The 56774-nt window shown below is 55.0% G+C and carries 53 protein-coding genes (2 of these 53 cut by a window edge); 25 read left to right on the top strand and 28 right to left on the bottom strand.

Annotated elements, in window-relative coordinates; genetic code table 11:
• The 3 genes from hmsP to EA20_RS0108440 all read left to right on the top strand — a co-directional run.
• Positions 1-348, top strand: the end of a protein-coding gene (gene hmsP, locus EA20_RS0108430) for a biofilm formation regulator HmsP (RefSeq protein ID WP_024966406.1). It extends 1653 nt beyond the left edge of the window; 348 of the gene's 2001 nt are visible here — the last part of the coding sequence; its start codon lies off the left edge, out of view; the stop codon is at positions 346-348.
• A 217-nt stretch (positions 349-565) separates the two neighbouring features.
• Positions 566-1852, top strand: coding sequence for a dicarboxylate/amino acid:cation symporter (locus EA20_RS0108435; RefSeq protein WP_024966407.1), 1287 nt, complete (start codon positions 566-568; stop codon positions 1850-1852).
• Between the two features lie 248 nt (positions 1853-2100).
• Positions 2101-3588 (top strand): pitrilysin family protein, encoded by a 1488-nt coding sequence (locus EA20_RS0108440; RefSeq protein ID WP_024966408.1) that lies wholly within the window; start codon positions 2101-2103, stop codon positions 3586-3588.
• A 33-nt stretch (positions 3589-3621) separates the two neighbouring features.
• Here the strand turns inward: EA20_RS0108440 and EA20_RS0108445 are convergent, their stop codons facing one another.
• Together EA20_RS0108445 and EA20_RS0108450 are read right to left on the bottom strand one after the other, a co-directional pair.
• Positions 3622-4503, bottom strand: coding sequence for an alpha/beta hydrolase (locus EA20_RS0108445; protein WP_024966409.1), 882 nt, complete (start codon positions 4501-4503; stop codon positions 3622-3624).
• A 777-nt stretch (positions 4504-5280) separates the two neighbouring features.
• The gene (locus tag EA20_RS0108450; RefSeq protein ID WP_024966410.1) at positions 5281-6213 is read right to left on the bottom strand and encodes a sugar kinase; all 933 of its coding nucleotides are present in this window, start codon (positions 6211-6213) and stop codon (positions 5281-5283) included.
• 307 nt (positions 6214-6520) lie between these two features.
• Here EA20_RS0108450 and EA20_RS0108455 point away from each other — a divergent pair, with 307 nt between their 5' ends.
• Positions 6521-8587 carry an AsmA family protein gene (locus EA20_RS0108455; protein ID WP_024966411.1) on the top strand — a complete coding sequence of 689 codons (2067 nt, stop codon included), beginning with the start codon at positions 6521-6523 and terminating at the stop codon, positions 8585-8587.
• Between the two features lie 152 nt (positions 8588-8739).
• Here the strand turns inward: EA20_RS0108455 and EA20_RS0108460 are convergent, their stop codons facing one another.
• Positions 8740-10068, bottom strand: coding sequence for an MFS transporter (locus EA20_RS0108460; protein ID WP_024966412.1), 1329 nt, complete (start codon positions 10066-10068; stop codon positions 8740-8742).
• Positions 10069-10540: 472 nt separating this feature from the next.
• On the opposite strand from EA20_RS0108460, the gene EA20_RS20765 reads away from it, so the two are divergent.
• The gene (locus EA20_RS20765; RefSeq protein ID WP_152540224.1) at positions 10541-10777 is read left to right on the top strand and encodes an efflux RND transporter permease subunit; all 237 of its coding nucleotides are present in this window, start codon (positions 10541-10543) and stop codon (positions 10775-10777) included.
• Positions 10777-11817: an AI-2E family transporter gene (locus tag EA20_RS0108470; RefSeq protein WP_051516348.1), complete on the top strand. Its 1041-nt coding sequence runs from the start codon at positions 10777-10779 to the stop codon at positions 11815-11817. The genes EA20_RS20765 and EA20_RS0108470 overlap by 1 nt, the downstream gene beginning before the upstream one ends.
• On the opposite strand, the gene EA20_RS0108475 is transcribed toward EA20_RS0108470, so the two are convergent.
• On the bottom strand, positions 11814-13259 hold the full coding sequence (locus EA20_RS0108475) for a carboxylesterase (protein ID WP_024966414.1): 1446 nt from the start codon (positions 13257-13259) through the stop codon (positions 11814-11816). The genes EA20_RS0108470 and EA20_RS0108475 overlap by 4 nt on opposite strands.
• A 630-nt stretch (positions 13260-13889) precedes the next feature.
• On the opposite strand from EA20_RS0108475, the gene mgtA reads away from it, so the two are divergent.
• Positions 13890-16562 (top strand): magnesium-translocating P-type ATPase, encoded by a 2673-nt coding sequence (gene mgtA / locus EA20_RS0108480; RefSeq protein WP_024966415.1) that lies wholly within the window; start codon positions 13890-13892, stop codon positions 16560-16562.
• Between the two features lie 192 nt (positions 16563-16754).
• On the opposite strand, the gene EA20_RS0108490 is transcribed toward mgtA, so the two are convergent.
• A complete protein-coding gene (locus EA20_RS0108490; RefSeq protein WP_024966416.1) occupies positions 16755-16997 on the bottom strand; it encodes a DUF1158 family protein in 243 nt (80 codons plus the stop codon).
• 418 nt (positions 16998-17415) lie between these two features.
• Here EA20_RS0108490 and mntP point away from each other — a divergent pair, with 418 nt between their 5' ends.
• Positions 17416-17988 carry a manganese efflux pump MntP gene (mntP, locus tag EA20_RS0108495; protein WP_024966417.1) on the top strand — a complete coding sequence of 191 codons (573 nt, stop codon included), beginning with the start codon at positions 17416-17418 and terminating at the stop codon, positions 17986-17988.
• Between the two features lie 158 nt (positions 17989-18146).
• A complete protein-coding gene (gene azuC / locus EA20_RS21280; RefSeq protein ID WP_369699790.1) occupies positions 18147-18224 on the top strand; it encodes a stress response protein AzuC in 78 nt (25 codons plus the stop codon).
• 252 nt (positions 18225-18476) lie between these two features.
• Here the strand turns inward: azuC and EA20_RS0108500 are convergent, their stop codons facing one another.
• The 5 genes from EA20_RS0108500 to EA20_RS0108520 all read right to left on the bottom strand — a co-directional run bounded on the left by EA20_RS0108500 (position 18477) and on the right by EA20_RS0108520 (position 23309).
• Entirely contained in the window at positions 18477-18821 is a 345-nt protein-coding gene (locus EA20_RS0108500; protein WP_024966418.1) for a hypothetical protein, read from the bottom strand.
• A 267-nt stretch (positions 18822-19088) separates the two neighbouring features.
• A complete protein-coding gene (locus tag EA20_RS0108505) occupies positions 19089-19730 on the bottom strand; it encodes an RpiB/LacA/LacB family sugar-phosphate isomerase (protein ID WP_024966419.1) in 642 nt (213 codons plus the stop codon).
• A gap of 38 nt (positions 19731-19768) precedes the next feature.
• The gene (kduD, locus tag EA20_RS0108510) at positions 19769-20530 is read right to left on the bottom strand and encodes a 2-dehydro-3-deoxy-D-gluconate 5-dehydrogenase KduD (RefSeq protein WP_024966420.1); all 762 of its coding nucleotides are present in this window, start codon (positions 20528-20530) and stop codon (positions 19769-19771) included.
• A gap of 14 nt (positions 20531-20544) precedes the next feature.
• Complete coding sequence (locus EA20_RS0108515; protein ID WP_024966421.1) at positions 20545-21684, bottom strand: glycoside hydrolase family 105 protein; 1140 nt, start codon at positions 21682-21684, stop codon at positions 20545-20547.
• Between the two features lie 23 nt (positions 21685-21707).
• Positions 21708-23309, bottom strand: a complete 1602-nt coding sequence (locus EA20_RS0108520; protein ID WP_024966422.1) for an MFS transporter — start codon at positions 23307-23309, stop codon at positions 21708-21710.
• Between the two features lie 303 nt (positions 23310-23612).
• Between EA20_RS0108520 and adhP the strand changes: the two genes are divergently transcribed.
• Together adhP and EA20_RS0108535 are read left to right on the top strand one after the other, a co-directional pair.
• The gene (gene adhP, locus EA20_RS0108525) at positions 23613-24626 is read left to right on the top strand and encodes an alcohol dehydrogenase AdhP (protein ID WP_024966423.1); all 1014 of its coding nucleotides are present in this window, start codon (positions 23613-23615) and stop codon (positions 24624-24626) included.
• A gap of 433 nt (positions 24627-25059) precedes the next feature.
• On the top strand, positions 25060-26043 hold the full coding sequence (locus EA20_RS0108535; protein ID WP_038381614.1) for an alpha/beta fold hydrolase: 984 nt from the start codon (positions 25060-25062) through the stop codon (positions 26041-26043).
• Positions 26044-26045: 2 nt separating this feature from the next.
• Here the strand turns inward: EA20_RS0108535 and EA20_RS0108540 are convergent, their stop codons facing one another.
• Positions 26046-26300, bottom strand: a complete 255-nt coding sequence (locus tag EA20_RS0108540) for a hypothetical protein (protein WP_024966425.1) — start codon at positions 26298-26300, stop codon at positions 26046-26048.
• 207 nt (positions 26301-26507) lie between these two features.
• On the opposite strand from EA20_RS0108540, the gene EA20_RS0108550 reads away from it, so the two are divergent.
• On the top strand, positions 26508-26903 hold the full coding sequence (locus EA20_RS0108550) for a hypothetical protein (RefSeq protein ID WP_024966426.1): 396 nt from the start codon (positions 26508-26510) through the stop codon (positions 26901-26903).
• 55 nt (positions 26904-26958) lie between these two features.
• Here EA20_RS0108550 and EA20_RS0108555 read toward each other — a convergent pair whose 3' ends face one another.
• Entirely contained in the window at positions 26959-27984 is a 1026-nt protein-coding gene (locus EA20_RS0108555; RefSeq protein WP_038381563.1) for a zinc-binding alcohol dehydrogenase family protein, read from the bottom strand.
• A gap of 134 nt (positions 27985-28118) precedes the next feature.
• On the opposite strand from EA20_RS0108555, the gene EA20_RS0108560 reads away from it, so the two are divergent.
• Both EA20_RS0108560 and EA20_RS0108565 read left to right on the top strand, forming a co-directional pair.
• The gene (locus tag EA20_RS0108560; RefSeq protein ID WP_024966428.1) at positions 28119-29024 is read left to right on the top strand and encodes a GntR family transcriptional regulator; all 906 of its coding nucleotides are present in this window, start codon (positions 28119-28121) and stop codon (positions 29022-29024) included.
• A gap of 178 nt (positions 29025-29202) precedes the next feature.
• A complete protein-coding gene (locus tag EA20_RS0108565) occupies positions 29203-30561 on the top strand; it encodes an MFS transporter (protein ID WP_024966429.1) in 1359 nt (452 codons plus the stop codon).
• A gap of 143 nt (positions 30562-30704) precedes the next feature.
• Here the strand turns inward: EA20_RS0108565 and EA20_RS0108570 are convergent, their stop codons facing one another.
• Both EA20_RS0108570 and EA20_RS0108575 read right to left on the bottom strand, forming a co-directional pair.
• Positions 30705-31847 carry a GNAT family N-acetyltransferase gene (locus EA20_RS0108570; RefSeq protein WP_024966430.1) on the bottom strand — a complete coding sequence of 381 codons (1143 nt, stop codon included), beginning with the start codon at positions 31845-31847 and terminating at the stop codon, positions 30705-30707.
• A gap of 177 nt (positions 31848-32024) precedes the next feature.
• Positions 32025-32924 carry a LysR family transcriptional regulator gene (locus EA20_RS0108575; protein WP_071995396.1) on the bottom strand — a complete coding sequence of 300 codons (900 nt, stop codon included), beginning with the start codon at positions 32922-32924 and terminating at the stop codon, positions 32025-32027.
• A gap of 223 nt (positions 32925-33147) precedes the next feature.
• Here EA20_RS0108575 and EA20_RS0108580 point away from each other — a divergent pair, with 223 nt between their 5' ends.
• The 4 genes from EA20_RS0108580 (at position 33148) to EA20_RS0108595 (ending at position 36295) form a co-directional block, all read left to right on the top strand.
• Positions 33148-33480, top strand: coding sequence for a helix-turn-helix domain-containing protein (locus tag EA20_RS0108580; RefSeq protein WP_024966432.1), 333 nt, complete (start codon positions 33148-33150; stop codon positions 33478-33480).
• Between the two features lie 325 nt (positions 33481-33805).
• Entirely contained in the window at positions 33806-34162 is a 357-nt protein-coding gene (locus EA20_RS0108585; protein ID WP_024966433.1) for an MmcQ/YjbR family DNA-binding protein, read from the top strand.
• 320 nt (positions 34163-34482) lie between these two features.
• Positions 34483-35259 (top strand): MBL fold metallo-hydrolase, encoded by a 777-nt coding sequence (locus EA20_RS0108590; protein WP_024966434.1) that lies wholly within the window; start codon positions 34483-34485, stop codon positions 35257-35259.
• A gap of 28 nt (positions 35260-35287) precedes the next feature.
• Entirely contained in the window at positions 35288-36295 is a 1008-nt protein-coding gene (locus EA20_RS0108595; RefSeq protein WP_024966435.1) for a GlxA family transcriptional regulator, read from the top strand.
• On the opposite strand, the gene EA20_RS0108600 is transcribed toward EA20_RS0108595, so the two are convergent.
• The 3 genes from EA20_RS0108600 to EA20_RS0108615 form a co-directional block, all read right to left on the bottom strand.
• Positions 36277-36921 carry a PAS domain-containing protein gene (locus EA20_RS0108600; protein ID WP_024966436.1) on the bottom strand — a complete coding sequence of 215 codons (645 nt, stop codon included), beginning with the start codon at positions 36919-36921 and terminating at the stop codon, positions 36277-36279. The genes EA20_RS0108595 and EA20_RS0108600 overlap by 19 nt on opposite strands.
• A gap of 6 nt (positions 36922-36927) precedes the next feature.
• The gene (locus EA20_RS0108605; RefSeq protein WP_024966437.1) at positions 36928-37611 is read right to left on the bottom strand and encodes a LuxR family transcriptional regulator; all 684 of its coding nucleotides are present in this window, start codon (positions 37609-37611) and stop codon (positions 36928-36930) included.
• Positions 37612-38359: 748 nt separating this feature from the next.
• Positions 38360-38947, bottom strand: a complete 588-nt coding sequence (locus tag EA20_RS0108615) for a TetR/AcrR family transcriptional regulator (protein WP_024966438.1) — start codon at positions 38945-38947, stop codon at positions 38360-38362.
• Positions 38948-39094: 147 nt separating this feature from the next.
• On the opposite strand from EA20_RS0108615, the gene EA20_RS0108620 reads away from it, so the two are divergent.
• On the top strand, positions 39095-39493 hold the full coding sequence (locus EA20_RS0108620; protein WP_024966439.1) for a RidA family protein: 399 nt from the start codon (positions 39095-39097) through the stop codon (positions 39491-39493).
• A gap of 267 nt (positions 39494-39760) precedes the next feature.
• Here the strand turns inward: EA20_RS0108620 and EA20_RS0108625 are convergent, their stop codons facing one another.
• The 5 genes from EA20_RS0108625 to gstA all read right to left on the bottom strand — a co-directional run bounded on the left by EA20_RS0108625 (position 39761) and on the right by gstA (position 44666).
• Entirely contained in the window at positions 39761-40519 is a 759-nt protein-coding gene (locus EA20_RS0108625; RefSeq protein ID WP_024966440.1) for an ABC transporter ATP-binding protein, read from the bottom strand.
• A complete protein-coding gene (locus EA20_RS0108630) occupies positions 40516-41520 on the bottom strand; it encodes an iron chelate uptake ABC transporter family permease subunit (protein ID WP_024966441.1) in 1005 nt (334 codons plus the stop codon). Before EA20_RS0108630 ends, EA20_RS0108625 begins: the two co-directional genes overlap by 4 nt.
• A complete protein-coding gene (locus EA20_RS0108635; protein WP_024966442.1) occupies positions 41510-42469 on the bottom strand; it encodes an ABC transporter permease in 960 nt (319 codons plus the stop codon). The genes EA20_RS0108630 and EA20_RS0108635 overlap by 11 nt, the downstream gene beginning before the upstream one ends.
• Positions 42470-42478: 9 nt before the next feature.
• Positions 42479-43399, bottom strand: coding sequence for a siderophore ABC transporter substrate-binding protein (locus EA20_RS0108640; RefSeq protein ID WP_369699791.1), 921 nt, complete (start codon positions 43397-43399; stop codon positions 42479-42481).
• Between the two features lie 667 nt (positions 43400-44066).
• Positions 44067-44666: a glutathione transferase GstA gene (gene gstA / locus EA20_RS0108645; protein ID WP_024966444.1), complete on the bottom strand. Its 600-nt coding sequence runs from the start codon at positions 44664-44666 to the stop codon at positions 44067-44069.
• A 103-nt stretch (positions 44667-44769) separates the two neighbouring features.
• Between gstA and EA20_RS0108650 the strand changes: the two genes are divergently transcribed.
• The gene (locus EA20_RS0108650; RefSeq protein ID WP_024966445.1) at positions 44770-45177 is read left to right on the top strand and encodes a helix-turn-helix domain-containing protein; all 408 of its coding nucleotides are present in this window, start codon (positions 44770-44772) and stop codon (positions 45175-45177) included.
• An 89-nt stretch (positions 45178-45266) separates the two neighbouring features.
• On the opposite strand, the gene gorA is transcribed toward EA20_RS0108650, so the two are convergent.
• The gene (gorA, locus tag EA20_RS0108655; protein ID WP_024966446.1) at positions 45267-46619 is read right to left on the bottom strand and encodes a glutathione-disulfide reductase; all 1353 of its coding nucleotides are present in this window, start codon (positions 46617-46619) and stop codon (positions 45267-45269) included.
• A gap of 170 nt (positions 46620-46789) precedes the next feature.
• Between gorA and rnz the strand changes: the two genes are divergently transcribed.
• On the top strand, positions 46790-47704 hold the full coding sequence (gene rnz / locus EA20_RS0108660; protein WP_024966447.1) for a ribonuclease Z: 915 nt from the start codon (positions 46790-46792) through the stop codon (positions 47702-47704).
• Between the two features lie 56 nt (positions 47705-47760).
• Here rnz and EA20_RS0108665 read toward each other — a convergent pair whose 3' ends face one another.
• Together EA20_RS0108665 and EA20_RS0108670 are read right to left on the bottom strand one after the other, a co-directional pair.
• Complete coding sequence (locus EA20_RS0108665) at positions 47761-48603, bottom strand: 23S rRNA (adenine(2030)-N(6))-methyltransferase RlmJ (RefSeq protein WP_024966448.1); 843 nt, start codon at positions 48601-48603, stop codon at positions 47761-47763.
• Positions 48604-48890: 287 nt separating this feature from the next.
• Positions 48891-49715 carry a CPBP family intramembrane glutamic endopeptidase gene (locus tag EA20_RS0108670; RefSeq protein ID WP_024966449.1) on the bottom strand — a complete coding sequence of 275 codons (825 nt, stop codon included), beginning with the start codon at positions 49713-49715 and terminating at the stop codon, positions 48891-48893.
• A gap of 203 nt (positions 49716-49918) precedes the next feature.
• Here EA20_RS0108670 and prlC point away from each other — a divergent pair, with 203 nt between their 5' ends.
• Positions 49919-51961 carry an oligopeptidase A gene (prlC, locus tag EA20_RS0108675; RefSeq protein WP_024966450.1) on the top strand — a complete coding sequence of 681 codons (2043 nt, stop codon included), beginning with the start codon at positions 49919-49921 and terminating at the stop codon, positions 51959-51961.
• A complete protein-coding gene (gene rsmJ / locus EA20_RS0108680; protein ID WP_024966451.1) occupies positions 51962-52714 on the top strand; it encodes a 16S rRNA (guanine(1516)-N(2))-methyltransferase RsmJ in 753 nt (250 codons plus the stop codon).
• A gap of 325 nt (positions 52715-53039) precedes the next feature.
• Here the strand turns inward: rsmJ and EA20_RS0108685 are convergent, their stop codons facing one another.
• A complete protein-coding gene (locus tag EA20_RS0108685; RefSeq protein ID WP_024966452.1) occupies positions 53040-53282 on the bottom strand; it encodes a hypothetical protein in 243 nt (80 codons plus the stop codon).
• A gap of 445 nt (positions 53283-53727) precedes the next feature.
• Complete coding sequence (gene uspA, locus EA20_RS0108690) at positions 53728-54165, bottom strand: universal stress protein UspA (protein ID WP_024966453.1); 438 nt, start codon at positions 54163-54165, stop codon at positions 53728-53730.
• 448 nt (positions 54166-54613) lie between these two features.
• On the opposite strand from uspA, the gene uspB reads away from it, so the two are divergent.
• Positions 54614-54949, top strand: coding sequence for a universal stress protein UspB (gene uspB, locus EA20_RS0108695; protein ID WP_024966454.1), 336 nt, complete (start codon positions 54614-54616; stop codon positions 54947-54949).
• Between the two features lie 66 nt (positions 54950-55015).
• On the opposite strand, the gene pitA is transcribed toward uspB, so the two are convergent.
• Complete coding sequence (gene pitA, locus EA20_RS0108700; RefSeq protein ID WP_152540227.1) at positions 55016-56518, bottom strand: inorganic phosphate transporter PitA; 1503 nt, start codon at positions 56516-56518, stop codon at positions 55016-55018.
• 238 nt (positions 56519-56756) lie between these two features.
• Here pitA and EA20_RS0108705 point away from each other — a divergent pair, with 238 nt between their 5' ends.
• Positions 56757-56774 carry the start of an NAD(P)/FAD-dependent oxidoreductase gene (locus tag EA20_RS0108705; RefSeq protein WP_024966456.1) on the top strand. The gene runs 1167 nt beyond the window's last position, so 18 of the gene's 1185 nt are visible here — the first part of the coding sequence; it begins with the start codon at positions 56757-56759; its stop codon lies beyond the right edge, outside the window.

Consider the following 56774-nt stretch of genomic DNA (forward strand, 5'->3'; position numbering starts at 1 on the left):
CGGTTATTAAACGAGCTCCAGCAGGTCGGCATCGCCGTGGCGCTGGATGATTTTGGCATGGGCCACGCCAACCTGAACTGGCTCAGCCAGTTTAAATCCCTGCCCGTCAGCAAGCTGAAAATGGATCGCAGCTTTGTCCATATGCTGCCGCAGGATGACACTATGGTGCGCATCGTGGCTGCCATTGCGGAGATTGTCGGGCTGGAAGTGATTGCCGAAGGGGTGGAAACGCCGGAGCAGCGCGACTGGCTGCTGGCGCGGGGTATCCAGATAGGCCAGGGCTACCTCTACTCGGAGGCGCTGCCGGTCGCCATATTCAACCAGAAATATCGCGCCTTATCAGCATAATATTCGCGGTATAGCCTTATCTGACAGCGACGCTGCTGCGCTTTTTTTAGCAAAAAGGGCGCCGCGGATTTTGCTGACGTGATTCAGCTCTTAAAACCATCTCTGCAACCGCCGTACGCTGTGTCAAGTTATATCAATCCCGTTAACAGGATGTTATTTTCACGCAGATATTTGACAACTCAAGCGATAACCCGCCATCACGCAGTATGGACATTTTATGAAATTATCCCTGTTTAAAAGCCTTTATTTCCAGGTGCTTACGGCGATCGCCGTCGGCGTGCTGCTCGGTCACTTCTATCCTGAGCTGGGTGCGCAAATGAAGCCGCTGGGCGATGCGTTCGTTAAGCTCATTAAAATGATTATTGCTCCGGTCATTTTCTGCACCGTTGTCACCGGCATTGCCGGGATGGAGAGCATGAAAGCGGTCGGCCGTACTGGCGCCGTGGCGCTGCTCTATTTTGAAATTGTCAGCACCGTGGCGCTGATTATCGGCCTGATCGTGGTTAACGTGCTGCAGCCGGGGGCTGGCATGAACGTCGATCCCAGCACGCTGGATGCGCAGGCAGTGGCGGTTTATGCCCAGCAGGCTGAACAGCAGGGCGTGATCGCCTTCCTGCTCGACGTGATACCGGGTAGCGTGATCGGCGCATTCGCCAGCGGCAACATTCTTCAGGTTCTGCTTTTCGCCATCCTGTTCGGCTTTGCGCTGCATCGCCTGGGCAGCAAAGGCACGCTGGTATTTAACTTTATCGAAAGTTTTTCCCAGGTGATTTTCGGCATCATTAACATGATTATGCGCCTCGCGCCTATCGGGGCTTTCGGGGCGATGGCATTTACCATCGGTAAATATGGCGTCGGTTCGCTGGTGCAGTTGGGTCAGTTGATCATCTGCTTCTACATCACCTGTGTGCTTTTTGTGGTGGTGGTTCTGGGCCTGATTGCCCGGGTTGTCGGCTTTAACATTTTCAAATTCATTGGCTACATCAAAGAAGAGCTGCTGATTGTTCTGGGTACTTCCTCTTCAGAATCCGCGCTGCCGCGGATGCTGGCAAAAATGGAGAATCTGGGATGTAAAAAGTCTGTGGTCGGACTGGTTATTCCCACCGGCTATTCATTTAATCTGGACGGCACCTCGATTTATCTGACGATGGCCTCGGTGTTTATTGCCCAGGCAACCAATGCGCATATGGATATCACCCATCAGATTACGCTGCTGGTGGTGCTGTTGCTCTCCTCAAAAGGGGCGGCGGGCGTGACCGGAAGCGGCTTTATCGTGCTGGCGGCGACGCTCTCTGCGGTAGGCCATCTGCCGGTAGCAGGCCTGGCGTTAATTCTGGGTATTGACCGCTTTATGTCTGAAGCGCGTGCGCTGACCAACCTGGTGGGTAACGGCGTGGCGACGGTCGTGGTGGCGAAGTGGGTGGGACAGCTGGATGAAAAGCAGATGAAAGAGACGCTCTCTTCCCACAAAAATGCAAAAAAGCAGCCTGAAATCTCTCATTAAGCTGCTAATTACGTAAATATCCCGACAAATGCCCGCCGCGACTTGCCCTCGCGGCGGGCATTTGCATAATAACCCCCACAGATTTTTATCATTTTCTCACCCGGTGACGCGACATCTTCGCCGGCGCGTGGTCTAAAAAGCTGCTTCGTTAAAAAAACAGCGGCTTTCCTGAGTTATCCTTCCCATAGATAGCCACAGGCCGTAGATCACCAGTGATTTCTTTGGTTTGTGATTGAGTAGGGGTTCACATGCAGGGCACCAGAATGCGTCTATTAATTGGTGGGATAGTGCTGGCCGTCGCCGGCACGGTGCAGGCTGAAACACTCCAACCCGATCCCGCCTGGCAGCAGGGGAAACTCGATAACGGTTTCCGCTGGCAGGTGCTGACAACGCCGCAGCGGCCAAGTGACCGCGTTGAAGTTCGCTTACTGATCAATACCGGTTCGCTGGTGGAAAGTACTCAGCAGACCGGTTTCACCCACCTTTTACCCCGTCTGGCGCTGGTGCACAACGCCAGGCTGGATCCGGCGCAGCAGCGCTCGCTCTGGCAGCAGGGCATCGATCGCGATCGCCCACAGCCGCCGGCGCTCACTTCCTACGACCACACGCTCTATACGCTGAGCCTGCCAAACAACCGTCCTGAGCTGTTGAAAGAGGCGCTCAACTGGCTGGCCGCCACCGCGGGCGAGATGAACATCAGTGAGCAGACAATCGATACCGCGCTGAATGCGGATGATCCTATCGCCACCTGGCCGGGCAATACCCAGGATGTCTGGTGGCGCTACCGTCTGAAAGGTTCGACGCTGCTCGGCCACGATCCGGCCACGCCAGCCACCATGCCGGTCGACCCGCAAAAGCTGACCGCCTTTTATCAGCAGTGGTACACGCCGGATGCCATGACGCTCTTTGTTGTCGGGAACGTTGACAGCCGCGGCCTGGCCGAGCAGATCGGCAAAACGTTTTCTGCGCTTGAGGGCAAGCGGGAAGCGCCCGCGCCGATGCCAACTCTCTCTCCGCTGCCGCAGCAGCCGGTCAATCTGGTGAACAGCGCGCTCCGCCAGGATCGTCTGGCGCTGGTCTGGGATAACCCCTGGCAGCCAATTCGCGAGTCGCAAAGCTTACAGCGCTACTGGCAGAGCGATCTGGCCCGCGAAGCGCTGTTCTGGCACGTTCAGAAAGTCTTATCGGAGAATAAAGCACAGAAGGTGCAGGTAGGCTTCGACTGCCGTGTACTCTTTCAGCGCGCTCAGTGCGCCATCAATATTGATGCGGATAACGCCACGCTGGAGAGTAACCTGAAGCTGATCGCCCAGGAGATGGCGAATATTCGTGATAACGGCCTGCCGCAGGATGAGTTTGATGCGCTGATGGCGCAGAAAACGATGGAGCTGAACAAGCTGTTTGCCACTTATGCCCGGACGGATACCGACGTGCTGATGAGCCAGCGGCTGCGTTCGCAGCAAAATGCGGTGGTGGATATCGCGCCGGAACAGTATCAGAAGCTGCGTCAGCACTTTCTTTCCAGCCTGACGCTCTCTCTGATGAATCAGGAGCTGCGTCAGCAGCTGTCACAGGAGCTGACGATGGTACTGATGCAGCCGCAGGGCGAGCCGGAGACCAACGTCAAAACGCTGCAGCAGGTCTGGCAGACGGTAATGTCGCCGCTGCCGGAACCGGCGGTCGCGGTAGACGAAACGCGACCTGAAGTGTCCGATATCCCGGCCCAGCAAAACTGAGGACGGCAGGGCGGCGTAATGCCGCTCTGCGGGCTACCAGACCCGGGCGCGCAGCCACTCATTCACCAGCATCGGCCAGCTCGCAAGCGGCAGATCGGCGACGTTACGGATGCCAAAGCCGTGCCCGCCTTTCTCGTAGAAATGAAGTTCGCTGGAGACCTTATGCTCGCGCAGCGCGCTGAACATCACCATGCTGTTATTGATCGGTACTGACTCATCGTTCACGGCGTGGATCAGGAGCGTCTGCGGCGTCTGCTCCGTCACCCGTGTTTCCAGTGAATATGCCTCAATCTCCCGCTGAACAGGATGCTCACCCAGCAGGCGCAGCCGCGATCCCGGATGGGCCAGGCCTTCACGCATGCTGATTACCGGGTAGAGCAGTACCATCGCGTCAGGGCGGGCGCTCAGCGAGTCGGCAATATCCTGTACCGGATAGAGTTTTTCACCGAAGCGTGTGCCGGCGCTGGCCGCAACGTAGCCGCCGGCGGAAAAGCCCATCATCACAATATGCTTGCCGTTTAGCCTGCGGGCGGCCCGGTGACGCAGCACGCGGATGGCGCGCTGGGCATCGGCCAGCGGTGCGTCGCTGCCTTCGTGATGGCCATCCTGCGGAAAACGGTAGGTCATTACCGCCAGCGTATAGCCCATCGCGGTGAAAAACATCGCCAGCGCGCTGCCCTCTTTATCTATCATGATGCGTTCAAAGCCGCCGCCGGGCGCGACCAGCAGCGTCACGCCGTTGTCGTTCTTCTCTTCGGGATACCAGAAAGCGATCTCCGGGCTTCTTACGCCGCTGGCGGCACGATCGTAGGGCTCATACTCCTTTGCGAGATCGACGATCTGTGGCTGAACGCGGGAGTCGCTGGCGCCGGGGGCGTCGCCCTGCGGCCAGAGGGTAATAATGTCAGTTTTCATAGGCGCTCCTGAGCAGCATAGAGTGAAGTATAGGCCAGCCGGTAAAATAACGGGCTGGCCCTTCAGGAAGAGTGTGAATAGCGATGACAGTGCCGTTTTTAAAATAAGGCGTCCAGCTTTTGCCGCGCGTTTTCCTCAAAATCAGACCAGGCCCAGGGGGGTAGTCCGCATCTTTTCCCGGCAATGTAACCTACTGAATCTGGAGGGCTAAAAACTGATGATAAATAATATTACTGCAATTATTTAAGTGGGTTGATATCAATTACATTTAAAATCATAAGGATGCATTGGCGTTATTTCAACATGATAGGATGTACAGGAGAAATTCTTTAATTCCGTTACTGATAAGTCGTTATTATTTTCTGTGAGGAAGATCCTGTATTGAATAATATTACTGCCCTGAGGCGGGCCGCTGAAATAAGGTGTGGTTAATGCAGCGATACTTACCAGTGGGAAAATTATTATCCGGATAATTTAAGTTAGGTAAGCAAATAATAATACTGCCTGGATGAACTGACGCAAATAAGCAGTGAATAATGTTTTATGGGCAGGCTGTCTCTGGTTAGCAGTAAATAATGCTGTCTGGGTGGCTGACTCAGGTAAGCGGGAAATCATATTTTTATGGGCAGGCTGTCTCTGGTTAGCAGTAAATAATGCTGTCTGGACAGGGTAAATCGGACAGAGAGATATGTGTTATCCGGACAGATTAACCCAGAAAATCCCCGCCGGGACGGGCTGACACCAGGAGCATCCGTCAGGATGCTCCTGGGCGTGACCTCAGACCGGCATCGCCGCCAGAGGAATGATCGCGCCACGGTGCTGGATAACGGTACTGGCAGTAAGATGACCGCGTCTGGCCGCTTCTTCTGCACTGCCGCCACAGAGACGCACCGCCAGATAACCGGCGCTGAATGAGTCGCCCGCAGCGGTGGTATCAATGACTTTGCTGGCCGGGAGCGCAACGGCAGGAACCTCAATCAGTGACGCATCCGGCAGTGATACCAGGCAGGATTCCGCGCCCCGCTTGATCACGATTTCGCTGACGCCTGCGGCGCGTGTACGTGCAATCACCTCGTCCACACTCGCTTCGCCCCAGAGCAGGGTTTCATCGTCCAGCGTCAGGAAGGCGATATCCGTGCAGGCCAGCATCGCCTGATAGGCCGCCTGCGTCTCTTCCGCAGATGACCAGAGGCGCGGGCGGTAGTTATTATCAAAGATAACCTTACCGCCGTTGCGGCGATAAGACGACAGCAGCGTCATCAGCTTCTCACGGCTCTGCGGCGTGAGGATCGCCAGGCTGATACCGCTCAGATAGAGATAGTCGAATTCTGCCAGCTGCTGGCAAATTTCCTCTGCGCGATCGCTTTCCAGCCAGTAACGGGCCGCCGCGTCGTTGCGCCAGTAATAGAAGGTACGCTCGCCTCTGGCGTCCGTCTCAATCACATAGAGCCCTGGCAGCTTGTTATCCATTTGCTGGATCAGCGCGGTCTGCACTTTTTCCTGTTGCCAGGCGGCCATCATCTCGCGACTGAAGCTGTCGGTACCGAGCGCGGTAACATAATCGACGCTCAGCTGCGCCTCTTCTACCTGGCGGGCGATATAGACCGCCGTATTAAGCGTATCACCGCCGAAACCCCGGCTTAAACCGCTCTCTTTCTGGGAAAGTTCAATCATGCATTCGCCGATTACGGCGATTCTTTTCTGCGTCATTTTCATCAGCCCTTAATCCATTCTGCCCCTAGTTTCGCCGTGGCAGGCGGTCGAGTCAATATTTTAAAACAGCGTTTTATTTTTAATGTGGCTTCGCGCCCGTTTTGCACTTTTCTGCGCCTTCGCCAGGCTTTTACAGCGATTTTATCCGGTTTCACCCTGGCCGGGCGATAAGGTTTCAGCGGGAGAATCAGACGGTCGGTCCTGTTACGTGCAGGAGGAAAGGTAGCGCGTCGGCTGAGCTAATGCCCTTTCCGACTCTCTCGACTATCTTTACAGAAGATAAAAGTGAGCATGGAGAACAGGTATGTCACGCACCGGGAAAATAATCAGTTGGATTATCGGGATTTTTTTACTGCTGATTGCCGTGGTGGTAATCATTATCGCCACTTTTGACTGGAACCGTTTAAAGCCCACCATTAATCAGAAAGTGTCGACTGAGCTGAACCGCCCCTTCGCCATTCGCGGCGATTTGGGCGTGGCCTGGACGCGTAACCGGGAAGAGCCGGGCTGGCGCAGTTGGATCCCCTGGCCGCAGCTTCACGCGGAAGATATTCTGCTCGGTAACCCGCCTGACATTCCTGAGGTAGCGATGGTGCATCTGGCTCGTGCAGAAGCTACCCTGGCGCCACTGGCGCTGCTGGGAAAAGAGGTCTATATCCCATGGATTAAGCTGACCCAGCCTGACGCCCGGCTGATTCAGACCGCCGACGGGAAAAACAACTGGACTTTCAATCTTGCCAGCAGTGAAAACAGCGATCCGGCGCAGACGCCTTCCGCCTGGACGTTCCGTCTCGACAATATCATGTTCGATCGTAGCCAGATCGCCTACCGGGATGCGATCAACAAAGCGGATGTGAAGGTCACGGTCAACCCATTAGGCAAACCTGTTCCTTTCACCCAGATTACAGGAAGCGAAGACGGCGCTAAAAATGAGGGTGCCGCTGATTTTGTTTTCGGCTGGAAGGCTCACGGAACTTATAACGAGGAGAAACTGACCGGTGAGGGCAAAATCGGCGGCATGCTTTCCCTGCGCAGCAAAACGACCCCTTTTCCGCTTGAGGTTGACGTGCGTAACGGCACCACGCGGGTTCAGGCGGCGGGCAGCCTTCAGGACCCGTTAAATCTGGGCGGCCTGAATTTACGCCTGCGCTTCTCCGGCGATACTCTGGCCAATCTGTATGGTCTGACGGGGGTCCTGCTGCCCGATACGCCGCCGTACGAAACGGATGGACGCCTGATTGCCCGTTTCCAGCAGAAGGGCGGCCCGGTGTTTCGTTATGAGAAATTTAATGGTCACATCGGCGACAGCGATATTCACGGTACCCTGACCTATACCCAGGGCAAACCCCGGCCCAAACTGGAAGGTTCGCTCTCATCCCGCCAGCTGCGCATGGCGGACTTAGGCCCGCTGATAGGCGTAGAGTCCGGAAAAGGCAGCGAAAAAACCGAGCAGGCGAAGGCGAAGCGTGGTGAAGCTGACAATCAGCCCGCCGACCGCGTGCTGCCACATGATAAATTTGAGACCAAAAACTGGGACAGCATGGATGCCGATGTGAAGTTCCGGGGCGCGCGTATTGAGCACAGTAATTCGCTGCCGCTAAGCGATCTCTATACGCACCTGGTGCTGAAGAACGGCAATCTGCTGCTCGATCCGCTGCGTTTCGGCATGGCGGGAGGAAACCTCAACTCAACGATACGAATGGAAGGAGACCGGACGCCGATGCGGGCCCGCGCCGATCTGCATGCCCGTAACCTTAAGCTGAAGCAGCTCTTCCCGGACGTGGAGGCGATGCAGAGCAGTATGGGGCAGATTAACGGCGATGCCTCGCTGAGAGGGACTGGCAATTCCGTGGCGGATATTCTGGCAACCAGTAACGGCGACCTGAAGCTGCTGATGAACGATGGCGTGATCAGTCGTAATCTGATGGAGATTGTCGGTCTGAACGTGGGCAATTACGTGGTGGGCAAACTGTTTGGCGATGATGAAGTCCGGATTAATTGCGCAGCCGCCGATCTGAACGTGAACAATGGGCTGGCCACCAGCCAGCTGTTTGTTTTCGATACGCAAAATGCGGTGATTAATATCAGCGGGACCACCAACTTTGCCAACGAACGGCTGGATCTTTCGATTAATCCCGAGAGCAAAGGCATCCGCATCGTTACCCTGCGTTCACCGCTCTACGTGCGCGGTACTTTTAAAAATCCGGATGCGGGCGTCAAGGCCGGGCCGCTGATTGCCCGTGGTGCGGCGGCCGTTGCGCTGGGGGCTGTGGTGGCACCAGCGGCGGCGTTACTGGCGCTGATTTCGCCCAGCGATAATGAAGATAACCAGTGTAGTAATGTGCTGCAGCAGATGAAAAACGGAAAATAAAACAGCACCCTGGCTGAGCCTCGCTTAGCCAGGGTTGTTTAACGATGTTTATTGCAGGGATTGCGGCTTCTGAAAAAACGCCCCGCGCTAAAAATGGCGCGGGGCGTTTTACTTTCACACCGGGTTTTTCCTGCTGGTTCAGCCCGGCAAACTTAATCGAACAGCGATTCGTGGCGCGTCTCTTTGCTGGCCAGCAGCGCGATAAGCGTCAGGCAGGCCATCGCCGCCAGGTAGACGCCAACATAAAACAGGCCATAGTTATGTGCCAGCCAGGTGGCGATATAAGGTGCGACGGACGCGCCAAGTATGGACGACAGATTGTAGGAAAATGAGGCGCCGGTATAGCGCACTTCCGTCGGGAACAGTTCCGGCAGCAGCGCCCCCATGGGGCCAAAAGTCAGGCCCATAATGCTCAGTCCGAAGACCAGGAAAGCCAGAACCATCGCCGGGCTACCCGATCCCAGCATCGAGGGGAAGATCATCGCAAACGCGATAATCATCAGCGTAATCACAATCATCGTTTTACGGCGGCCAAAGCGATCGGCCAGCATGCCGGCGATCGGCACCATAATGCCAAAACCCACCACCGCCAGCATCAACATCCATAGCATGGTGTTGCGCGGGAAGCCCAGCCCTTCAGGCGCAGCGGTGGTGCCATAGGACATGGAGTACACGGTCATGATGTAAAACAGCGTATAGGTTGCCAGCATGATAAAGGTGCCGAGGATCGTCGCCTTCATATGTTTAGTCAGCAGTGTCCCGATCGGAATTTTGACCTGCTTCTTCTCTTTTTTCACCTTCTCAAAGACGGGCGACTCGTGCAGCGAGACACGCACGTAAAGGCCAACCAGCACCAGCACGGCGGAGAGAATAAAGGGAACGCGCCAGCCCCACTGCATAAACTGCTCGTCGGTCAGCAGCCAGGAGAGCAGCAGGAAAGTCCCGTTGGCGAAAAAGAAGCCGATGGGGGCGCCAAGCTGGGGGAAGGAACCGTAAAGCGCGCGCTTCTTCGCCGGGGCATTTTCGGTGGCAAGCAGCGCCGCGCCGCCCCATTCGCCGCCCAGGCCAAGACCCTGACCAAAGCGGGCCAGCGCCAGCAGCAGCGGCGCGAAGACGCCAATGGTTGCATAGCCCGGCAGCAGGCCGATCACTACCGTCGAGATCCCCATGGTCAGCAACGAGGCGACCAGCGTGACCTTGCGGCCCGCGCGATCGCCGAAGTGACCAAAAAGCGCGGAGCCGATTGGGCGGGCGATAAACGCGATAGCAAAGGTCGCCAGTGACTGTAGCGTGGCGACGGTCGCATCTCCCTGCGGAAAGAAGATATGCGGAAAAACGATGACCGCAGCCGTCGCGTAGATGTAAAAATCAAAAAATTCGATAGCGGTGCCGACCAGCGAGGCAACGAGCACTTTACCGCGTGAGTTGACAGGCGTGGCGTCGTTTCCGGCGTCGGGCGATGAGGCGATGGAGGCTTGCATAGCAGTTTCTTATTTGTAATACGTGAAAAAGAATCTTACGCAGTGCGTCAGCCGCATTCAATGGTGAAAAGCCCGGCGCAGCGGGCCTGCGGCGCGGAAAAGAGGATCCTGCGAGAGATGAGTGGATTACCGGGCGATGGCAGGGTGAATCAGTGATTTTGTGGCGCGATTCACTACGAATCAGCGTATAAAAAGTATCAACCCAGCTTTAAATGCTGTCTTTTGGGTGAATATTAACCATCAGGCCAGATTTTCGTCTGAAACGCCGGGAGAAAACGCGAACGCTCTGTGCCCATTGTCGCTGATGACCAGCAATAACTGGCGTTGATCCAGCAACTAAATCAACCTTAAATCAGCTGCAGTTAATCCCCCTTATTACACCCTTTTCTGATCCTAACCCGGGCGCTGCTTTTTTCAGCAGATAGACTGCTGGCCCATCCACTTTTACGCCCCTGTCAGAAGGTGATCTGTCATGCTGTTGAAACGTCGAATGGCGAACGGGCTGTTACGCCACTGGCTTCCTCTCCTTACCGGATTCCCACGGATGCTGGCAAGCGGCGCTGGTGCGGTCAGATGGCAATTGACCGGCGTAACGATATTCAGCGGTATGCTGATGGCCACGCTGATGGGCGTGGTGTTTATCCCGGCACGCTATCTGCACATTCAGTGGCTGCGTGAAAAAGGTAAACCTCTCCGGGAGAAGAACTAATGTTTGCATCCATGCGTAACAACACCTTTAAAGCCGTGGTTATCCTCGGAATGCTGGTGATTATTCTGGCGGGTATCCGCGCCGGGGCTGAAATCGTAGTGCCTTTTATACTCGCCCTGTTCGTGGCGGTGATCCTCAATCCGCTGGTCAGGCTGCTGCAGCGGACGGGCCTGCCCAGAATGCTGGCCATTTTGCTGCTGGCGGGTGCGATCGTGCTGATCGGTGCGCTGCTGTTAAGTACGCTGGTCACCATGCTGAATGATTTTGCCCGCACGCTGCCGCAATATCGCCAGCTGCTGCTGGACTTCCTGTTGGCATTTCAGCAGCATGCGGGCCAGCTGGGCGTGTCGGTTTCCGCCGAGGCGCTGATCACCATGGTCGATCCCAACGCGGCGATCAACCTGGTTAGCTGGCTGCTTACCCAACTCTCCGGTGCGGTATCAGGCATTTTTCTTCTGCTGATGACCGTAGTCTTTATGCTGTTTGAAGTGCCGTTGCTGACGGCTAAGCTCCGGCACCTGCTCCGATCGTCCACTTCCGGCATGGCCGCTATCCGGCAGGCTATCGACGGCGTCAGCCGCTATCTGGTGCTGAAGACGGCGATCAGCCTGTTCACCGGCATTGTCGTCTGGCTGATGCTGTTATTGCTCGATGTCCGTTTTGCCCTGCTGTGGGGCGTACTGGCGTTTGTCCTCAACTACATTCCGAATATCGGTTCGATCATTGCGGCCGTTCCTGCGGTGATTCAGGTGCTGATTTTTAACGGAACCGGCGAGGCGCTGCTGGTGGCGGCAGGCTACCTGCTGATCAATCTGCTGATTGGCAACATGCTCGAACCGCGGCTGATGGGGCGTGGACTGGGATTATCCACGCTGGTGGTCTTTCTGGCGCTGATATTCTGGGGCTGGCTGCTGGGCCCGGTAGGGATGTTACTGTCCGTGCCGCTGACCATCGTGGCAAAAATCGCGCTGGAACAGATCCGCGGCGGCGACGCGTTGGCGTTGCTGCTCAGCGACCGCAGCGGCTGGCAGCGGGATTAATTCAGCGTCTGGTTCACCTGCTGGACCATCCAGGGATAGAAGGGGTTGGAAGACTGACGCATCAGCATATCCAGGCTGACTATCAGCACCGAACGCTCGCCGCGCGGCGTCAGGGAACCAAAACTGACGCCGAACGCATTGGGGTGAGTCGGCGTGCGGCCGTAGAGCGAATCGCTGAACGGAAAGGGGAGCGCTACGTGGGACAGGGAATAGACATCACCGGGATAGTTGATGCCCAGAGGCTCACGGGCAGTGACCGTCGCGCCGGCCAGCGTCGTTTCCGCCACCGCCGCACTGCTGTGAGGCGAAGCATTGGTTACCAGGCGGGTGGTGTAATGTCGTGGCGCGGGCGGCAGTAAATGTTGGGCGGCCTGTCTGGCGCTGCTGCGCATCAGCGGCGAAAGCTGCACCGCCTGATTCACGTCAAACAGCACCAGCTCGCTGCCGTTACGCGGCAGCAGATTGTACAGGGCATGGATCACCGCAGGCGTACTCACCGTGGCGTCGGCCACCGACTGGAAAGTCAGCACCGGCGGCGCGTTATCCAGTAACCGGCTCGCTCTGACGCGGTGGAGCTGGGTTTGCAGGGCGCTGGTCAGCAGCCAGGATTGCCGGGCCGCTTTTACCGGGAACGAGTTGTATTTAAAGGGATTAAATTCCGGCAGGAGACTGAGCCAGGCCGACCGGGCGAACGCTGGCAGCAGCGAAGGCAGCCCGGCGAGGCCGGCATAGCGCGCATAGCTGCTGACGCCGATCATCGGCGAGATCAGGATCAGACGGCTGGGCAGCGGTAGCGCCTTATCCTCCAGCGCATCCAGCGTATATTTCATTGCCAGCGCACCGCCGTTGGAAAAGCCCATGATATGCAGCGGTGCGCCAGCAGGAACACGCGCTCTGGCTTCACGTACGGCCAGCCGGGTGGCTGCCATCCAGTCTTCCCATTCGACTGTGGTCAGCGCCGCCGGTACCGTACCGTGACCCGGCAGGCGTATCGCCACCACAACATAGCCTTGCTGTTGATAATTAACGGCAAAATGCCGCAGGCTGTAGGGGGAATCCGTCAGTCCATGCAGCAGAACCACGGCACCGCGAGGCGCGCCCTGCGGCATCAGCTCATAAGAGCGGTTCCAGTCTGTGGCAAAGCTTTCGGGATAAACCGGACTGTTTTTCGCATAGCGATTAAGGATTTCCGGCGAATCCTCGATTTTGTCACTGACGTTACGCTTCATCGCGGCAAAGATTTTTTGCTCGTTTTGCAGATAATCAGCCCAGTTATCCTGATCCAGCTGGCTGTCGCTCAGCTCATCCGGTACCCACTTATGCCAGGGCTGCAAATCGGGCCCGCGCTCCGTCACCGCCACGCGCAGCGCCAGCAGGGCGATCAGCATTATCAGCAGGACGATTAGCGATCGCGTTAACCAGATTTTTGTCCTTCTCAGCATAATGGGGCCTCGTTGTTATCCCTCTGAAGTGTAGAGTGAATCTGCCGCCAGGCGTTGATCGTTATCATCTGTCTCTGGCGGTGAATGTCACTATGGGGTTGTTAAATGCAACGTGTTGATAAAGGGTTTAAGGAACGGAACGGCAGATAATTACGCAATGTTATCATTTAACTCCCTGTTTTTAATAATTTATTTATTTGGTGTTGATGATTTACAGGTCATTTCTTAAGGATTTACTTCGTCAGCAGGCGGGATTATAGTGACGACGATTTCATCACTGGAGCGCTTAATTGGACAGTCACCCTTTACGTTTTATGCTTTAAGGTAAGCCAACTCCCTTGTTTGCTTGCCGAAAACCGGCGGGCAATGTTGCACCTCTTCCCTGTGTCACATCCCCGTTTTGCCCATCAATGTTGTCCCGTGCTGATGCCGGGCAAGGAACGCACTATGAAAGAACCTCCGACCCGCGGCGGGCGATGGCACACAGGCAGAATAAGGAGTAACGCCTCTCTGTAATCCTCCTGTCCGTTCCTGCTTGCTGCCCCGTCCCGATCCCCAAAAAAACTGAAAATCCTCATGCGCAGGCGTGTTTCCCCGCGCCTGAATAAAAAGAAATTAAGGATCTGGCAAATGAAAATGCATAACGCCAATGTAAAACGCGCCCGCGATTTAGCGATCGCTGGCGAGATAACACAAAGCCTGGACGCGACCCTGGCACGACTTAACACTGAACGTCATGGCCTGACACAGGCCGATGCCGCCGCGCGACTGCTGGAGCATGGCAAAAATGAGGTCGCCAGCGAGAAAGCGCCTCACCCGCTGGTGCAACTGGTGCAGGCTTTCAATAACCCTTTTATCTGGGTGCTGATGGTGCTGGCCGCCGTCAGTTTTTTCACCGATTACGTTATTCCGCTTCGTCACGGAGAAGAGGGCGATCTGACCGGCGTGATTATCATGCTGACTATGGTTTCGCTCAGTGGACTGCTGCGCTTCTGGCAGGAGTACCGTACGAACAGAGCGGCGGAAGCGCTGAAATCCCTGGTTCGCACGACGGCCACGGTGATCCGTCGCAGCAGTGAAACATCGCAGCCGGTGAAAATAACGGTTTCGCTGCAGGACGTTGTACCGGGTGACATTATTTTTCTTTCTGCCGGCGACATCGTCCCCGCCGATAGCCGACTGCTTACTTCCCATGGCCTGTTTGTCAGCCAGGCGGCGCTGAGCGGCGAAGCTATCCCGGTTGAGAAATCTGGTATCAGCTCGCCGATGGTGGCCGGCAATGCGGCTGAGAATGATCCGCTGCATTCACCGGCGATCTGCCTGATGGGCACCACCGTTGCCAGCGGTACGGCGACGGCGGTTGTTGTGGCAACCGGTAATCAAACCTGGTTTGGCTCGCTGGCAAAATCCGTGGTGGGCAAACGCCCGCTGACCGCCTTCGATCGCGGCGTGAACAGCGTAAGCTGGCTGCTGATCCGCTTTATGCTGGTGATGGTACCCATCGTGTTGTTTATCAATGGATTCACTAAAGGCGACTGGGCTGATGCGCTGATGTTTGCGCTGGCGGTGGCGGTCGGTCTGACCCCGGAAATGCTGCCGATGATAGTCAGCGCCAATCTGGCGAAGGGCGCTGTCGCCATGTCCCGCCGTAAAGTGGTGGTGAAGCGGCTCAACGCCATCCAGAACTTTGGTGCGATGGATGTGCTCTGTACTGATAAAACCGGCACGCTGACCCAGGATCGTATCATTCTGGCGCAGCATCTGGATGCAAATGGCTGCAACAGCGACCAGGTGCTGCGACTCGCCTGGCTGAACAGCCGCCATCAGAGCGGCGTGAAGAACCTGATGGACAAGGCGATCCTTCGCTTCAGCCAGGGCCATCTGGCCGTGAGCGGGCTGTGGCGCTACCGTAAAATCGACGAGCTGCCCTTTGATTTTGAACGCCGTCGTCTGTCTGTGGTGGTCGCTGATGAAAACAGTCAGCAGACGCTGATCTGCAAAGGTGCGGTGGATGAAATGCTGGGCGTTTCCAGCCACTGGATGGACGCCGGAGAACGCCGCCCGCTGGATGAGGCTGCCCGCCAGCAGTGGCGTCAGCAGGCTGAGGCGCTCAATCAGCAGGGATACCGCGTGCTGCTTGTCGCTGAGCGTAACCTGGGCGATAACCTGCCTTTGCTGCCGTTAAAGAAAGAGGACGAGTCTGGACTGACGGTTTGCGGACTACTGACGTTTCTCGATCCGGCAAAAGAGAGCGCCGGGCAGGCCATCGCCGCGCTGCATGAAAATGGCGTGACGGTAAAAGTGCTCACCGGCGATAACGCCGTTATCACCCGTAAAATCTGTCGCGACGTTGGACTGGAACCTGGCGAACCGCTCTGCGGCAGTGACATTGCGCTGCTGGACGACAGCGAGCTGTCCCGCCTGGTTGAAACGCGGACGCTATTCTGCCGCCTGACGCCACAGCAGAAATCACGCGTGTTACAGGCGTTGCAGCATAATGGTCACACTGTCGGTTTCCTGGGCGATGGCATTAACGATGCGCCAGCCCTGCGGAAGGCGGATATCGGCATTTCAGTGGATACCGCCACCGATATCGCCAAAGCGTCTGCTGATATTATTCTGCTGGAAAAGAACCTGATGGTGCTGGAACAGGGTGTAATCAAAGGGCGTGAGACTTACGGCAACATCATCAAGTACCTGAACATGACCGCCAGTTCTAACTTTGGCAACGTGTTCTCCGTGCTGGTGGCGAGCGCCTTTATTCCGTTTTTGCCAATGCTGGCGATCCATCTGCTGCTGCAAAATCTGCTGTATGATCTCTCCCAGCTGGCGCTGCCCTGGGACAAGATGGACAACGCGTTCCTGCGTAAACCCCGCCAGTGGGATGCGAAGAATATTGGCCGCTTTATGCTGTGGATTGGCCCGACCTCCTCGCTGTTTGATATCACGACCTTTTTTATTATGTGGCACGTATTCGCTGCCAACAGTGTCGAGCACCAGGCCCTGTTCCAGTCCGGCTGGTTTGTCGAGGGGCTGCTCTCTCAGACGCTGGTGGTGCATATGCTGCGTACGCAAAAAATCCCTTTTATCCAGAGCCGCGCCGCGCTGCCGGTGATGCTGGCAACCGGCGTGGTGATGGCACTGGGCATCTGTATTCCGTTTTCTCCGCTGGGCCATATCGTCGGGCTGGTGCCGCTGCCATGGACCTATTTCCCATGGCTGGTCGCTACGCTGTTCGGCTACTGCGTGGTCGCGCAGGGAATGAAACGTATTTATATGCGCCGCTTCGGCCAGTGGTACTGAGGAGAGCGGGATGAAACATAAAAATGCGGTTATCGCGATAGTGCTGTTTTTCCTCGGGCTGGTGATCTTCTCCAGCGGGCTGCTGATGATATTCAGCTTATAGCGGATGCTGCGCTGTTTTGCATGGCGCAGCACCTCGTACAGAGGGAAAACAGGCCAGCGTCAGGGCGGATCGGGGATCTGCCCTGACGCTTACACTTTGATAAAGCGCAGATAAATAAAGCGCAGAACAAAATATTCCACCGCGCCGAGCAGCAGGAACCAGAGGCAAAATACCAGCGTATAGAGCTGTCCGATATCGCTCAGGTGAAAGATCGCCATCAGCCGGTGGGTGAGGCTCAGGCCGAACCAGGGCGCAGGCAACAGCAGGGCGGAAAGAAATCCCAGCAGCAGGGTACTCATCGGCATCAAAAAGGTCAGAAAGGGATTTTTCATCGGTATTCCATCTTAGTCAGTGGCGGCTATTTTCCGGCAATCGGGCCGCGGGTTCAATCCTCAAACGTCCGCCAGACACTTTGCCCCGCAGTCAGACGCAGAGGGGCATCTGGAGCAGGCATTTTTGGCGCTGTTGTTACGCATAAGGTCCGCGTTAATCCCCCAGGGTGATAAAGGTCGTAAAGGGTAACACAGTAATTCTTTTAGCCTTTTTGGTCATTATTAAGGCGCAGTTTTAGCATTCGTTAAAAAGTATAGCCGAGGCTATAATCAAATCCCTGATTTTACTGTCTTTTTTTTGCCATGGGCCCGTGGTAGCATGCCTGCCACATTGAAGAGTTCGCGCTTGTTTTTACCGCGAGACGCTATTTTTTAACGCTTTGAGACGCTGTCAGGTCTCAGGGCCGGTATAATCCCCATGAACCTTTACGCCACTCTGATTTTAGCCTTCGGCATGTCAATGGACGCATTTGCAGCGGCTATCGGTAAAGGCGCCTGCCTGCACCGGCCCGGCCTGAAGGAAGCCCTCCGCACCGGCTTAATCTTTGGCATTATTGAAGCCCTGACGCCGCTGATCGGCTGGGCGGTAGGCAGCGTCGCCAGTCGCTACGTTATGGCCTGGGATCACTGGGTGGCTTTCACGCTGCTCTCCCTGCTGGGCGCGCGCATGATTATGGAAGGGTTGCGCAGGAAGGACCCGGTCTCTGAGGCGGCACTCAAAAGCCACGGTTTCTGGCTGCTGGCCTGTACGGCTATTGCCACCAGTGTGGATGCCATGGCAGTGGGCGTCGGACTGGCCTTTTTGCAGGTTAATATCGTGGTCACCGCGCTGGCGATTGGCGCTTCCACCATGATCATGGCGACGCTTGGGATCCTGCTGGGACGCTTTATCGGGCCGGTTATGGGCAAATGGGCAGAAGTCTTCGGTGGCGTGGTGCTTATCGGTATCGGCACCACTATTTTAGTTGGGCGCCTCGGCTGGCTGGGCTGATGCGGGCAAAAACAGGGAGAAACCGGCTGAGTTCTTCCCAGCGTTAATGGCCGTTTCATCGCCATTTTGTGATCCACTTCAAATTTATTTGCCTGAATAACGGTCGTCTTGTATACTTTTTTTGCTATTTACTAACAAAATTTGAATCAGGCAGACCGATGAAAAAGTTCTTTAAATACGTGTTTCGTAGCTATGTGAACGTTTTTAAACACGTACCGCCAGGCGCAATGTCCTGAGTTACACAGCAAGAAACCCTCGATAGCCGCGGTCAGGGAATGACCGGAGGTTATCACTTTTCCGCGCTATACCTTCACCTTACTTCGCTTTCTCTTTCTCCTCATCGTTTTCCACAGGCCGACCGGTATCTGGCGGGCACACGGCTGCGTCTGCACTCTCACCTGAGTGGTAGTAAAAGAAGTTACAGGGAGTGGAAGAAACCGAAGAAGAAGGCGTGATAAGGCGGAGTCAGCCTCCGCCTGCCGTTGCCGCTAGTCCTGGCTCTGATATTCGTTCAGCGTGGCGGTCTGGCACGCATTCATGTCCTTACCTGCCTGCTGTTTCTCTTCATCGCTGAGATTCATCCATGCCGCGACGACCGTTCTGGCTTCATCCTCATCAAACGCCGTTTTTTCAACGGAAGAAGGAGAGGTGCCTCTCGCCTTCAGATCCCGGAGCTGAGCGACGTAGTTGTCAGCTGACGAGGGCGATTTTTCCTGTGAAACGATAGTGCAAAGGTTAGCTATATAAGCCTGTGAGGGATCATCACTCATTTCCTCTGCCTGCACCGCACCGGCGGCAGACAGCGCGGCAAGCAGTATCACTACTTTTTTCATTGCTGCTCCTGAATCAATGGAAAACGGATTACGATCGTAAACGACCTGACTATGAGTTTAGCTGGCTTACCGGGGCTGTGGAAGCCGCGCGTTTTTCACCTGGCCGGACAGGGTAAAAAGGACGCGATAAAGATTTTGTCAGCGGGGGGAGGAGATAACGCCAGCGGTGACCGCTGAGGAAGACAACCACAAAAGCCGGTGTGAAACTGCGCGCTCGTGGCGCGCAAAAAAATCCCGTGTTCAGATGAACACGGGATGTTGAGGACATTAACGGGCGATAAGCTGTTTCACCCAGGCGATAATTTCCGCATCTTTGCCCTGTTCGAACAGGCATTTCTGGAAGCGCTCGCCGCTGACGGCGGTTTTCACCAGCTCCGGGTCGATGGCAAGCAGGGTATCCAGATAGTTCTCCTTCATCACCGCTTTTTTGACCTGGTTAAGCAGGCCCGCATTGCGCACCTGTGGCTCTTTACGCTCCGGCGGATAGCCTTCGCCTTTACGGCCGGTAAAGGCTTTCTCAAAGATATAGCGCACGTTCAGCTCGGCGCCCCAGCCGAAGCCTTTGGCGAACGGCAGCGCCAGCGCATTACCGTTATTGATCTGGGCAAACAGGAAAGCGTCAGCCGGATCGATGCAGTAACCGCAGGTCACGCCAGGGTGAATGTTCAGCGACAGCAATGCGCCCTGGCCGGTACCGCAGCCGGTCACCACAAAATCGACCGCCTTTGAGTTAATCAGCAGGCTCGCCATGATGCCCAGGTGAATGTAGGTCAGGTGGTGATCCTGCTCGTCGCTCATGCCAACGTTAAATACGCTGTCATTGTTGTCTGCGGCTACGGCCTGAAGCTGGGCCAGTACAGCGGCGTTTTTGGCCGCCTGGCTGTTTTCCATCATTAATGCGATATTCATACTTTCTCCAGCGTTAACTTATGAGTAAAAGACAGGGATTAGCGTGCCAGCCAGCCGCCATCCACGGCCAGGGTAAAGCCGTTAACATAGTCAGAGGCGTCGGAGGCGAGAAAAACCACCGGCCCCATCATATCCTGAGGTTTTCCCCAGCGTCCTGCCGGGATGCGGGCAAGGATCTCCTCGCTGCGATTTTCATCATCACGCAGTTGCTGCGTGTTATTGGTCTCGAAGTAGCCAGGCGCGATGGCATTCACGTTAATACCATGTTTTGCCCACTCGTTGGCCAGCTGGCGCGTCAGGCCCAGTACCGCGCTTTTCGACGCGGTATAGGAAGGGACACGAATGCCGCCCTGGAATGAGAGCATAGAGGCAATATTGATAATTTTCCCGCCGTTGCCCTGCTTAATGAACTGACGGGCCACCAGCTGCGAGAGAAAGAAGAGCGTCCGGGTATTGACGTTCATCACATCGTCCCAGTCCTTTTCGGAAAATTCAATCGCGTCCTGGCGGCGGATAATGCCGGCGTTATTGACCAGAATATTTACCTGACCCATTTCAGCCACGGCCTGCTCCACCAGGGCGGGCAGCGCCGTCTGCTGACTCAGATCGGCCTGCAGGTTGAGGAAGCGTCGACCCAGCGCGGTGATCTCGGCAGCGGTGTCAGCCGGTTCACTGCGGTTGATGCCCACAATGTCACACCCGGCCTGTGCCAGCCCTACCGCCATACTTTTCCCTAGTCCGGTATTGCATCCGGTGACGATCGCCACCTTTCCGTGCAGAGAAAAATTATTCAGGATCATGCTTTTTCCTTCTTTCAGAGATAGATATGCAGGTATTCCACCAGGCAGAGGATCGCCATTGCCTGACCGTACGGCATCGAGGTCAGCGGGATCTGCCGGTAGTAGTCGAGATTTTTGCCCATTGCGGTGCCGAACGAGACCTGAGTCAGTTCGCCATCGCTGTTAATGTTTGCGATCAGTCCTTTCAGCGCTTTTTCTGCCACCGCCACGTAGCGCCGATCGGCATAGCGCTTGCGGGCGGCCTTCAGCATACCGAAGGCGAAACCGGCAGTGGCGGACGCTTCCAGATAGGAATCAGGATCGTCGAGCAGCGTGTGCCACAGGCCGCTTTCATGCTGGCACTGCTCCAGCGCCGCCAGCTGGCTGTTCAGTACCTGCTGCAGATAGCGACGAGTGGCGTCGTTTTCCGGCAGGTCGAGCAGGTCCAGAAATTCTGGAATGACGATAGTCAGCCAGCTGTTGCCCCGCGCCCAGCGGGCGTTGGCAAAATTGTGGTTGCCTTCAAAGGTCCAGCCGTGGAACCACAGTCCGGTTTGCTTATCCATCAGGTGCTGCGTATGCACCATAAACTGATATTTTGCTTCTTCAATATAGTCGCTGCGGTTCAGCAGCTTGCCAATTTTTGCCAGCGGCAGCACGGTCATCATCAGCGTGTCGTCCCACATCTGCTGGTGGTTCTCCTCCGCCAGCGTGATGTGCTGCATGCCGCCGCGTTCAGTCCGTGGCATGTCATGCATAATCCACTCGGCCCAGCTTTCAAGATAGGGCAACCAGCGGGGATCCTGTGTCTCTTCGTAGCGATACGCCAGCGTCAGGAACGGGCAGACGGTATTCACGTTGCGGGTGGTGGAGCCTTCGGCAAAACGGTCAGCGAACCAGTCATCAATGATCGCGCGTAGCCGATCGTCGCCGGTTTGACGGTAATATTGATGAATGCCGTACAACCCGATACCGTGCGTCCACTCCCAGCCCGCCCAGCCCTTGGTATCGATAACCCGCCCATCGTCCAGCCGCAGCAGAAACTCCCCGGTGTCATCGGTGATATTCACCAGGTTATCCACCAGCTTATTGATCAGCTGATGCAGCTCTGTCGCGGAGATAAACCGTTCCGGCTGGCGTAGCAGCGGGCTCTGTTTTACGGGATAGATCAACATGGCGCTTTCCTTAGAAGATGAAATTAATGAGTCAGGGTATCTGTCGGTCTTTCTGCCCGCGTTGCGGCCGGACGATCGGAAAGGGGTTCCGCCGCAGGTTTATTCCGGTTCAGATACCCAATATTGTTATTGCCCCAGAGCGATTCATAAGGCAGCCCCGCCAGCATTTCGACGGTGGCCCGCGCCTGAGGCGTGATGTCTTTCGATACGACATCACCCGCCGCCCGCATTTTTTCCGTCTCCTCACGCAGGATCTGATGCGTGGTGAGGTTCAGTTTAAAGCGCAGCGAAATCATAAAGCCGATGCCCAGGACAATCAGCGTACCGACGCAGAGAATGGCGAGAATGGTGTGGCTCACCGTGGTGGTCTGCTCGCTTTTACCCGCCACGAAACCGGAGAGCTGCATCACAATGCCGACCAGCATCACCGCACCCGCCTGGGAGGCCTTGCGCGTCAGGGTCATAATGCCGGCGAAGATGCCTTCGCGGCGCTGGCCGGTAATCACCTCATCCACGTCGGAAATGTAGGTATAGATATTCCATGGCACATAGTTGATACCGCCTCGGCCCAGTCCGGCCACGGCGGAGATCAGCAGCAGCAGCGAGAAGACGTCGCTCAGCCCGGCATAGTAAAGCAGGCCGTATGAGGCCGCACTCAGGCCGAAAAGCACCACGACGAGGCGGTAAGAGGGCGCCGGACCGAAGCGGATGCAGAGCGGGATCATGCCGATTACCGCCACGAACTGCATAATGGCCATGGTGCCCATCAGATTCGACGCGACCGTCGCACTCTGCATCAGCACAAAGACCACATAGTAGGTAAAGACTGCGTTGAAAACGTCCTGCGCGATATAGCCGCCAAGGTACATGCCCAGATGCTGACGGAAAATACGCACGCGCAGCGTGGAGGTCAGCTCGATCTTCAGGCGTGACAGGCTTTGTCTCAGCGTCAGCTGCTGTTTTTCCGCCTCCAGCGCCGCCGCCGATTTCTTCACGGCGGGCCGCTCCCAGGTATAGAGATAGACCAGCGTCAGCACCCCGGCGCAGATCACCGAGAAGACCAGGCTGGAGTAGAAGAAAGAGATGGCGTTATCTTTGCCGAAGTAGCTCAGCAGTACGCCCGGCAGGAACGCAGCGAGAATCGCAGAAAGCTGCGCCAGTGCGATGCGGGCGCCGGAAAATTTGGTTTTCTGTTTGAAATCATCCGTCATCTCCGGCACCAGCGTTTCATAAGGCACCAGAATGGAGGTATAAACAATTTCAAAGAAAAGGTAGGTCAGCAGATAGTAGACATAGGTCATATCCCCGACCCACATCAGGCTGTAACTGAAAACCAGCGGGATGCCGGTAAGAATAAAGAACTTACGGCGGCCAAAACGTTTGCCAAGCCGGGTGGAGCCGAAATGGTCGGTCAGATAACCCATTAGTGGGCTGACCACGCCATCCACAACGCGGGCGAGCGCGAAAATGGAGGTCGCCTCAATCGGGCTGAGGCCGCAAAAGGTCGTGTAAAAATATAAAAGCCAGGCCGAGGTGAGCGCCATGGTACCCGCGCCGAGAAAATCGCCTGAGCCATAAGCCAGATAATTGATCGTGCCTGGTTTACGTATTGTCATAGTAACCATCCTGTTAAGCTATCCTGTGCGCCCGGCTTCCGTCGGGGGATGGAGCTAACGTAGAGCGATGACGAAGGGAAAACCTTTGCGTTATTGCCACACCCCGGCCACTGATGACATCTGCACGAAGAGCATGCTCCCTCACTTCACTGATTTTATAAAAAGCCGTTTCACTTTTCCTGAAGATACATCTCAACTCTGAAGGTTATTTGAGATTAATTGTTAATACGCTTTTTCTGCGAAGAATCAAAAGCGAAGCGCTTCAGGCGCTCTATAGTGAATAAGACTTCAACCTTCAATAAGGAAAGGACGATGAAAGCAGCTGTGGTGAATAAAGATCATACTGTGGGCGTGGTTGATAAAACGCTGCGGGCGCTGAAGCACGGTGAAGCGCTGCTGAAAATGGAATGTTGCGGCGTCTGCCATACCGATCTTCACGTTAAAAATGGCGACTTCGGTGACAAAACCGGGGTGATCCTGGGCCATGAAGGCATAGGTATCGTGAAAGAGGTCGGCCCGGGCGTTAGCGCGTTGAAGGTGGGTGACCGCGCCAGCGTGGCCTGGTTCTATAAAGGCTGCGGCCACTGTGAATACTGCACAACCGGTAACGAAACGCTCTGCCGCAGCGTGCAGAATTCCGGCTACACCGTGGACGGCGGTATGGCCGAAGAGTGCATTGTGGTGGCGGACTACGCCGTCAAAGTGCCTGAGGGTCTGGATCCTGCGGCGGCCAGCAGCGTGACCTGTGCTGGCGTGACAACTTACAAAGCGGTAAAAGTTTCCGGGATTCAGCCCGGTAAATGGATCGCTATTTACGGCCTGGGCGGGCTGGGCAATCTTGCCCTGCAATACGCTAAAAACGTCTTTAACGCGAAAGTGATCGCGGTCGATATCAACGATGCCCAGCTGCAGTTTGCCACCGAAATGGGGGCAGACCTGGTGGTGAATTCGCTAAAAGAAGATGCGGCAAAAGTGATCCAGGAGAAAACCGGAGGCGCGCACGCGGCGGTCGTCACCGCCGTGGCGAAAACCGCGTTTAACTCAGCGGTGGATGCGATGCGCGCAGGCGGACGGATCGTGGCGGTGGGGCTGCCTCCGGAATCAATGAGCCTGAATATTCCCCGGCTGGTGCTGGACGGCATCCAGGTCGTGGGCTCCCTGGTCGGGACCAGAGAAGATCTGGCTGAGGCATTTCAGTTTGCCGCCGAAGGTAAAGTCGTGCCAAAAGTGACCAAAAGGCCACTGGAGGAGATCAATATGATTTTCACTGAGATGCTGGAAGGAAAAATCAAAGGCAGAATGGTGATCGACTTTACACAACGCTAACTCGCCTGGAAATGTCGTCAATAGGGTGCACGGCGCACCTTATTGACGAATCAGGCCTGCATATAAAAACTTGAACGTGCGGAGGCCCTGGGCTCCAGAATAGTGCACAGACGCAGCCAGAGCAGCGACACCATCCAACCGGTATTATTCAGCATCTGCCATTCCCTCTTACCCGCAGGCGTAAACGTTAACTTTATCCTGAAAACGCTGATATGCCAGGGCGCAGCGCTTTTTTTGTTAAAAGCTACAACAAATAATTTCTGAAACGCTTTTTCAAAATAACGCTGTTTCAGACTGCATACCCTGCCTTTCTCCTTTTAACCCGCTTTTTTTCCGCTATGGTTAAACCTGCATCACAACACCTTGCATTAGTCAGAAACTTTATAAATTTTATAAGGAGTAGATCGTGCCAAAACCCTTTCGCTGCCTGGCCATGCTGGGTGCCCTGATCGCTTTTGGGGCCTCTGCCGCTGAGACAACGCCGCACTATGGTCCCGAACTCCAGGGCTTTGATTTTCCTTATCCCATTCAGAAATTCACCTTCACTTCGCAAAAGCAGTCCCTGACGATGGGCTACATCGACGTTAAGCCAAAAGGGACCGCCAATGGCCGCACCGCCGTGCTGATGCACGGCAAGAATTTTTGCGGCGTGACCTGGCAGGATACGATTGATGCCCTGAGCGAGGCGGGCTACCGGGTTATTGCGCCCGATCAGGTGGGATTCTGTACCTCAACCAAGCCGCAGCATTATCAGTACAGTTTCCATCAGCTGGCACAGAATACTCACCAGCTGCTCGCCAGTCTGAATATCGACAAAGTGTCGCTGGTGGCTCACTCAACCGGCGGCATGCTGGCCACGCGCTATGCGCTGATGTATCCACAGGGAGTAGAGAAGCTGGCGATGGTTAATCCCATTGGGCTGGAGGACTGGAAAGCGAAAGGGGTTCCCTGGCGTAGCGTGGACGAGTGGTACCAGCGTGAGCTGAAAACCACCGCCGCCAGCATCAAGAGCTACGAACAGAAAACCTATTACGACGGGCGCTGGAAGCCGGAATATGACCGCTGGGTCACCATGCTCGCTGGCCTGAACGCCGGGCCGGGCAAGGAGATCGTCGCCTGGAATTCCGCCTTGCAGTACGACATGATATTTACGCAGCCGGTCTACTATGAATTTAAGTATCTGAAAATGCCCACCACGTTACTTATCGGCACCTCAGACACGACCGCCATCGGCAGCGATATCGCTTCGCCGGAGGTAAAAGCGAAGATTGGTAACTATAACGAGCTGGGCAAACAGGTCGCTGAACTGATCCCACACGCGACTCTGATTGAATTTGACGGTATGGGCCATGCCCCGCAGATGGAGGAGCCGGAAAAATTCAACCAGACGCTGATTGAGGATTTAAATAAGTCCTGAGATTAGCGGCAACTTGATGTGCAGGCCTGCAGACAGGCCTGCACTTTGGCACTACAGCCGCTGTCATCATTACGGCCACACTGGCTTTTCGCCACGTAGCAGTCACTCTGACAGCGCGTGACATCGCAGCGGGCGGCGGCGGGTGTGATAAGCACGTTATCCGGCTTTGGCTGGAAAATCAGAGGCTGTACGTTTTGTGCAAAGGTGATGCTGGAAAACATCAGGCTCACTGCGGCAAGGACGAGGTTCAGTTTCATGATTGACTCCGGATGGCTGAGCGGTCGGCTGCCCGCTTTATTATAGTCACTCACCGCAGCAGGAATGATGATTTCCCATTATTGCTGATAAATAAGACGTAAATGTCCGCTTTTGCGCTGTTTCCCGGCGGATAACCGACGTTCTTTCCTTTCGCTTTCGCCTGCCGGATGGTTAAATCCAGTGACCTTAACCGCTCAGGAGGTCCCATGCTCCCTTCGCAGACAGTCAGTCTGACCATCCCACGTAACTGGGTTGATCTGTATGAAACAATCTGGAAACCGGATTATTTTCCCAACTGGGCATCGGGCCTGAGTCAGGCCCCTCTGGTTCAGGAGGGACATCACTGGAAAGCGGCTGGTCCCGAAGGCTCGCTGAAAATCCGCTTCACCGATCACAATCCTTTCGGGGTGATGGATCACTATATTGATACGGGCTCTGGCAGAGAAATTTATGTGCCGATGCGCGTGGTGGGCAATCAGGAAGGCGCTGAGGTGCTGATCACCCTGTTCCGTCAGCCGCTCGTCTCCGACGAGAAATTCAGGCAGGACATTGACTGGGTAGCGCGCGATCTCCAGACGCTGCATACCTTATTGACGACCTGAGGCCAGCCGCTTTCCCGGTTGTGCGTTTTGTCATTATCGGGAAAGCAAGCCGCGATTAGCTAAATCTGACAACGCCTTTGATCAGCTGCCGGTTGTTGATGACCTGTTCTTCAAATACGTCAGCCAGTTCGCTGAATGTGAAGGTGTGGTTGAGCATCATGCCAGCGTCGATCCGCTTTTCGGCCATAAGCTGCGCCACCTTTAAAAAATCCGTGCGTGTGGCGTTGCGGCTGCCCATCAGCGTGATCTCTTTTTTATGAAACTCGCTGTCCGGTATCTGGATATCGCCTTTATGTAATCCGACAAAGACGAGGCTGCCGCCGTGTGCCACCAGGTTGACGCTGTTATTCATGGCAGCGGGATTACCGGTTGCATCAATGACGGACTCGGGCAGAGCGCCCTGAAAATGGGCACGTAGCTGCTCTCCAAAATCATCTGCGGCTGCATCCAGCGCCGGAAGTTCCAGCCTGGCGGCGACGTGTTCGCGCCGAAACGAACTGGTATCCGCCATCACCACCCGGACGCCAGCGGCGCGGGCAACCGCTGCCACGCCAAGGCCTATCGGTCCGGCCCCGGTGACCAGCAGGCTGTCGCCGGGTTTCAGGGCGGCGCGACGAACGGCATGGGCGCTGATGGCGAAAGGCTCGATCAGCGCTGCCGCCTCCGCCTCAACGGCTTCCACATTAAGCAGATTGGAGAAAGGTACGTTCAGATAGTCGCAGAAGCCGCCATCCTGATGAACGCCGATCACCGAGATACGTTCGCAGCAGTTGGTTTTTCCGCCCGTACAGGCCGGACAGAGGCCGCAGGAGAGATAGGGAACCACTGCGACGCGCTGGCCCACCCGGAAATCCCCGCTGTCACTGCCCGCCACCACAATTTCACCGCACAGTTCATGCCCCAGCACGCGGGGATAGCTGAAAAAGGGCTGATTGCCCGCCCAGGCATGAATATCCGTGCCGCAAATGCCGGCAGCGATGATTTTTATCAGCGCTTCACCAGCGCCGGGCACGGGCACGGCACGCTGCTGGTACTGCATTACTCTGGGCTGCTGGCAGACCAGCGTGGTCATCATCGTCATAAGCTTTCTCCGTTGTCTGCCCGAGTTATGGCGCAGAACGGCAGCACAGCGCAGCCTGATGTTGCGAAAATGTGACTGACAGCGACTTTCCTGGGACAGAACTGGTTTTTAATGAATAAAAACCGGGAGCGACCATGAGCCGAACGCAAAACCTTCGACATAACGTCGTGAATCAGATGCTGGAAGGTATCACCCACCAGCATATTCCTTCCCCTTTACCTCCGCAGGCGGCACTGGCTGAAATGTTTAACGTCAGCCGCACCACCATCCGGCATATCCTGGTTCATCTTCATGAGAAAGGCATTCTGGAGAAGGTCGATCAGCAGTATCTGATCGTTCGCCAGCCCCGTCAGGAAGATGGGTTTGATGCGATCAGTGCCTCGATGGAACAGCAGGCGCGCCAGTTTGAACAGGCCTTCTTTCAGATGATTAACCAGCGGACGCTTTGCGCGGGCGACAGCTTTTCTGAACTGCAACTGGCGCAGCAGGTCGGCGTCAGGCCGCTGGTCGTCAGGGAGTTTTTACTGCGCTTTAGCCGCTATAACCTGACGGAAAGCGTCCGGCGTGGACACTGGCTGATGAAAAAATTTGACCGGCGCTACGCGGAAAAGCTGTTTGAGCTGCGCGAGATGCTGGAAATCCACGCGCTTAACCGTTTTCTTAATTTGCCTGCCGGTGACGAACGCTGGATCAAAGCCCGTGATTTGCTGAGCCGCCACCGTGAAATGCGGGATACGATCGCCAGCAGTTACCGGATGTTTGCGCAGCTGGACAGGGAGCTGCATCAGCTGATCCTTTCTGCGGCGGATAATCCTTTTATCGACCAGTCGCTGGAAATTATTTCGGTGATCTTTCATTTGCACTATCAGTGGGATGAGAGCGACCTCAAACAGCGTAATATCGTGGCGCTGGAAGAGCATATGGCGATGCTCACCGCCATCATCAGCCGTAATGATGTGGAGGCCCACTGCGAGCTTCACCGTCATCTCTCGACCGCCAGGCAATCGATGATCCGCTCGATCCGGCAGTACAGTGACTGATCGTGCCCGTTATCCGGCAGGCAGGGATAAAGAACCATTAAAAAACCGCAAAACGCAGGTTACTGCACGAAACAGGAGCGTGATAACTACAAATATTTAACATTGCATTTACTCTCTCCGGGCGATTTTCACCGTCCTGCGTGGACAGATATGAAACCTGAGACCTGGGAGATGCCTTATGGACAACAGCCCGATTGCCACCGGCGCTGGCAGCGATATCGACGAGCGCGGCCGTACGCCTGATATCGTTCCCGCACGCGGTAAGCTGGTGCGCTCAGCACGTATTAAACGTATTCAGACCACCGCCATGCTCCTGCTGTTTCTGGCGGCCATTATCAACTATCTGGATCGCAGTTCGCTTTCCGTGGCGAATATGACCATTCGCGGCGATATGGGGCTGAGCGCCACCGAAATCGGCCTGCTGCTCTCCGCTTTCTCGCTCGCCTACGGGATTGCCCAGCTGCCCTGCGGTACGCTCTTGGATCGCAAAGGGCCACGCATTATGTTGGGGATCGGCATGTTTGTCTGGTCCTGCTTTCAGGCCCTGTCGGGGCTGGTGCAGAACTTTACGCAGTTTATCCTCGTCCGTATCGGCCTCGGGATAGGCGAAGCGCCGATGAATCCATGCGGTGTCAAAGTCATTAATGACTGGTTCAATATCAAAGAACGCGGTATGCCGATGGGCTTTTTTAACGCGGCGTCGATGATCGGTCTGGCGATCAGCCCGCCGATCCTGGCAGCCATGATGATATCAATGGGCTGGCGCGGGATGTTCGTGACTATCGGCGTCCTGGGCATTTTCCTCTCGATAGGCTGGTATATGCTCTACCGCAACCGGGATAACAGTCTGCTGAATAAAGCGGAGATAAATTATCTGGAAGCGGGCAGCGTCAGCGCACGCAAAGAGCCGATGACGATGAAGGAGTGGCGCGGGCTGTTCAGAAACCGCACCATGTGGGGCATGATGATCGGTTTCAGCGGCATCAACTATACCGCCTGGCTCTATCTCGCCTGGCTGCCGGGTTATCTGCAATCAACCTATCATCTCGATCTGAAAGCAACCGGCTGGCTGACCGCCATTCCGTTTCTGTTTGGCGCCGCCGGCATGCTGCTAAACGGCTATGTGGTGGATGCGCTGGTGCGTCGCGGCATGCAGCCAGTGAAAACCCGTAAAATCTGTATCGTGGCGGGGATGCTTTTCTCGGCGGCCTTTACTGCCGTGGTTGTGCAGGCGACCAGCACGTCAATGGCAGTGCTGCTGATTGGCATGGCTCTGTTCTGTATCCATTTCGCCGGTACTTCCTGCTGGGGATTAATTCACGTAAACGTGACCTCACGGATGACCGCTTCCGTGGGCAGCATTCAGAACTTTGCCAGCTTTGTTTTTGCCTCGTTTGCGCCAGTACTTACAGGCTGGATCCTCGACAAAACCGGCTCTTTCAGCATGGCGCTGAGCCTGTGTGCGTGCGTAACGGTAGTTGGCGCGATGTCTTATCTGTTTATCGTCCGCGATCCGATTGTGGATGCGGTGGAGTAGAAGCCAGCGAGGCTGCCAGGCCTCGCGGTTCAGACGGATGTGGCTGCTGGTCGCGGAGAGCACCCTGTATGGCGCGGCCATTACGCTTTCACGCGCCTGCTGTAAAAGCGTGCAACAACTTCGTGCAGCCCTTCACTTCAGCGTCATAACGGCTCACCGCCTGCATCACCCTGGCGATAAGGCAGGGCGGTGCGGGCCTCTTCCGCCCAGGCGATTACGCCTTCACGTTCCTGCTGTAAAAAGTGCGCAACGGCCTCATGCAGCCCTTCATGCCGAAGGTAGTGCCAGGACTCGGTGATAACCGGCTCAAAGCCGCGTATCAGCTTATGCTCACCCTGGGCTCCGGCGTCAAATCGCGTCAGTCCGTTGGCAATAGCGTAATCCATCCCCTGATAGAAACAGGTTTCAAAGTGCAGCCGGTTAAACTCTTCCAGACAGCCCCAGTAGCGGCCATAGAGTGTCGTGCCGTCAACCAGGCTGAAGGCCATTGCCACAGCCATGCCGTGCTGCGTGGCGAGTACCACGCGGATCGCTTCCGGCATCTTTTCCGCCAGCAGGCTGAAGAAACGGCGGGTGAGATAAGGCCGCTGCCCGCGAACGGCATAGGTGTTGGCGTAGCAGGCATAGACGAAATCCCAGTGGGCCTCGCTGAGCTGCTCGCCGTTCAGCCATTCAAACGCAAAGCCCTGGCGGGCAACCAGCTCACGTTCCTTGCGGATCTGCTTGCGCTTGCGTGACATCAGCGTGTCGAGAAAATCCTGGAAATCCCGGTAGCCGGGATTATGCCAGTGATACTGGCACCCCAGGCGGGGAAGCCAGTGCGCCTCCCCGCTGAGCAGGTTACGGGCGTGAAGATCGCTGAAATTGATATGGGCGCTGAGCAGGCCGCGCTGCTGGAGGAAACCGGGAAGCGCCGCCAGGAGCTTTTTCCCTGCCTCCGCGCTGCCGAGCAGGCGGGCGCCGGTCACCGGACTGAAGGGAACTGCCGCCAGCCATTTGGGATAATAGGGCAGGCCGGCACGCTGGCAGGCCTCCGCCCAGGCAAAATCGAATACGTACTCTCCCCGCGAATGACTTTTCCGGTAGCCGGGCATGGCGGCCAGCACGTTGCCTTCCTCAGTCCAGAGAAGATGTTCCGGCTGCCAGCCCGTTCCCTGGCCGAGGCAGCCGCTCTCTTCCAGCGTGCTGAGAAACGCGTGACGGGTAAAAGAGCCACCGTCCGGGATAAGCGCATCCCACTGACGGGCGGGGATATCGGCCAACTGCGTCAGAAGGGTCAGCGACACGGGTAAACTCCAGTTTAAAACAGCCAGGACAAGGCCCTGACGGATAAATGAGGAAAGGTTAAGTTGACGGTTTTCGCAGCGAAGATCAACGCCTTCTCGCCTTACCGCATCTGATGTTCATCCGGTGTCTGCCCGCACCTTAGGCTCTACCCTAAGCCCGTTTAGCGAAAAAGCGGTTCAGGGCGCAAACATTTGCGGGCCAGCGACTTTCAGCACGTTATAAAACCAGCTTTTGGCAGTGATATCACCGATCTCGGTATGCCCGTAGAGAAACACTTCCTGGTTTGATACCTGAAAAGGCAGTTCCAGCACGCGGCCATTACCGCGTCGGGCATAAATTCTGGCCGCGCTTGAGGGCAGCGTGACCAGCAATTCGCTGGACGCGATTATCTCACCCAGCGCGGCGAAGTGCGGGACTTCCACAGCAATCTCCCGTTCAAGCCCAAACTCTTTAAGACGATCCTCGACAATATGGTGACCGCTGGTGGCGGAGACCACAACGTGCTGCTCCTGTAAGTACGTTTCCAGCGATAATGCGTCGGCGATGCGGGGATGATTAACATTGAGCAGGCAGACATAACGTTCATAGAGCATCAGTTCACGCTGGGCGGAGGAAACCGATTCGTTACGGCTACAGACGGCGGCATCAATACGGCCAGTAAGGAGCCATTCGTCGAGCCGGTGCATATCCACCGGCAGCACCTCTAACTGGATACCCGGCGCCACCTGGCGTAAATGCATAATCAGCTTCGGCAGCAGCAGTAATTCGCCCAGATCAGATAACGCCAGCCGGAATTTGTGCCGTGACGTGCCAGGTGAGAAGGTGCGCGTTTCCGCCACGGCCTTCTCGATACCGGTAAGGGACTTTTTAAAGACAGAATAGAGCTGAATCGCCGTTGGCGTCGGCTCCATTCCTTTGCGGCTGCGCTTAAACAGCTCGTCGTTGGTTTCGGTGCGCAGGCGGGCCAGGGCATAACTGGCCGAAGGCTGTGTGATAAACAGACGGTCGGCTGCGCCGCTGACGCTGCGCGTTTCGTAGATGGCCGTAAATACACGCACCAGGTTAAGATCCAGCATTGCCCACCTTTATAGAGAACATCTATAGACAGAGATTTAAATTATCTATTTGAACTATGTTACGCTTCTTTATACCATCCACGCCACGATAATCAGTCAGGGCTTTTAACTGGCTGAATTTATTTTAATTAATATAAAAATCAAATAATTACCTGTTTAATCGCATTCCCTGGCGGGGAAGGCAGGCGAGATATGCAGCGTGCCTGTCGGAGGAGAAAAGTAAGTGAAAGGTGAAATTGTTGATGTTTTAACCGACTGGATCGAAGAACATCTGGATGATGGTTTACAGATCGAGGATGTGGCAGCCCGGTCGGGTTACTCAAAATGGCACCTGCAACGCGTCTTTAAAGAACAGAAAGGTATCACGCTGGGTACCTTTATCCGCCGCCGCAGGCTGGATGAAGCAGCCAGATGTCTGGTCAGTTCACATAAAACGATTATGACCATATCAACCGATTTAGGCTTCTCCTCGCAGCAGTGTTTTCAGCGGGTTTTTAAGAAGCATTTTAACGTAACGCCGAAAGATTATCGTAACCAGCATCGTGAGATCGGCTGAACAACGATAAGCCGGTAGGCGTAATCATTGCTGAACCTATCACCCTTGTCGCCCTTTACCCGCTTATCAGAAATCTTTTCCCGACCCTTCTTTTGACGAATCAGCGCCTCTCCTGAAGGTCTTGCTGTTTAGGGCGATGGCGGGGGAATATGCCGGAAACGGCCCTTAGCGCTTTCGGTTAATGCGCTTTGTGCGCTGAAAAAATAGTGAGCGAACCTGTAAATTTGAGCTTTCTCCCTGCCAGCTATACGAGCACATTATGCGGAATCTGGTTGTTCTGAAAGAATAGCCGTCAGCCTGGGAGCGTCTTGATTGTAAGGCCATTATGCAAAGAGAAACGTTGTTCAACTATGTACATAAGCACTATCAATCTGAACCGGAGTATTTATGGCATAACCTTCCGGGCTATGCCGTGTTTCGGCACCACAAGGGTAAAAAGTGGTTTGGCATCGTTATGAACGTGACTGGTACTAAACTCGGCCTTCAGTCCGATGAGGAAGTTGACGTACTGGAAGTTAAGGTCAGGCCAGAATATATCGGCTCATTGCGGAAAAAGGCGGGTATCTTGCCTGGCTACCATATGAATAAAGAGCACTGGGTAAGCATTTTACTCTCAGGTCCGTTATCTCCTGAAGAAATACACGATCTTCTCTCTGACAGTTATGAACTGACCTCGCGCTGAAAACCGGCATATTACGGGTCTGGCGCGATAAATCACTTTCCCCATTCTGTATGCGGGCGCTGAAACGGCATCTTTACAGAACGCCATGTGGGTCAACAAGCAGCTATTTTTCATCCTGCCGTTTTCCCTTTATTTTTAGTTTCAGCAGCAGGTCACCTTAACCTCCTTATCCGGTGCGGGGGTTCACGGCGGCTATGACCGCAAATTGACCCAAACTCATCGTTAACTGACCTTCAGGACAATGGTCGCTCAGCCTGATTCCATCATAATTATATGAACGGGCCATAAGGGCGCTGTGTTAATGATGAAGGAGTAGAACAATGAAAATTATGCAGGTTCGTAATGCGACCCAGGTAATTACCTTTGCAGGTAAAAAATTTCTGATCGATCCGATGCTGGGTAAAAAAGGTGCTTATCCGGGATTTGAAGGCACCGCCCGGTCTGAACTTCGTAACCCCATGGTCGAGCTGCCGGTTGACGTCGCAACGTTGCTTGATGTGGATGCCATTATCGTTACCCATACCCATCTCGATCACTGGGATGACGCGGCGGTCGCGCAGATCCCTAAAGATAAACTGATCTACGTTCAGAACGAAAGCGACAGACAGCTGCTGCATTCTCAGGGCTTTACCCAGCTTCAGATCCTGTCTGACGGCACGACCTTTGGTGAAATCGAACTGATCAAAACAGACTGCCAGCACGGTTCAGATGAGGCCTACGCTAATCCTGAACTGGCTGCCATGCTCGGTGATTCCAGTGGCCTTGTTTTCCGTCATCCTGCTGAAAAAACGCTCTATCTGGCCGGAGACTCCATCTGGATCCCGGGCGTTGCGGAAGCGATGCGGAAATATACGCCCGGCGTGGTGATCCTGAATACGGGCTGGGCGCACGTGCTGGGCTATGGTCCGATTATTTTTGGTAAAGAGGATATTTTGAAAACCCATATGATCCTGCCGGAAGCGCAGATTGTTACGACGCATATGGAAGCGGTAAACCATTGCCTGGTTACCCGCAAAGAGATACTGGCGTATGCTCAGGACAATCAGATCGACGGTCTGGTCAGCGCACCGGCCGATGGTGAAACGGTGACTTTCTGATTTTTACTGGCATGGAGAAGGGGGGCGTATGTCCGGAAACAGAGTGGCAATAGTGGCTACCGAAGGGTTCAGCACGTTTCACTTTTCCGTGCCGCTGATCCTGTTCGGCGACACGGTTACCGACAAGCCGCTCTTCACACAGCTGATCTGTGCGGAGGCGCCGGGACTGGTCTGGTCAAAAGAAGGTACGGCGGTTAATGCGGGGTACGGCTTTGAGGCGCTGGCAACGGCTGATATTGTGATCGTGCCGTTTTGGGAAAAAATCCACGACAAACCCTCCTCTTCCTTACTTGAGGCGCTGGTGGCGGCCAGGGAAAAGGGCGCCACGATCGTCGGACTCTGTCTTGGCACTTTTGTGCTGGCCTACGCTGGCCTGCTGGATGGGCACCGGGCAGCCACGCACTGGGAGTTTGAAAAGGATTTTCAGCGGCTGTTCCCGGACGTTCAGCTTGATATCAACGTCCTCTATGTGGAGGACGACGGGATCATTACCTCGGCCGGCACTGCTGCCGCGCTTGACTGCTGTCTTTATGTTATCCGTCAGCGCTTTGGTGGCAGCGTGGCAAACCAGGTTGCCAGAAGAATGGTTACGCCGCCGCACCGTGAGGGCGGACAGGCCCAGTACATTGAGCATCCGGTGCCGCATAGCACCACCGACAGCCGGATCAATGCGCTGCTGGACTATCTGAGACGTCATCCGCAGCAGAACCACGATATAGACTCACTGGCCGCGAAAGTTTCCATGAGCCGCAGAACGCTGACCCGGCATTTTCTGAAGGCGACCGGCATGTCGATCAAAGAGTGGCTCACCGCAGAGCGTCTTCACCGCAGCCAGGAACTGCTTGAAACCACCGCATTGCCCATCGAACAGGTTGCTGAGCTGGCCGGTTTCCATTCAGCCATCACTTTCCGCCAGCTGTTCCGGCAGAAGCTGGGCGTCAGCCCTGCTGAATGGCGGAAAACCTTCCGTGGTCAACGCCCGGCTGAATCACCGTCGTTAAGCCCGCTTTCAGCCCATCATGAGAGAGTGACGTAGCCCTGCTGCAGGAAAAACGGCGGAACATAGTTATCCCAGCCGTTAGCGAAACACTGCCCGGTCAGGACGGACTGATTCACCGCCCCGGTCTTTTCACAGCAGCGGGCGATCCTGTTTCTTAGCGTCAGGCCGCTGATCCCCAGCGTGGACGCAATCGCCTTTCGTTTTACCCCACACAGTAACAGGAGAATTACTTCCCACTCGCGATCGGTAAACAAGGAAGAAGGTTTCGTAAAAACAAGCGGTCTTCTCTCCTGAGGATTCAGGAATGTGGAAAGATAAACGTTGGTCAGTTCAATGTAGTTACAAATAATCGCCGGGGAGTTGTCCGGCAATGTCCAGGGGCGTTTTTCCACCCAGTAGGCGTTAAGTTTTCCCCTGCCGCCGTAATCAAAGATCTTCAGGACAACACTCATTTCATGGCTGGAAAGGATTTTCCTGTCATCCTGTAATATATATTTACATGCGTTCGTTGAAGCAGGAATAAGATCCGCATCCGTACGACCCGCCAACGTTTTTCTTTTGACCCTAAAATAGTGACAGGCTAAATCATTGCCATAAATATACCTGGAGTTTTCATCTTTTATGGCCCAGCCGAATAACGATTTTTCAAAGTAAAATTTCATTTCTGCTTACCCGGAAATAATAATATGACCCTTTTTCAGAAAAAACAGTGGGATATAATTATCAAAGTTTTGACTTTCACAGAATTCAATCAGGGAGGCTGCCGAATTGATATGGGTTTTCCTGTAGCAGCTTCTCAGTCGGCCATTAACGGCATCAAGCGTAATCCCGAGAACGTTGCCGATCTCCTTAAGGCTGAGGTTGCACTGGAGCAGATAGACGACCTCCCATTCTTTTTCGGTAAAAAAATCTGAAGGTGCCTGAAAGGTGGCGTGCTGGTTTATCTTTCCGCTCAGTAAGGCGGTGGGAGTAATGATCTTAACGTGCCTGACGCTGATAACTGTCCCTATGCACACATTATTTTCATCAAATAAAGGTTCCTGGATGTTATACGCGGGCTGCATTATCTTCTCTTTACCCTGAATGTGAGTGGTTATCGCTCTGACCGCCTTCCCGGTACTCTCAACGTACCTTTCCTGTTCGGCAAACAGATCGGCAAACTCAGCAACGGGAACGGGGACATCTCTGATGTTACGCCCTTCATAATTGTAATCAGGTGAAATGGTTTGCCAGATTTTTAGCGCTTCATTGACATAGACAAAATTTGACTGGGTATCTTTAATCGCCCATCCAACAACCTTGTCTTTTTCGAACATGTTGATTAATTTTTCAGGGATTAAATTTCCTTTCATTTCACTGCTCCTGTTTTGATTTAACCCTACATAAAAAGTACCTTACATTCATTCACCCTTTTGCCGCGCTGCGAAAAGGCATAAAAAGGATCCTGAAGGCCAACACCAGGTAACACTATAAAAAAGAGAATAATGGCCCCTATGGCCTCAGGCTATAGGGGCCTTTCAGCAGCATGATGCGCAATACTGGTGATAACAGACTTTGCGCCAGCCAGGCGAACGCGAAACCTGACGCTGACCCAGATTACCCTTCGATTCAGGCGCTGAGCATCAATCACATACAGAACAGCAATCTGACGCCAGCACCCCGTTAAAGCAAAAGAACCGGCCTGATATTTGCCTCTGGCAGCGACATCCGTGCTGCATGGGCAGAACTTATTAGCTATTCCAAATAGAGATTTTATCTGACAAAACGGTAATCCAGAGGATAGCCAGTCGGATCAGTGAGCCATAATAGTAAACGCGTTAAGCTATCGAATAAGCAATAAGCCTTTTTATCCCATTAAAGTGAAGTTGATGTTTTGAAGTTAATCACATCATTACGTTGTTACTCATTATTTCCGGTATCGTCTGTTGTTGCGCGAATGCAGGAAGACAGGCATTTTCACGCAGAAAGTATTGCCACCACGCAGCGGGTAAGTTCCTGCTGGCGAAGTGGCGGATACCTTTTTGCCAGGATAGTACCAGCAGCGAATGCTGCGCTGCGTGTCGGAAACAGGCGGGCGAAAGCGGCAAACGTGATACGTTTTTAAAGACGCAGCCCTTCAGCCATTAGCTCAAATGTTTCTGTCGCTTTTGGCAGCCTTTCATCGGGATCGTCGGCGGCCGCCACCCACAATGCGGCGTTCAGCGCTGCGCCATTAAGCAAACGGGCTGCCGCTTCCACATCGACCGGTTTCAGAATGCCTTTACCGATCATTTCAGCCACCGCGCGGCGGGTCTCTTCAAGACAGGCATTCTGGCTCGGCCAGCTTGAGGGGTCGCCAAGAAAAGCTGGCCCGTCCAGCAATACGATACGCTGCACTTCGGGTTCAAGTGCCATTCTGATATAGGCACTCCCTGAGGCCACAAAGCGTTCCCAGCCCTCTTCGGCCTTACTGGCTATCTCTTTCGCCCGCTGCGCCATTTCACCGTCAAGCTGCGCCACAACGGCGGCCAGCAGCCCGCGCTTATCGCCAAAATTATGGTAGAGCGCGCCACGCGTCAGGCCAGCGCTGGCCGTCAGTTCATCCATTGATGAAGCGGCGTATCCCTTTTCTGCAAAGGCCTTTCGTGCCGCAGCGATCAGCTTAAACCGGTTCTCTTCCATCATTTCAGCACGACGTCTGACTGCCATGAAAACCTCTCTCCATTTTCGTATACGCAACGTATTTCTTTTTGACATACGGAGCGTATGTGGTATTAATTTAACATACGCACTGTATATCAGATGAGTTATGCACTTTATCACCCTTGCTGTTATCCCACCAAGAAGAGGTCAGTCATGATTAAACAAGAAGCAATTTATCCCGCAGGACGCCATGCGTTGTATGAACAGCATGGTTACTCTGCGGCGATTCGCTCGGGCGATTTATTGTTTGTTTCAGGGCAGGTTGGCAGCCGGCAAGATGGTTCACCGGAACCTGATTTTGCCGCGCAGGTCAGACTCGCTTTTGACAACTTGCGGGCAACGCTTGAGGCGGCAGGATGCGGGTTAAACGATCTCGTTGATGTCACCACGTTTCATACCGATCCGGAAAATCAGTTCGCCACGGTTATGGCAGTCAAGAAGGAAATCTTTACGCATCCCCCTTATCCAAACTGGACGGCGGTGGGGGTAAACTGGCTTGCCGGTTTCGATTTTGAAATTAAAGTGATTGCCCGCATACCTGAAGCCGCATAGCGCACAAGAGATAGCCTGAGCAAGCTCTCAGCCAGCCCCCGATTTATCTTCCGGTGCAACGCCGGCAGTACTGCAAAGCGCGGGGCCTCGCCATCTACGCCGGTGGGGCTTCAGCCATCAGCCTTTTCTGTATGTTTGCCGGGCCTGATAACAATCTCTGCGAAAGAATCGCCGCGTTCTGCATTGTTTGCAGCCGCTGTCATGCAGCGGCGCCCTCACAAAAGCGCCGGTGGTTGGTGCGCATCTGAGGGCAGACCGCAGCGACAGTTAACGGTAATAAACGGCGACGTAGCAGCCGTTCACTTTCTCGATGGCGACCTGAGTGTCAAAAATATGTTCAATCTTCTCCGGCGTCATGATCGCTTCGGGCGCACCCCGGTAGAGAATTTCACCGTTTTTCATCGCGATAATATGGTCAGAATAGGCGGACGCGAAGTTGATATCATGGATTACCAGCACGATGGTTTTGTTCAGCTCATCCGCCGCCCTGCGCAGCTGTTTCATCATCGCCACGCTGTGTTTGATATCCAGATTATTCAGCGGCTCATCAAGCAGCACATATTGCGTATCCTGGCAGAGCACCATCGCCACGAAAGCCCGCTGGCGCTGACCGCCGGAGAGCTCGTCGAGGTAGCGATCCCGTAACGGCAGAAGATCGAGAAAGGCCATCGCATTTTCAATAGGGTGGCGATCCGCTTCGCTCAACCGGCCCTGGTTATAAGGATAACGCCCGAAGCTGACCAGATCGTAAACCGTCAGGCGGCTGGTGAAATGGTTCTCCTGGCGCAGGATGGAGAGCACCGTCGCCAGCTTTTTTCCCGGCGTTTTTACCACATCCAGCCCGTTAACGCTTACGCTGCCGCTATCGGGCGTGAGGAGCCGGCTCATAACCGAAAGCAGGGTAGATTTGCCCGCGCCGTTAGCGCCAATAATCGAGGTGATGCCGCCCTGTGGGATCGTCTCGCTGACCTGATTCAGGACGGTGGTTTCCTGATACTTCTTTATCACTCCATTTATTTCAATCACAACGCGGCCTTTTTGATCAACAGATAGAGAAACAGCGCTCCCCCGGTGAATTCAATCACCACGGAGAGCGTGCCTGCCATATTCAGCATGCGCTCCAGGATGAGCTGCCCACCGACCAGCGTAATGACTGCGGTCAGAAACACGCCTGGCAGAAGATATTGATGACGGTGTGAGCCGATAATCTGCCAGGCAAGGTTAGCGACCAGCAGGCCGAGGAAGGTGAGCGGCCCAACAAGCGCCGTTGAAACTGCCACCAGCAGCGAAACCAGCAGCAGCACAGTAATCACTTTTTGCTGATAAGCGACGCCCAGATTGATCGCGGCGTGCCGTCCCAGCGCCAGCACGTCAAGTTCGTGCCGCATGCGCCAGACCAGCACCGCCACGCCAGCCACAATCAGCGCCGCGACGGCGATAATCTCCGGCGCGGCGCGGGTAAAGGTGGCAAAAATGCGTCCCTGTAAAATGGCAAACTCACCCGGTGAAAGCAGACGTTGCAGCAGCGTTGACAGGCTGCGAAACAGGGTGCCGAAAATCAGGCCGGTCAGCAGTACACGATGCAGATTAACGCCCACACCGCCCAGCAGCCAGCGATAGAGCACCACCGAAAACAGCAGCAGCAGCAGAGCTTCGCACAAAAATTTTCCGACGATGCCGGGCATCCTGAAGCCGTCGGCATCAACAAAGAAGATCAGTCCGGTCTGGATCAGAATAAAAAGTGCTTCCAGCCCCATAATTGAAGGGGTCAGAATGCGGTTATGAGTGACGGTCTGAAAAAGCAGTGTGGCGACACCGGAAGCGAAAGCCACCAGCAGCATCGTGGCGAGAACCAGCCCGCGGTGCACCAGGATATAGTGGACGTTGCCCTTAAGCCCCAGCGTCATAAACAGCACGACGGCAAGCAGCGCCAGGGCAGCCAGCAGCAGCAGGCGTCTGGCCGGTACGCTGAGAGGGGATTTCAGCGGGACCGCAGGCAGGGGCGTTGAAGAAGTGTCAGCCGACATGGCGTTGCGTCCTCAGCAGTAAGTACAGAAAAACTATCGCGCCAATAACGCCTAAAATGACGCTGGCCGGGATCTCAAAGGGATAGACAATCAGGCGGCCAATGATATCGCAGAAGACCACCAGCCCGCCGCCACAGAGCGCCACCCAGGGAATGGTACGCCGCAGATTATCGCCCATCGCCAGACTGACAATGTTCGGCACGATCAGGCCAAGAAAAGGCAGGGCGCCAATGACCACTACCACCACGCCGCCGATCACTGAAACAATGGCCAGTCCCGCCAGCAGGATATACTGATAGTTAAGGCCGATATTCACGGAAAAGTCTTTACCCATTCCCGCCACGGTGAAGCGATCGGCAATCAGCATCGCGACAAGCGTCAGCGCGCCGACAATCCATAACAGCTCATAGCGGCCCTGCAAGACACCGGAGAAATCACCGGATTCCCAGCCGCCCAGCGACTGCAGCAGATCAAATTCCATCGCCAGAAAGGTGGTCACCGAGCTGATGATCGCCCCCAGCATAATGCCGGTCAGCGGTACCATCAGCGGCGACTTGATGCGCATCCGCTGGAGCAGCAGCATAAACAGCGCCGTGCCGCCCATCGCAAACAGCGTGGCGACCCCCATTTTGAGCAGGACTGAGGCGGCGGGATTAAAAATCATTACCAGCAGCAGGCCAAGGCTGGCCGACTGGGTGGTGCCCGCAATAGAAGGTTCGACGAAGCGGTTTTGCGTCAGCATCTGCATAATCAGGCCGGCCACGCTCATGGCGCTACCGGCCAGCAATAGTGCCAGCGTGCGGGGAACGCGACTGATCAGGAAAATGTCGCGCATATCCGCATCGATCCACACGCCCCGCAGGGTCATCTGACCCGCGCCCACAAAGAGGCTCCATATCATCAGGCCCAGCAGGGCTGCCAGGCCTGTTACAAAACCGAGACTTTTCATTACGCGCGCTTATTGTCCCTGCTTTGCCTGATCCAGCGTCGCACTGATTTTATCCATCAGCTGGGTATAGCTTTGCAGGCCGCCAGCGATATACAGCGAGCCGGAATCGAGGTAGACGATATGCTTGTGCTGCCAGGCGTTGGTCTTGCGGATAAGCGGGTTATCCAGAACCTGCTCAGCGGACTGGCCCTCTTTGCGGCCAATAGCATTATCGCGATCTAATACAAAAAGCCATTCAGGATTAGTTTGCAGTACAAACTCTGATGAGACCACGTTACCGTGACGTCCCGTCTGCTTGAAGCTGGTTGCCGGCTCAAAGCCCAGCGCGTCAAAGATGAAACCGAAACGGGAGCCTGGCGTATAAGCGGACATTTTTCCGCCGTTCACCATGATCACCATCGCCGTACCGGCGCCAGCAGACTTTGCCTTAATCGCCGCAATTTTAGCGTTGAAAGCCTCAAGCAGTGCTTTCGCTTCGGCCTGTTTACTGAAAATGGCAGCCAGCTGCTCAGTGCGGTGCGACAGGCTGTCAACGAAGTGCTGTGGATCCACGTCCAGGGAGATAGTCGGTGCGATTTCGCTAAGCTTGTCATAGGCGTCGCGCGCGCGGCCACCTGCGATGATCAGGTCAGGTTGCGCCGTTGCCAGGGCTTCATAGTCAGGTTCAAAGAGCGTACCCGCGTTGAGGTACTCGCTTCCCTGATATTTTGCTAAAAACGCAGGCAGATGCGTGCTGTTCTGCGGCACGCCAGCCACCGGAATTCCCAGCGCATCCGCATTATCCAGCGTGGCGGGGCTGAGGATAATCACTTTCTTCGGATTCAGCGGAACCCGGGTGGTTCCCTGTGCATGCTCAATCTTGAGGGTGGCCGGTTCCTCTGCCGCAAATGCCGTCATACAGCCGCTGGCAAGCAGGCCAGCCGTGATCATCATGGAGGCGATCGCCTGACGTAATTTCATTTTCTCTCCTGAAAAGTGATGGCGTAGTCGTTAAGCAATGGAATGCAAATCATTCGTATTACCAATTGTTGCAATCATACGCGAATGAAGCAGGAAAAAAACAGCCCTTTTACGCAACTTGCGGGCAGAGCGGCAGAAATGGCCGATCGGCGTATCAGAAATGCGTCATGCTCCGTGACGGCGCATAGAGTTAATTGTTTGAAAGTATTGTAAAAATATAATAGATAGCGATGAGTTGGGAATGTGGCTGAGGAAGCGATCGTGCCGATAAGTAAAAAAGTTTCTGTTCAGAACGTCAGCCTTTTCAGGCGTGCTGCTCAGTAAACGGCTCATTTTCCACGTTAAGCCTGCTTTTTTGGCATGCAGCCGTTAACAACCTGTTTTGAGGGATGAGAAGAGGGTTGGACAGGAAACAGAAATGACCGGTATATAAGCCTGACGTAATGATGCAGGCGATCGTTCTGTAGCGCCTTTAAAAGTCAACGCCGATGAACCTAAACCCTGTTTGGTTGCACCTGATCCACGCGGAGTTGATCGAATGGCCGAAGAGTGCGGGCATATAATCGCTTTTCAGAAAAGAAGATGTAATGCGCACCCAGGGCTGACTCACCCCAGGCGCGCTGGCACAATCAGGGGATCAGATCAGCCCTTCGGCTTTCATCGCGGCCTGAACGGCAGGACGTTTGGCGATAGCGGCCTGATAGCGCTGAATATCGGGCCAGGCATCCAGGCTGACGCCAACGATTCGCGCCCAGCCCAGCACCGTAAACAGGTAAGCGTCGGCAACGCTGAAGGTGCCGGTCAGCGTCTCTTTCGTGCCTAAAGAGGCGGCCAGCCATTCGAGACGCTTGTTGAGCGTGGCCAGGATGTTCTCCTGCCATTCTCCCTTAACGGCAGGATTAAAGAGCGCGCCCATATTTTTATGCAGCTCGGTAGAGATAAAGCTCAGCCATGAGAGCGTCTCATAACGTGCTTCTCCCTCAGTGGCTAACAGCCCGGCTTCAGGCTTAAGGTCGGCAAGATACTGGGAAAGCACCACGCCTTCTGTCATCACTTTGCCACTGTCGAGCTGCAGCGCGGGAACGTATCCCTTACTGTTGATATCCAGGTAATTTTCACCCTTCTCCGTCTGACGGGTTTTCAGATCCACTTTAACCAGCTCATGCTCAATGCCCGCTTCGTGCAGAATGATGTGTTGCGTCAGGGAACAGGCGCCAGGTACGTAGTAAAGCTTCATGGTTATTCTCCTTTCATTATTATCGTTACCTGGCGTAGCATATTCCCTTCGAACTTTTACGCAAGTACTTACCTTTTGGTAAGTTTTAGATCTCTGGAAGCGAATGAATTCTCAACAGAACAACGCACTGGCGGCAAACGTCTTTAGTGCAACCTGCCCGGCCCGGCAATTACTGGGCATGCTGGCGGATAAATGGGCGCTGCTGCTGATGCATTCTCTGGCTACACAAGGTCCGGCCAGAACGGCAGAGCTTCGCCGCCGGGTGGAGGGCATTTCAGAAAAGATGCTGATACAGACGCTGCGCCGTCTGGCGCAGTATGGGCTGGTCCACCGGCAGGCTTATCCGGAAGTGCCGCCGAGGGTGGTTTATCGTCTGACCGACACCGGCGCCTCGCTGAGCGTGCATATTCAGGCGCTGGATCGCTGGGTGGAGGAGAACGCGGTGGTGCTTTCCCAGGGCTACGAGGCGGCGATCTCTGAGCGCGTTTCTGCCTCGCCACCATCCCGGTAATACTTTCCGCAGAAAAGAAAACGCGCCCGGGGCGGGATGGCCACGGGCGCGTGTTTTAAAGGTTATACCTTCATCAGCAGGCGTCGCTGTCAGCGCATAGTGACAAACTCTTCTGCGCCGGTCGGGTGAATCGCGACCGTATTGTCAAAGTCCCGCTTGGTTGCGCCCATTTTCAGCGCCACGGCGAAGCCTTGCAGCATCTCATCCATGCCGTAACCAATGCCGTGAATACCGACAATCTTCTCATCTTCACCCACACACACAAGCTTCATGCGGCAGGGCTGACGGTGCTGGGTTACGGCGGTATACATGGCGGTAAAGGCGGATTTATAGACCTTCACTTCATCCGTGCCATATTTTTCCAGCGCTTCCGGCTCGCTCAGACCTACGGTACCAATTGGCGGGTGACTGAAGACCACGGTAGGCACATTGCTGTAATCCAGATGCTCATTTGGCTTGTTGTTGAACAGGCGCTCGGAAAGGCGACGACCGGCGGCAACCGCCACCGGCGTCAACTCAACCGCACCGGTATTATCGCCCACGGCGTAGATGCCGGCTACGTTGGTGTTCTGGAACTTATCAACGCTGATATAGCCTTTTTCGTTCAGCTGCACGCCAGTGACAGCCAGATTGAGGTTGTCCGTCTCCGGCTGGCGGCCAATCGCCCAGACCAGGCAGTCCACCGTATGCTCTTTGCCGTTCTCCAGCTGCAGCGTCAGGCTGCCATCGGCATTTTTCACCACGGCTTTAGGCACCGAATGTGTATGCAGCATCGGACCTTCGTTATTCATGACTTCCACCAGCGTTTCCACGATCAGCGGATCGAAGGTGCGCAGCGGCGCATGCTGGCGGACAAACAGGTGCGTTTCCGATCCCAGTGCGTTAACCACGCCTGCGATTTCCACCGCGATATAACCCGCACCGACGACCGCAGTACGCTTCGGCAGCGCATCCAGTTCGAAGAAGCCGTCAGAGTTAATGCCGTACTCGGCGCCCGGAATAGAAGGCTGGCTTGGGCGGCCACCTGTCGCGATCAGGATATGATCGGCGGTGATCTTCTCACCGTTGACCTCTACGGTATGGGCATCAACAAAGCGCGCGTAGCCTTTGATCACATCAACGTTATTTTTGCCCAGCACGTTGTCGTAGGAGTTATGGATACGATCGATATAGGCGGTACGGTTTTTAACCAGCGTTGACCAGTCAAAGTTGTTCACCGTGGTATCGAAGCCGTAGTCCGGGCCATACATATGAATCGCTTCTGCGATCTGTGCGGCGTGCCACATCACTTTTTTAGGAACGCAGCCGACGTTGACGCAGGTACCGCCCAGCTCTTTCGCTTCGATCAGGGCGCATTTCTGACCGTACATCGCTGCACGGTTAATGGAGGCGATACCGCCGCTGCCGCCGCCAATGGCAAGATAGTCATAATGTTTGGTCATCGGGAGAGTTCCGTAAGTAAGTAAAGACGATTGCGGTAGAGTGTAACGCTACTCGGCCAATTGCCGCAAAGTTTGCGTCTATGATTGTGATAGGGCAGGCGTGATAAACTGGGCGATAAGCCGTTTTGTCGCCTCATGTTTTCACACATTCACCGCCACTGAGAGACCACATGGAACTGCTATTTTTAGGTACCGGCGCGGGAACGCCCAGCCGCCGCCGCAACGTGACCAGCATCGCGCTGAACCTGCAGGGCGCCCGCAGCGGATGCTGGCTATTTGACTGTGGCGAAGGGACTCAGCATCAGATCCTGCGATCGGAAGTCAAACCGGGCAAGATTGAGAAAATTTTTATCACCCACCTGCACGGCGACCATATTTTCGGTCTGCCAGGGCTGCTGACCAGCCGTTCGATGAACGGCGTAACGGACGGCATCACGCTTTATGGCCCCCAGGGCATCAGAACCTTTATCGAAACCAGCCTCAGCCTGAGCGGTTCCTGGCTCACTTTTCCGCTGGAGATCGTTGAGATAACGGCGGGCGAAATCCTCAATGATGATCATTTTCGCGTCACCGCGTTTCCGCTGACGCATCCTGTGGAGTGTTACGGCTTTCGCATTGAGGAGCATGATAAGCCTGGCCCGCTGGACGCCGCCCGGCTGCTCGCTGACGGCATTAAGCCTGGCGCACTGTTCCAGCAGCTGAAACGGGGCGAAACGGTGACGATGGAAGATGGGCGGGTCGTCAATGGCCGGGATTATCTCGGCCCGGCGGTAAAAGGCGTGACGCTGGCGATATTTGGCGACACCAGCCCGACGCCGGCATCCCGTGAACTGGCGGCAGGAGTGGACGTGATGGTGCACGAAGCCACGCTGGAAGCGGCCATGGAGGAGAAGGCTAACGGACGTGGCCATTCATCCACCGTACAGGCGGCAATGGCGGCCAGAGAAGCGGGCGCGAAGAAGCTGATTGTGACGCATCTCAGCTCGCGTTATCTGCGGGAAGATACGCCACGGCTGCTGGAAGAGTGCCGTGCCATCTTTCCTGAAACGGAGATGGCGCACGACTTTTCACTGTTCAGACTTTAACTAACCTCGGAGGGCCCGGCGGGAGCGAGGGGAGAATTTCCCCTCTTTTGGGAAGCTTACTCTGGCACGATCCAGCTCACTTTGGTGTGGCCAGTGCCTGCCGGGACCAGGTGCTTGTGCAGCCACGGCAGCACGTTATTCATCTGCTGCTCCAGCTTCCACGGCGGGTTAATCACTATCATGCCGGACGCGGTCATGCCGAAGCGATCGCTGTCCGGACGCACCGCCAGCTCAATTTGCAGAATGCGGCGAATGCCGGAGGCTTCCAGTTCGGCAAACATGCGTTTGATCTGCTGGCGCAGCACAACCGGATACCACAGCGCATAAACGCCGGTGCCAAACCGCTTATAGCCTTCTTTAATCCCTTTCACCACGGCCTGGTAGTCCGACTTAATTTCATAAGGCGGATCGATCAGGATCAGTCCACGGCGCGACGGCGGCGGCAGTTTTGACTTCAGCTGCTGATAGCCATCACTGCGTTCGGTGCGCGCGCGATCATCTTTCGAAAACTCGGTACGCAGCATCGGATAATCGCTCGGATGCAGTTCGGTCAGGCTCAGCTGATCGTATGGACGCAGCAGGTGACGGGCGATCAGCGGTGAACCAGGATAGAAGCGCAGCTTGCCGTTAGGGTTCAGCGCGTTGATGCAGGAAATGTAGCTTTCCAGCTCAGCGGGCAGATCGTCCTGCTGCCAGATACGGGCGATGCCTTCCATATATTCACCCGTGCGCTCGGCGTGCTCGCCGCTCAGCAGATAGCGTCCCGCGCCGGCGTGGGTATCGAGATAGAGAAGCGGTTTATCCTTCTCGATCAGCGCCTCGATGATCAGGCTCTGGACGGTATGTTTGAGCACGTCGGCGTGATTGCCAGCATGAAAACTGTGGCGGTAGCTGAGCATTATTATCTATCCTGTTGAATTTATAAGGCTTTAATTGATGGTGAGTCAATTTATTACAATTATTACCTCACGGATTACCTACAGAACGGCGCACAGCAGTGGATGCAGGAAAAAGCATGAGAACTCGTGAAGCGCACGATTATATCAGGGATGGTCGCTGGATGGGCTGAAAGCTTGAGAACAAATTGCGGCTTTTCAGCCGATAACGTCCCGTCATAATGCTTCATGGCCGGGTGAGAATAAACAGACGTGTCGCCGCGGCGACACGTATTAACGATATAGCAGATTCAGCCTTGCGGATGCTGCCAGAGCGGATAGGTAAAAAGCAGCAGGTGCAGCATATTAAACGTGAAATGCACCAGCGTGGAGACCCAGACGCGACCGCTCCAGAGCCAGGCGAGACCGTAAATAATGCCGGCGAGCGTGGCGAAAAAGATCAGCAGCGGGCCACCAGCGTAATGCGCCAGACCGAACAGCAGGGCGGCCGCCAGCAGGCCCCAGAGGTTACCCAGGCGCTGCGTGAGCCGCTGCTGAAGGTAGCCGCGAAACAGCGCCTCTTCCGCCAGCGAGACGAAGAACAGATTCGCCAGCATAAACGCGCCCAGGAACGCGGGCTGATGCAGTTCCACTTGCAGACCGCCCGCCAGCGTCGCCAGCAAAAGCAGCAGCGGCATAGCCAGCATCAACACCAGCCACCATAACGCATTCTTTGGTGGTGCCGCCGGACGTTTCAGCAGGGTGGGCAGGCAACCCAGAAGCAGGAAAGGAATCAGCGCCTTATCGAAATTAAAATAGAAGCTGAAGGGGGCGCTTTCCGGCCCGACGTTGACCGCTTTCACGATAGCCAGATTATTAAAGCCGGGCAGCAGATGCAGCATCAGGGCCAGCGAACCGACGACCAGTATGATTTCAGCAGGCAGCGCAAAGCGAGTCTGGTCACGCTTTACCCCGCGATACAACGCCAGACTGCCCAGCAGCAGCACCGCTGTAATCCCCGGCAGGGCCAGCGTCTGGTTAGCAACGGCCATCGCCAGCGTGATAATCAGCAGGAGCAGCGAGGCAGGGCGGTGAAAAGGAAGAAAAAACAACGATGCGGCAAGCAGATACCACATAAAAACACTCCTGGAAAATTTAACCGCTGTGATGATAAGGAGAGAGCGGCAAGGATGCAATTTGCGCCACGCGCAGACAAATTGAGAACGGTGAGAGGTTACCGGCCAGCCTGACCATTGATTTTCGCCCTGGTTAGCCTCATGTTAACCTAATCGCGTGCTTAACGACGCACATACACGATCATGACTTCAAGGACTGCGCTATGACCAATCCCCTACTTTCCACCTTTACGCTTCCTCCCTTTTCCGCCATCAAACCCGAACACGTTGTGCCCGCCGTTACTCAGGCGCTGGAAGCGTGTCGTGCGGCGGTAGAAAGCGTGGTAGCGCAGGGCGCGCCCTATACCTGGGATAACCTGGTACAGCCGCTGGCTGAAGTTGACGATCGCCTGGGCCGGCTGTTTTCGCCCGTCAGCCACCTGAACTCGGTTAAAAACAGCCCCGAGCTGCGCGAAGCCTATGAGCAGACGCTGCCGCTGCTATCCGAGTACAGCACCTGGGTTGGTCAGCACGAAGGACTCTATCAGGCCTATCGTAATCTGAAAGAACAGAGTTATGACACGCTGAGCGCGCCCCAGCAGAAAGCTGTGGACAATGCGCTGCGCGACTTCGAGCTCTCCGGGATTGGTCTGTCAAAGGAAAAGCAGAAACGCTACGGTGAAATCGCCTCACGCCTTTCTGAGCTCGGATCGACCTACAGCAACAATGTGCTGGATGCCACCATGGGCTGGAGCAAGCTGGTCACTGACGCAGAGGATCTTGCCGGAATGCCGGAAAGCGCGCTGGATGCGGCCAAAGCCCAGGCGGAAGCGAAAGGTCAGGAAGGCTGGCTGCTGACGCTGGATATTCCCAGCTATCTGCCGGTGATGACCTACTGCGATAACGCCGCGCTGCGTGAAGAGATGTATCGCGCCTATTCCACCCGCGCCTCCGACCAGGGCCCTGACGCAGGGAAATGGGATAACAGCGAGATCATGGCTGAGGAGCTGGCGCTGCGTCACGAACTGGCCCAGCTGTTAGGCTTCCCCTCCTATGCGGATAAATCGCTGGCCACCAAAATGGCGGAAAATCCGGCCCAGGTTATCGACTTCCTCAGCGATCTGGCGAAGCGCGCCCGGCCTCAGGCGGAAAAAGAACTTGAGCAGCTTCGCGCGTTTGCCCGCCAGGAGTGTGGCGTTGATGAGCTGAATCCGTGGGATCTCACCTATTTTGGCGAGAAGCAGAAGCAGCATCTTTACGCCATCAGCGATGAACAGCTTCGCCCTTACTTCCCGGAAGAGCGTGCGGTTAACGGCCTGTTTGAAGTGGTGAAACGCATTTACGGCATCACGGCGAAAGAGCGTAAAGATGTGGATGTCTATCATCCTGACGTGCGCTTTTTCGATCTGTTCGACGAGAGCGGCGAACTGCGCGGCAGCTTCTATCTGGATCTCTACGCGCGTGAACACAAGCGCGGCGGGGCCTGGATGGATGACTGCGTAAGCCAGATGCGTCTGGCGGACGGCACGCTGCAAAAACCGGTAGCGTACCTGACCTGTAACTTCAATCGTCCACTGAACGGCAAACCGGCGCTCTTTACTCATGATGAAGTGACCACGCTGTTCCATGAATTTGGCCATGGCCTGCACCATATGCTGACCCGCATTGAAACGCCGGGCGTTTCCGGCATCAGCGGGGTGCCGTGGGATGCCGTCGAGCTGCCAAGCCAGTTTATGGAAAACTGGTGCTGGGAGCCGGAAGCGCTGGCCTTCATTTCCGGCCACTATGAGACCGGTGAACCGCTGCCGCAGGCGCTGCTGGAGAAAATGCTGGCCGCGAAAAACTATCAGGCGGCGCTGTTTATCCTGCGTCAGCTGGAGTTTGGCCTGTTCGATTTCCGCCTGCATGCGGAGTTCGACCCGGCAAAAGGCGCGCAGATCCTGGAGACGCTGAAAGAGATCAAAAAACAGGTAGCCGTTATGCCTGGGCCGTCATGGGGCCGCTTCCCGCATGCGTTCAGCCATATCTTCGCTGGTGGTTATGCGGCGGGCTACTACAGCTACCTGTGGGCGGACGTGCTGGCGGCGGATGCCTGGTCACGCTTTAAAGAAGAAGGCATTTTTAACCGTGAAACGGGTCAGTCATTCCTGGACAACATTCTGTCACGCGGCGGTTCTGAGGAGCCGATGGAACTGTTCAAACGGTTCCGGGGCCGTGAACCTAAGCTGGATGCGATGCTGGAACATTATGGCATTCAGGAAGCGTGAGTGAAGATCTGTCTGATAGATGAAACGGGCGCCGGAGACGGCGCCCTCTCCGATCTGGCCGCCCGCTGGCAGTTAGCCCATGATCCCGATGCCGCCATGGCGCTGGTGATGACGGGAGAGCGGCTGGAACTGCGCAAGCGGAACGAACCCAAACTTGGCGGCATTTTTGTTGATTTCGTCGAGGGCGCCATGGCCCATCGCCGCCGTTTCGGCGGCGGGCGCGGTGAAGCGGTGGCGAAAGCGGTCGGCATCAAAGGCGGCTATCTGCCTGCGGTTGTGGATGCCACGGCCGGGCTGGGTAGAGATGCGTTTGTGCTGGCCTCGCTGGGCTGTCGGGTGCAGATGTTTGAGCGTCATCCCGTGGTGGCAGCGCTGCTGGAAGATGGTCTGCAACGTGGCTACCAGAATGCGGAGATTGGTGGCTGGCTGCGCGAGCGTCTGACGCTTATCCATGCGTCAAGCCTGGAAGGTCTCAGCAGCCTTGCTGAAAAACCGGATGTGGTTTATCTGGACCCGATGTATCCCCATCGCCAGAAGAGTGCGCTGGTGAAAAAAGAGATGCGCGTATTCCAGACGCTGGTAGGCGCTGATGAGGATGCGGATGGCCTGCTGGAGCCGGCGCGTCGTCTGGCGAAGAAGCGCATTGTGGTGAAGCGCCCTGACTATGCGCCGCCGCTGGCGGGCATCGCGACGCAATCCGCCGTGGTGACCAAAAGCCATCGTTTTGATATCTATCCGCCGCTTGGTCAGTAAAATATTTCCTTCGGGCTGTGTCCGGATCGCAAATTATTCGGGATGTTTTATCGCGGCCCATACCGCTGTCGTCAGTATTATCAGGCTACATATCGGGCACTGCTTCAGTGCATGTTGAGTGAAAAATGCGTCTGGCGGCAGATTGTAACCGGTAATAAATACGCACCGGCGACAGTAAAAACATAGGCTGTAAAAATGAATGGGTATGTCGTATAAGCGAATGCAGCGATATTAGGTAAAAAGCGTGCCTGTTAAGCACGCTTTTTACCTTCTGGAATTAACTGAAATCTGATTTACAGTATTAATGCTGTAAAGGCAGCGTTAATCAGGCAGCTAATTTAGTCAGAAAGCCTGAAAAGGCAGTTAAATACCCTTTAGCGATGCTCAGGCCAAACGCTTTGTAAGACAGACCGATTTTCTCGCCGATGATGCTGGTCTCAGCAAGCGCCTCTACCGTAGTGTCGAGTGTGGCAGAAACCTGAGGCAATGCGGTATTAACGCCGCTCAGGAATTCGGTTAGCCCGGCGCCGCTCACGGCCGAAATTTCAGCCTGGTTGATTTCTCTCATAAATAATATCCTTATTAAGTGACTGCATTTTTAAATACTTTCTCCGTTGCGATGCAGCAGATAAAGTAGATTGAATATAATGAGCGAAAAGAAAATCGCCTATAGTAAAATATTGATAAGTGCCGTTTTGGCACAAATTATCTATTATGTGCCAGGTTGCTAAAGTGCATTGATTTAATAATTCTGTGGAGTTGCACAGATTTAAAAGGAAGTGTCAATAGCAGGCATTATATCTGATAGCAATTAGTACAGGCATCGCCAGTCAATCTAACTGACTGAACAGGATTGCTCCTGTCTGCTCTGCTGGCAATGATGAGCAATATTAGGTTAAAGAGGGTTATTATTAGCTTGCTGAATGAAAATATAAAATCGCCGGATTTTATTTCATTATTTGCACAGAATAAGTGAAAAAAAGCCGGCAAAAAACCGGCTTTTTGAACGGTGGCTATTCTTCGTCTGCGTCGCGCAGCGGCACAATCAGCATATCAATATGAACAGTGTTAATCAGCTGACGGGCTGAGGACATCAGCTTACTCCAGAAGTCCTGATGATGGCCGCAAACTACCAGATCCACGTCATAACGCTTGATGGCATCGACCAGCACCTGTCCGAGATCGCCGCTACCGCTGAGGGTTTCAGTTACCGGATAGCCCGCGCCGTTTGAGAGATCGGACAGGGCCGTGTGCGTCTCTTCGGAGATGCGCTTTTGCATATCGCCGAGGTTAACGTCAATCAGCCCGGTATAGAGATCGGAATAGTTGACGTCCACATGAATCAGGGAAATTTTGGCATCATAGGGACGCGCCATGGAAACCGCTTTGGCCACCAGCAGTTTGCTTTCGGGTGAAAGATCCACTGCAATCAAAATGTGTTTATAAGACATAACGAACTCCTTCCATGCGTTGCGGCTGCGCCTTCGCAGACAAGACTGTCCGGGAAGAATATTACAGTTTGAAATCCTTAACGAATATTTATTGCGATGCGGGATTTCGCGAAGGGGCGTCAGGCACACTTCGGCTTCGCCCTTTTATTATTATCTTCCCTTGCAGTATAGGCCCAACCGTTAACAGATGCCCTCCAACAACCGCGCTTTGGGAGCGGGATCAAACTGTAAAAATGCCTTTTTGCCATGAAGTGCCTCACCGTGCTGGAATTTTTTTTATCCTATCTCCTACACTAATACTAACGGCAGGGCCTCTCTCAGGAAGGGCCGTCGTACCGCAGTTACAACAACTCTTCAGTCAGGTTCGGTTTTTTGGTTGGCATGTATCAGTAGGGCCGGTCTGGCTTTGCCCGCTGTTCTGCCTGGTAAGTGTTGTCGGGAGGGGATCATGATTAGCACTATCGCGCTTTTCTGGGCTCTTTGTGTCATTTGCCTGATCAATATGGCACGCTATTTTTCTTCGCTTCGTGCGCTGCTGGTGGTACTCCGTGGATGCGATCCTCTGCTATATCAGTACGTTGATGGCGCAGGCTTTTTCACTTCTCATGGCCAGCCCAGCAAACAGGTCAGGCTGGTGCGTTATATCTGGGCGCAGCGCTATCTCGATCATCATGATGATGAGTTTATCCGGCGCTGTGAGCGGGTCCGCGGCCAGTTTTTACTGACCAGCGCGCTCTGTGGTCTGGTGCTGATCGGCTTTATGGGATTGCTGATCTGGCACTGAACGTTGGCGGCAGACAAAAAAAAGGGCGAAGCCTGCAAGCTTCACCCTTTTTTTATGCGCCGGGCGCTACGAGATAAACTGCAACGCGATCCAGTAGAGTCCGCCTGATAACAGCACCGAGATGGGCAGGGTGAAGACCCAGGCCAGCAGGATGTTTTTAATGGTGCGTCCCTGTACGCCGCCGCCGTCAACCAGCATGGTACCGGCTACGGAAGAGGAGAGCACATGGGTCGTTGAGACGGGCATGCCGGTGTAGCTGGCGACGCCGATGGAAACCGCTGCGGTCATCTGGGCCGACATCCCCTGCGCGTAGGTCATCCCTTTCTTACCGATTTTCTCACCGATGGTGGTGGCAACACGACGCCAGCCAACCAGCGTTCCCAGCGATAACGCCAGCGCGACGGCCACGATAATCCAGATGGGCGCATACTCAACGGTGTTCAGCAGATCGCCTTTCAGCTTGTTCAGGAAACGCTGATCCTCTGCTGAGGTATCCGGCAGCTTAGCCACTTTCTCTGAGGTATCGGAGACGCACATCAGCAGGCGACGCAGCTGCGCACGCTGCTCAACGCTTAACGCATCGTAGCTTTGCAGATTGTCGAGCATACCTTTCACACGAGCGATAGCAGGGAGCGCACGGGTAGCATCGCAGTGGAACTCGGTTGGAGCGCCCGGGTTTTCCAGCGGCGTCGGCACTGCCGGAGGCGCCATCTGCACCACGCGCGTTAGCGCATCACCGTGCTGCTGATAGTACTGTTCCAGGTTATGCACCGCATCGCGGGTACGGGTAATGTCGTAACCGGAAGCGTTCATGTTAACCACAAACCCAGCCGGCGCCACGCCAATCAGCACCAGCATGATCAAGCCAATGCCTTTCTGACCATCATTAGCACCGTGCGAATAGCTCACGCCAATCGCCGAAACGATCAGCGCGATACGGGTCCAGAATGGCGGCTTCTTCTTGCCGTCAACCTTTTCACGTTCCGCTGGCGTCATATGAATACGACGACGTTTCTTGGTGCCGCTCCAGTAGCGGCGCAGAATAAAGCACAGCCCGCCCGCGATAACCAGGCCGACAATCGGCGAGATAACCAGCGACATAAAGATGCCGATCATTTTCGGGATGTTCAGCGCATCGACCACGGAGGTGCCGGTAATCAGTGCGTTGGTCAGGCCAATACCGATGATGGCCCCGATGAGGGTATGGGAGCTGGACGCCGGCAGGCCAAAGTACCAGGTACCGAGGTTCCAGATAATCGCCGCCAGCAGCATGGAAAAGACCATGGCCAGCCCGTGAGCGGAGCCCACATTTAACAGCAGATCGGTGGGAAGTAAATGAACGATAGCATAAGCCACGCTCAGCCCGCCCAACAGTACGCCAAAGAAGTTAAAGACCCCGGCCATTACCACCGCAAGTTGCGATCGCATTGCGCGGGTATATATGACCGTTGCCACCGCGTTTGCCGTGTCGTGGAAGCCGTTGATGGCTTCGTAAAACAGAACAAAAAGCAGAGCGAGTACCAGTAACAGGCCGGTATGATAATCGAGACCAGCAAACAGATGTAGCATAAGCGTTACGCCATTTTGGAGGACATGAACGCGGCGCATTATCAGCGACAAACCGCACCCGGGGAAAGTGAAATATAGACTTTTTTTGATACTAATGTGGCAGTCTGATGAATTTACACCAGCATTTCTCCGCAATATCAGTATGTTACAGAGTGTTTCAGCGGCGATATTCAGGTCGGGCTGGCATCACCCCGCCCAACTCTCTACAATCGGCGTTTTTTCGCGGCGGGGCAGATCAGTGGAAAATTTTGACGTT

Origin of the sequence: Pantoea sp. IMH (assembly GCF_000599885.1) — a bacterium.
In the GTDB taxonomy this organism is placed as follows: Bacteria; Pseudomonadota; Gammaproteobacteria; order Enterobacterales; family Enterobacteriaceae; genus Erwinia.

Bases quoted from the DNA above. Each gene is read 5' to 3' on its own strand.
- gorA (WP_024966446.1), bottom strand. From the start codon at position 46,619: ATGACCAAACATTATGACTATCTTGCCATTGGCGGCGGCAGCGGCGGT.
- EA20_RS0108550 (WP_024966426.1), top strand. From the start codon at position 26,508: ATGCTCCCTTCGCAGACAGTCAGTCTGACCATCCCACGTAACTGGGTT.
- EA20_RS0108635 (WP_024966442.1), bottom strand. From the start codon at position 42,469: ATGAAAAGTCTCGGTTTTGTAACAGGCCTGGCAGCCCTGCTGGGCCTG.
- EA20_RS0108515 (WP_024966421.1), bottom strand. From the start codon at position 21,684: ATGTTGATCTATCCCGTAAAACAGAGCCCGCTGCTACGCCAGCCGGAA.
- EA20_RS0108630 (WP_024966441.1), bottom strand. From the start codon at position 41,520: ATGTCGGCTGACACTTCTTCAACGCCCCTGCCTGCGGTCCCGCTGAAA.
- EA20_RS0108490 (WP_024966416.1), bottom strand. From the start codon at position 16,997: ATGAAAAATCCCTTTCTGACCTTTTTGATGCCGATGAGTACCCTGCTG.
- gstA (WP_024966444.1), bottom strand. From the start codon at position 44,666: ATGAAGCTTTACTACGTACCTGGCGCCTGTTCCCTGACGCAACACATC.
- EA20_RS0108500 (WP_024966418.1), bottom strand. From the start codon at position 18,821: ATGAAAAAAGTAGTGATACTGCTTGCCGCGCTGTCTGCCGCCGGTGCG.
- EA20_RS0108595 (WP_024966435.1), top strand. From the start codon at position 35,288: ATGTCCGGAAACAGAGTGGCAATAGTGGCTACCGAAGGGTTCAGCACG.
- EA20_RS0108640 (WP_369699791.1), bottom strand. From the start codon at position 43,399: ATGATCACGGCTGGCCTGCTTGCCAGCGGCTGTATGACGGCATTTGCG.
- EA20_RS0108565 (WP_024966429.1), top strand. From the start codon at position 29,203: ATGGACAACAGCCCGATTGCCACCGGCGCTGGCAGCGATATCGACGAG.
- pitA (WP_152540227.1), bottom strand. From the start codon at position 56,518: ATGCTACATCTGTTTGCTGGTCTCGATTATCATACCGGCCTGTTACTG.
- EA20_RS0108455 (WP_024966411.1), top strand. From the start codon at position 6,521: ATGTCACGCACCGGGAAAATAATCAGTTGGATTATCGGGATTTTTTTA.
- EA20_RS0108560 (WP_024966428.1), top strand. From the start codon at position 28,119: ATGAGCCGAACGCAAAACCTTCGACATAACGTCGTGAATCAGATGCTG.
- EA20_RS0108460 (WP_024966412.1), bottom strand. From the start codon at position 10,068: ATGCAAGCCTCCATCGCCTCATCGCCCGACGCCGGAAACGACGCCACG.
- uspA (WP_024966453.1), bottom strand. From the start codon at position 54,165: ATGTCTTATAAACACATTTTGATTGCAGTGGATCTTTCACCCGAAAGC.
- EA20_RS0108535 (WP_038381614.1), top strand. From the start codon at position 25,060: ATGCTGGGTGCCCTGATCGCTTTTGGGGCCTCTGCCGCTGAGACAACG.
- EA20_RS0108555 (WP_038381563.1), bottom strand. From the start codon at position 27,984: ATGACGATGATGACCACGCTGGTCTGCCAGCAGCCCAGAGTAATGCAG.
- EA20_RS0108575 (WP_071995396.1), bottom strand. From the start codon at position 32,924: ATGCTGGATCTTAACCTGGTGCGTGTATTTACGGCCATCTACGAAACG.
- prlC (WP_024966450.1), top strand. From the start codon at position 49,919: ATGACCAATCCCCTACTTTCCACCTTTACGCTTCCTCCCTTTTCCGCC.
- EA20_RS20765 (WP_152540224.1), top strand. From the start codon at position 10,541: ATGCTGTTGAAACGTCGAATGGCGAACGGGCTGTTACGCCACTGGCTT.
- uspB (WP_024966454.1), top strand. From the start codon at position 54,614: ATGATTAGCACTATCGCGCTTTTCTGGGCTCTTTGTGTCATTTGCCTG.
- kduD (WP_024966420.1), bottom strand. From the start codon at position 20,530: ATGATCCTGAATAATTTTTCTCTGCACGGAAAGGTGGCGATCGTCACC.
- EA20_RS0108620 (WP_024966439.1), top strand. From the start codon at position 39,095: ATGATTAAACAAGAAGCAATTTATCCCGCAGGACGCCATGCGTTGTAT.
- EA20_RS0108540 (WP_024966425.1), bottom strand. From the start codon at position 26,300: ATGAAACTGAACCTCGTCCTTGCCGCAGTGAGCCTGATGTTTTCCAGC.
- EA20_RS0108470 (WP_051516348.1), top strand. From the start codon at position 10,777: ATGTTTGCATCCATGCGTAACAACACCTTTAAAGCCGTGGTTATCCTC.
- EA20_RS0108520 (WP_024966422.1), bottom strand. From the start codon at position 23,309: ATGGTTACTATGACAATACGTAAACCAGGCACGATCAATTATCTGGCT.
- mgtA (WP_024966415.1), top strand. From the start codon at position 13,890: ATGAAAATGCATAACGCCAATGTAAAACGCGCCCGCGATTTAGCGATC.
- EA20_RS0108475 (WP_024966414.1), bottom strand. From the start codon at position 13,259: ATGCTGAGAAGGACAAAAATCTGGTTAACGCGATCGCTAATCGTCCTG.
- EA20_RS0108505 (WP_024966419.1), bottom strand. From the start codon at position 19,730: ATGAATATCGCATTAATGATGGAAAACAGCCAGGCGGCCAAAAACGCC.
- EA20_RS0108650 (WP_024966445.1), top strand. From the start codon at position 44,770: ATGAATTCTCAACAGAACAACGCACTGGCGGCAAACGTCTTTAGTGCA.
- EA20_RS0108600 (WP_024966436.1), bottom strand. From the start codon at position 36,921: ATGAAATTTTACTTTGAAAAATCGTTATTCGGCTGGGCCATAAAAGAT.
- adhP (WP_024966423.1), top strand. From the start codon at position 23,613: ATGAAAGCAGCTGTGGTGAATAAAGATCATACTGTGGGCGTGGTTGAT.
- EA20_RS0108445 (WP_024966409.1), bottom strand. From the start codon at position 4,503: ATGAAAACTGACATTATTACCCTCTGGCCGCAGGGCGACGCCCCCGGC.
- mntP (WP_024966417.1), top strand. From the start codon at position 17,416: ATGAACCTTTACGCCACTCTGATTTTAGCCTTCGGCATGTCAATGGAC.
- EA20_RS0108440 (WP_024966408.1), top strand. From the start codon at position 2,101: ATGCAGGGCACCAGAATGCGTCTATTAATTGGTGGGATAGTGCTGGCC.
- EA20_RS0108665 (WP_024966448.1), bottom strand. From the start codon at position 48,603: ATGCTCAGCTACCGCCACAGTTTTCATGCTGGCAATCACGCCGACGTG.
- EA20_RS0108590 (WP_024966434.1), top strand. From the start codon at position 34,483: ATGAAAATTATGCAGGTTCGTAATGCGACCCAGGTAATTACCTTTGCA.
- EA20_RS0108605 (WP_024966437.1), bottom strand. From the start codon at position 37,611: ATGAAAGGAAATTTAATCCCTGAAAAATTAATCAACATGTTCGAAAAA.
- EA20_RS0108670 (WP_024966449.1), bottom strand. From the start codon at position 49,715: ATGTGGTATCTGCTTGCCGCATCGTTGTTTTTTCTTCCTTTTCACCGC.
- EA20_RS0108685 (WP_024966452.1), bottom strand. From the start codon at position 53,282: ATGAGAGAAATCAACCAGGCTGAAATTTCGGCCGTGAGCGGCGCCGGG.
- rnz (WP_024966447.1), top strand. From the start codon at position 46,790: ATGGAACTGCTATTTTTAGGTACCGGCGCGGGAACGCCCAGCCGCCGC.
- EA20_RS0108615 (WP_024966438.1), bottom strand. From the start codon at position 38,947: ATGGCAGTCAGACGTCGTGCTGAAATGATGGAAGAGAACCGGTTTAAG.
- EA20_RS0108585 (WP_024966433.1), top strand. From the start codon at position 33,806: ATGCAAAGAGAAACGTTGTTCAACTATGTACATAAGCACTATCAATCT.
- EA20_RS0108435 (WP_024966407.1), top strand. From the start codon at position 566: ATGAAATTATCCCTGTTTAAAAGCCTTTATTTCCAGGTGCTTACGGCG.
- EA20_RS0108450 (WP_024966410.1), bottom strand. From the start codon at position 6,213: ATGACGCAGAAAAGAATCGCCGTAATCGGCGAATGCATGATTGAACTT.
- azuC (WP_369699790.1), top strand. From the start codon at position 18,147: ATGAAAAAGTTCTTTAAATACGTGTTTCGTAGCTATGTGAACGTTTTT.